Consider the following 56,671-nt stretch of genomic DNA (forward strand, 5'->3'; position numbering starts at 1 on the left):
ACCGTAAAGCTGCGTCCGAACGTATTACCCGACATCAGCCCAACTCCTCCGCGGTGAGCAGGAACACGCCGCTGCCGCCGCGCTCGAATTCCAGCCAGGTGAACGGCAGGTCCGGCCAGGCCTCCATCACCGCGGCCGCGGAATTGCCGACCTCGACCACCAGCACGCCCTCCTCGGTGAGGTGCTCGCTCGCGCCCGCGAGGATGCGGCGCACGATCGCCAGGCCGTCTTCCGCGGCGCGCAGGGCCATGTCCGGCTCGTGGCGGTATTCCGGCGGCAAGGCAGCCATCTCGGCGTCGCCCACGTAGGGCGGATTGCTGACGATCAGCTCGTAGCGCCGCCCCGCGACCGGCGCCCACAAGTCGCCCTCGAGCACCCGGACGCGCTCCTCCAGGCCGTGGCGCGCCACGTTGCGCCGCGCCAGCACGGCAGCCGCGGGGGACAGCTCGACGGCGTCCACCTCGGCCTCCGGGAAAGCCAGCGCGCAGGCCGCGGCGATGCAGCCGCTGCCGGTGCAGAGATCCAGCACGCGGCTCACGCCGTCTTCGCGCACCCAGGGCTGGAACGCCTGCTGCGCCAGCTCGGCGAAAGGCGAGCGCGGGATCAGCACCGAGGCGTCGACATGAAACGGCAGGCCGGCGAACCAGGCCTCGCCGGTCAGGTACGGCGCGGGCAGGCGCTCGTCGATGCGTCGCTGCAGCAGGGCCGCGACTGCGGCCCGCTCGGCCTTGGCCAGGCGCGCACCGTAGAGCTCGCGCGGCAGGTCGTGACCGAGGTGGAGCACGTGACGCACCAGCACCAGCGCCTCGTCCACCGGGTTGTCGGTGCCGTGGCCGTAGTGCAGTCCCGCCGCGGCGAAGCGGCTGGCGCCCCAGCGGACGAAATCCACGATGGTCTTCAGGCCCTGGTACGGCTTGTTGCTGGAACTCACGGGCGCTCCCTGTGTCAGACCGGCGACGGCGGCGCTCGCCATCATAACCGAGCGTCGCCGCGACGCGGTCTCCGGACCGGGCTGCGAGATCGGGCTGTGAGATAATGCCGCGCATGTCCAGGAACACTTTTATCGCCGCCGCCATCGTGCTGGCCGTCGCGGCCGGCGTCGCCGGCGCCTGGTTCGCCGCGCGCCTGGGCGCGCCCGAACTGCCCGAGCAGGCGCGCGTGCTGACCACCCCGCGCCCGGTGCCCGCGGTGCCCGCCACCGACCAGGCCGGGCGCCCCTTCGGCCCGGAACAATGGCGTGACCGCTGGACCATCGTGTTCTTCGGCTTTACGCATTGCCCCGACATCTGCCCGGCCACGCTGCAGGTCCTCGCCGGGACGCGCGGATTGCTCGAGGACCTCCCGCCGGAACAGCGCCCCGCAGTGGTGATGATCTCGGTCGACCCGGGCCGCGACACCCCCGAACGGCTGGGCGAGTACGTGCCCTTCTTCCACCCGGAATTCCAGGGGATTCAAGTCGAGGCGCAGTACCTGCCCGAGATCACGCGCGTGTTCGGCGCCGCCTACGCCTACTCGCCGGCCGGCGAGGACAGTTACACCGTCGACCACACCGCTTCGCTGTTCCTGGTCGATCCGCAGGCGCGGGTTGCCGCGGTATTCCCGACCCCGCACACGGCCGCGGGCATCGCTGCCGACCTGCGCCGCATCATCAAGCTGGAGGAATGAACATGAGACTGATGACGCTCGCGCTGGTCGCCCTGCTCGCGGCTTGCGCCCCGGATGACGCGACGCCCCCGGCCAGCCCGGCGCCGGTGGCCGGCGTGCCCGCGGGCACGCTGGAAGTCTCCGCGGCCTGGGTACGCCAGGTGCCTCCCGCGGCGCGCATGACCGCGGGCTACCTCAAGCTGCGCAACACGGGCACGGAGCCGGCGGTCGTCGTCGGCGCCGAGAGTCCCTTGTTCGACGCCGTCGAAATCCACGGCACGGTCACCGTCGACGGCATGGCGCGCATGCGTCACCAGGAGAGCGTGACCATCCCGCCGGGCGAAACCGTGAGCTTCGAGCCGGGCGGACTGCACCTGATGCTCATGCAGGCGGTCGAAGGCATTCCCGCCGAGGGCGAGATCCCGCTGCGCCTGATCCTGGCCGATGGCGACCGCATCGAAGTCACCGCGCCGATCGGCCAGCCGGCCGACTGATGGGCGCGCGGCTCTTCGCGTGGCTGCAGTACCTGCTGCCCCAGCATGCGATCTCGCGCCTGGTGGGATGGCTGGGGCGGCTGGAGGTCCCGTGGGCCCGCACCGCGCTGGTGCGCGGCTTCATGGCGATGTTCCGCATCGACATGAGCGAGGCGGCCGAGCCCGACCCGCTGGCCTATGCCAGCTTCAACGCCTTTTTCACCCGCGCGCTGCAGCCTGAAGCGCGCCCCATGCCGACGGCAGCGGAGGCCCTGGCCTGTCCGGTGGACGGCCGCGTCAGCCAGTGCACGGACGTCGAGGACGGCCAGCTGTTCCAGGCCAAGGGCTTTCGCTACGACCTCGAGCGCCTGCTGGGGGGGCCGGCGCCGGAAGCGCTGTGGGACGGCAGCTTTGCCACCCTTTACCTGGCGCCCTACGACTATCACCGCATCCACGCGCCGGCGGACGGCCGGCTGGTGGAGATGCGCTACCTGCCGGGCGCCCTGTTCAGCGTCAACGGCGCCACGGTGAGCGCCGTGCCGCGCCTGTTCGCGCGCAACGAGCGCGTGGCGTGCCTGTTCGAGACGGATTTCGGCCCCATGGCAGTGGTCCTGGTGGGCGCATTGAACGTGGGCTCGATCGAGACCACCTGGGCCGGCGAGGTCGCGCCCGGCCCCGACCGCCAGGCCGCCTTCTGGCGCTATCCGCAGGAAGGACCGGGCTCGGTGCGGCTGGCGCGCGGCGAGGAACTCGGCCGCTTCAATTTCGGCTCCACGGTCATCGTGATCCTGCCGCAGGGCGGGCCGCGCTTCGCCCCCGCCATCAGCGCGGGGCGCAGGGTCCGGCTCGGCGAGACGCTCGCCTCCTGAGCAGCGCCGCGCCTACCAGCGCACGGCCGCAGCCAGGGCCTCGACGCCGGCGAGATCCGCGGCGTCGAAGCGCGCCGGCTCCGGGCTGTCGATGTCCAGCACCCCGATGATGGCGCCGGACGCGTCGCGCAGCGGCACCACGACCTCCGAGCGCGAGTCCACGTCGCAGGCGATGTGGCCCGGGAATGCATGCACGTCTTCGACGCGCTGGCTGCGCGCCTCGGCCACGGCGGTCCCGCACACGCCCTTGCCGACCGGGATGCGCACGCACGCGGGCTTGCCCTGGAACGGTCCGAGCACCAGCACCTCGCCCTGCAGGAAATAGAACCCGGCCCAGTTGATGCGCGGCAGCGCCTGGAACACCAGCGCGGCCACATTGGCGGCGTTCGCCACGCGGTCGGGCTCGTCCGCGGTCAGGGCGCGGGCCTGGGCGGCCAGCTCACCGTAAAAGGCCGCCTTGTCGGCGTAGTCAGGGGCGCGAGATTCATGCATGGGTCAGTTCCTCGGGATGTCTCCGGCGTGCTGCCGGCTCAGGCCCGCCCCCAGCCGAAGGCAAGCACGTCGCGGATATCTTCGGCGCCGGCCAGCAGCATCACCAGCCGGTCGAACCCCAGCGCGACACCGGAGCATGCGGGCAGGCCGTGCGCCAGCGCCGCGAGCAAGCGCTCGTCCAGCGGCAGGGTCGCCAGGCCACGGCGTCGGCGGGCGTCGAGATCGGCCGCGAAGCGCGCGCGCTGCTCCGTGGCATCGGTGAGTTCGCAAAAGCCGTTGGCCAGCTCCATGCCGCCGAGGAACAGCTCGAAGCGCTCTGCCACCGGCGGGTCACCCGGGCGGATGCGCGCCAGCGCCGCGTGGCTGGCAGGGAAATCGTGGATGAAGGTCGGTTGCGCCGGATCGAGCGCCGGCTCCACCAGCAGGGCGAGCGCCAAGTCCAGCAGGGCGTCCCTGTCCTGCGCTACCCCCTGCGGGATCTGGACGGCACGCGCCTCCAGGGCGGCTGCCAGCTCGCCCGCGGCGGCGCCGAACGGATCGAGACCGGCATGGCGCCGAAACGCCTCGCGGTAACTCAGCCGCAACGCATCCTGCAACGGCAGGCGTCCCGCCGCGAGCGCCCGCACGAATGCTTCCACCTCGTCCATGAGTCGCGTCGCATCCCAGCCCACCCGGTACCATTCCAGCAGGCTGAATTCCGGGTTGTGGCGCCGGCCGTGCTCGCCGCCGCGGAACACGCGCGCCAGCTGCCAGCAGTCGCCGCTGCCGGCCGCCAGCAGGCGCTTCATCGGGAATTCCGGCGAGGTGTGCAGCCAGCCGTCGAGCCCGCCGCCCGGCGCGCGCGCCTGCAGGCTCTCGAGGTGCAGGTCCGTGGCCGCCGCGGTCGACAACTGGGGCGTCTCCACCTCCAGCAGGCCGCGTGCGTCGAAGAAGGCGCGCGTCTCCGCCAGCAGCCGGGCGCGCAGCCGCAGCGCCTCGAGCGACGCCGTCGGCTGCCAGCTCGGGGAATTACTTGACGCGGGAGACGTAGGCACCGGTACGGGTGTCGACGCGAATCACCTCGCCTTCCTCGATGAACAGCGGCACGCGCACCACTGCCCCGGTCTCCAGCTTGGCCGGCTTCTGGCCGCCCGTCGCGGTGTCGCCGCGCACGCCCGGATCGGTCTCGACGATCTTCAGCTCGACGAAGTTCGGCGGCGAGACCAGCAGGGGCTGGCCGTTCCACAGCGTGACCTGGCAGAAGTCCTGCTCCTTGAGCCAGTCCTTCGCCTCGGCCACCACCTTGGCGTCGGCGGCGTGCTGCTCGAAAGTGTCCGGCACCATGAAGTGCCAGAACTCGCCGTCGTAGTAGAGGTACTGCATGTCGGTGTCGACGACGTCGGCGCCCTCGACGCTGTCGCCGGACTTGAAGGTCTTCTCGTTGACCCGGCCGGTCTTGAGGTTGCGGAGCTTCACCCGGTTGAACGCCTGGCCCTTGCCGGGCTTGACGAACTCGTTCTCCAGGATCACACAGGGGTCGCCGTCGAGCAGCAGCTTCAGGCCGGAACGGAACTCGTTGGTACTATAGGTCGCCATGAAATTACCCGCGGCTGGGCCATAAGTGGAAGGTGGGTTGCATAAGCAGGCAATGATAACGCCCGGGACGGCAGCGCGTCACTTGGAACCCTGGCGGCGCGAGCTGGCCGAGGCCGTCACGGATCCCGCCGAGCTGCTCCGGCTGCTCGACCTCGACCCTGCCCTGCTGCCGGCGGCGCGGCAGGCCGCGGCGCTGTTCGGGCTCAAGGTCCCGCGCGGTTTCGTCGCGCGCATGCGCCGCGGCGACCCGCGCGACCCGCTGCTGCTGCAGGTCCTGCCGCTGGGCGCGGAAACCGTGGCCCAACCCGGCTATCGCAGCGACCCGGTGGGCGACCTGGCGGCGCTGCGTGCGCCCGGCGTGCTGGCGAAATACCGCGGCCGCGCGCTGCTGATGACCACCGGCGGCTGCGCCGTCAACTGCCGCTACTGTTTCCGGCGCGAGTTTCCCTATGCAGCGGGCGCCCTGACGCCGGCCCGTCTCGATGCCGCGATGGCGGAACTGGCCGCGATGCCCGGGCTGGAGGAAGTCATTCTGTCCGGTGGCGACCCGCTGGCGCTGCCCACGGCGCGACTCGCGCGCATCACCGCGGCGCTGGCCCGCCTGGAAGAGCTGCGGCGCCTGCGCATCCACACGCGCACGCCCGTGGTGCTGCCGAGCCGCGTGGACGAACTGCTGCTGAAGTGGCTGGAGGGGCTGCGCTGGCCCGTCGTGGTGGTGGTACACGTCAACCACCCACGCGAACTCGACGACGATGTCCGCGCCGCGCTGAGGCGCCTTGCGGACGCGGGCGCCACGCTGCTCAACCAGGCGGTGCTGCTGCGCGGCATCAACGACGACGTCGACACGCTGGCAGCGCTCTCGGGCGAGCTGTTCGCGGCCGGCGTGCTGCCCTACTACCTGCACCTGCTGGACCGCGCGCGCGGCACGGCACATTTCGACACCGGCGCAAGTCATGCACTGGCGCTGCACGACGCACTGGCGGCGCGACTGCCAGGCTATCTCGTGCCGCGGCTGGTGCAGGAAGTGGAAGGCGCACCGTCAAAGACGCCGGTGGGGGCCGGCGGACGCGGGTCGCCTCCCGGAACAGCGGTGCTAGAATGACGGGCCTGCACGCGAGGAATCCTGCTTGAGCGAAACCACCGCCGTTCCAGTCATTGTGCTCAGCCGGCACGAAGACAACGCCGAGGCCGTCAACCGGGTGCTGCGCAACAACGGGCGCGCGGCTCACGTGCAGCGCATCGACGACGCCGGCGATCTCGCCGACCACCTCGGCAGCGGGGAGTGCGAACTGGTCGTGGTGTTCTCCGCGGAGAACGAGAACCTGCTGGCGACGGCCGCAGCCGTGCTCGATGCAACCGGTATCGAAGTCCCGCTCATCAGCTGCCGCGAGGAACTGGACGAGGACGTCATCGCCGACGACATCGGCGCCGGCGCGCATGATGCCGTGTCCCTGCGCCGCACCGACCGCCTCGGCGCCGTGCTGGAGCGCGCTCTCAAGGCCGGCCGCCTCAACCGCGCCTTGAAGGGCGCCGTGCGCAGTGCCTCGAGCTACCGTGAACAACTGCAGCAGGTGGTCGCCGGCACGGGCGACGCCATCGCCCACGTCGGCGAGGGGATCGTGCTGGACGCCAACCATGCCTGGGCCAGCCTGTTCGGCTTCGACGACGAGCAGGCCCTGCCCGGCCTGACCTTCATGGACCTGTTCTCCAGCGAGCACCAGCCCGCAATCAAGGGCGCGCTGGTCGCATGCATGCAGGGCCGCTGGCCGCCACAGGGACTCAAGGCCACGGGGATCAACCGCCAGGACCAGCCCGTATCCCTGGTACTCGAACTCGAGCCGGCGCGCTTCGACGACGAGGACTGCGTGCGCGTCCGCATCCCGGCGCGCGGGCAGGAGGACGAGGAATCGCTGGCGGAGCGGCTGCAGGCTGCGTTGCGGCTGGACCAGGCCACCGGCCTGTTCGGGCGCCGCTACCTGCTGGAAAAAATGACGGAGCGGCTGGAAGAGGACCCGCCGGCCGGCGTGCAGGCGCTGGTGCTGTTCCGGGTGGACGACTTCTACGGCCTGCACCGCCAGGTCGGCGCCCACGGACTCGAGCTCGTCCTTGCCGGCGTGGCGGACGTGCTGCGCGACGCCGTCCAGTCACGCGACCTATACGGCCGCCTGGCGACCAACGAGTTCGGCGCACTGGCGGCGCGCGGCACGCGGCGCGACCTCAAGGCCTGGGCTGCGAGCGTCGTCTCACGCGTGGCGCGCACATTGTTCGAGGCCGGCGGCAAGTCGGTCTCGCTTTCCATCAGCGCCGGCATCGCGATCGCCGACCGCCGCGGCATCAACGCCGACGACCTGTATGCGGAAGCGAGCGAGGCCCTGGCGCGGGCGACGGAACTGGCGGGCGGCCAGGTGGGCATGAGCCAGCAGGCCGAGGATTCGAGCCGCATCGAGGAACAGGACCAGCTCTGGCTCAGCCGCATCAAGCGCGCGCTCATCGAGAACCGCTTCCGCCTCGCGGACCAGCCCATCGCCAGCCTCAGCGGCGAAGACCGCGACCTGCACGATCTCTTCGTGCGCATGATCGACGAGCAGGGCGAGGAAGTGATGCCCGCGCAGTTCATGCGTGCGGCCGAACGCAACAAGGTGATCAAGAACATCGACCGCTGGGTGATCGGCGCCGCCTTCTCTTTCTGCATGGCCCACCCTGGAGCGACTGCGCTGGTACGGCTGTCGAAGGACACCATGCTGGACGCCATGCTGCCGGCCTGGCTGGAAACCTGCCGCAAGAACACGAAACTGCCCGAAGGCGTGGTGGTGTTCCAGGTGACGGAAGAAGTCGCTGCGAGCCACCTGAAGCAGACGCTCGACATGGTGAACCGCCTGAAGAAAATCGGCTTCGGCTTTTCGCTCGAGGCGTTCACGGCCGGGCCGAGCTCGGTGCAACTGCTCAGCCACCTGCCGATGGACTACCTGAAGATCGACGGTTCGCTGATGCAGGGCCTGGCCGGGGACGAGCCCCTGCAGGAACGGGTCAAGGCCATCGTGGACCAGGCACGCACGCGCGACATCCGCACCATCGCCGAGCGCGTCGAGGACGCCAACACCATGGCGGTACTGTGGCAACTGGGCGTGCACTACATCCAGGGCTACCAGATCCGCGAGCCTGAGGTCGTGCTCTCCGGCGGCTAGCTCCCCGTTGGCGGTTGCGTCGCGCCGGCAGTATCCGGGCGGGCCGCCGCGCCGTCACAGGCTCCCCTCGCTCGGGAAATCTTTATCTCGCTCGGTGAGCCTGTGACGTCACGGCTCTGCCGCTGTCATCGCGGCCTCCGCCCTGCAGACCAGCCATCCCGCCTGCAAGCCGCCATCGAGGCACGATCGTGGGACCACGGCTTACCGGCCTCACGCGGCGAGGGCGGACCAGCGCGGTTTGGCACAGGCACGAGTCGGCACGGCCACTGGCGCAGTGGCCGGGACATGACAGGGTCCACTGGGCGAGCTAAAGATTTCGCCGAGCCCAGGGGACCCTGTCATGGCGCGGCCACGGTCGGTACACCGTGGCCAACGCGGAGGTCAGCCCTCGACCGCGAGCTCGTCGACCTTGCGCCAGCCCCGCGGCAGCAGCGCCCCGCGGCGCGCCCGCTCGCCCAGGTAGGGTTCGAGGTCCTTCGGCTTCAGCGTCATGACGCGCTGGCCGCATACCACCTTGAGCGCAGTCTCCGGCGGCAGCACGACGGCGGACACCATGGCCTCCTCGCCCGCGGCGAACTTCTTCGCGTCGATCCCGAGCATCTTGTTGCCGCGACCGCGCGCCAGCTCGGACAGCTCCGCCGCCGGGAAGACCAGCAACTTGCCGCTGCTGCTGACGGCAGCAACCAGTGCGCCCTCCGCACTCGAGGCCGGGGACGGGCGCAGGACCTGCGCCTTGCCGCTGGCCTTGAGCACGTGCTTGCCGCTGCGGTTGCGCGAAGCCAGCTCGGCCAGCTGTGCCACGAAGCCGTAGCCGTCAGAGGCGCACAACAGCCACTTGTCCTCGGGCGCGCCGATCAGCACGCCGGCGAAGCTGGCGCCGTCGGGCGGATTGAGGCGACCGGAGAGCGGCTCGCCCTGACCGCGTGCAGACGGCAGGCCGTGCGCCGGCAGGCTGTACACCCGGCCGGTGCTGTCCAGGAACATCGCCGCCTGGTTGCTGCGCCCGCGCGCCGCAGCCAGGAAGGCGTCGCCGGAGCGATAACTGAGGCTGGTCGGATCGATGTCGTGCCCCTTGGCCGCCCGCACCCAGCCGCGCTCGGAAAGCACGATGGTCACCGGCTCCGCCGGCACCAGCGCGGTCTCGTCCAGCGCCTGCGCCGCGGCGCGCTGCACGATCCGTGTGCGCCGCTCGTCGCCATGCTTCTCGGCGTCAGCCGCGAGCTCATCGCGCACCAGCTTCTTCAAGCGCGTCTTGCTGTCCAGCGTCTTCTGCAAGGTGTCACGCTCGGCGGCCAGCGCATCCTGCTCGCCGCGGATCTTCATCTCCTCCAGCTTCGCCAGGTGGCGCAGCTTCAGCTCGAGGATCGCCTCGGCCTGGGCATCGGAGAGGCCGAAGGTCGACATCAGCACGGGCTTAGGCGCGTCCTCCGTGCGGATGATGCGAATCACCTCGTCGATGTTGAGATAGGCAACCAGCAGCCCGTCGAGCACGTGCAGTCGCGCCTCGACTTTCTCGAGGCGGTATTGCAGGCGGCGCGTCACGGTCTGGATGCGGTACTCGAGCCATTCGCCGAGCAGCCCGACCAGGTTCATCACTCGCGGCCGTCCGTCCAGGCCGATGATGTTCATGTTGACGCGCACGGTGCGCTCGAGGTCGGTGGTGGCGAACAGGTGCGCCATCAGCGCCTCGCAGTCGACCCGGTTGGAACGCGGCACGATCACCAGCCGGGTCGGGTTCTCGTGGTCCGACTCGTCACGCAGGTCCTCCACCATGGGCAGTTTCTTGGCGCGCATCTGCGCCGCCACCTGCTCCAGCACCTTGTTGCCCGACACCTGCCAGGGCAGCTGGTTGATGACGATGTCGCCGTCTTCCCGTTCCCAGCGGGCGCGCAAGCGTAGCGTGCCGTTGCCGGTCTCGTAGATGGCACGGATGTCCGCCGCCGGGGAGACCAGCTCCGCGCCGGTGGGGAAGTCCGGCCCGCGCACGTATTCCAGCAGCGCGTCGAGATCCGCCTTCGGGTTCTCCAGCAGGTGAATGCAGGCGTCGATCACCTCGCGCAGGTTGTGCGGCGGGATGTCGGTGGACATGCCGACGGCGATGCCCGAAGCGCCGTTCAGCAACACGTTCGGCACGCGCGCCGGCAGCCGCACCGGCTCGCTGAGCGTGCCGTCGAAGTTGGGCTGCCAGTCCGTCGTGCCCTGGCCGAGCTCGGACAGCAGCGCGGCCGCGTAGGGCGTCAGGCGCGCCTCGGTGTAGCGCATGGCAGCGAAGGCCTTGGGATCGTCGGGCGAGCCCCAGTTGCCCTGGCCGTCGATGATCGGGTAGCGGTAGCTGAAGGACTGCGCCATCAGCACCATGGCCTCGTAGCAGGCCGAATCGCCGTGCGGATGGAACTTGCCGATCACGTCGCCCACGGTGCGGGCCGATTTCTTCGGCTTCTGCCCGGCGGAAAGGCCGAGCTCGCTCATGGAATACACGATGCGCCGCTGCACCGGCTTGAGGCCGTCGGAGATGTGCGGCAGGGCGCGGTCGAGGATCACGTACATCGAGTAGTCGAGGTACGCCTTCTCGGTGAATTCCTTCAGCGGCAGGCGCTCGACGCCCTCGAAGTTGAGCTCCATCTCCTTCACGGCGTCACCTCCGCGAGGTTGCCCTTGGCCTGCAGCCACTCACGGCGGTCCGCCGAGCGCTTCTTCGCCAGCAGCATGTCCATCAGCTCATGCGTCCGGTCGCCGGCATCCAGCGTCAGCTGCACCAGCCGGCGCGTCTCGGGCGCCATGGTGGTCTCGCGCAGCTGGATGGCGCTCATCTCGCCCAGGCCCTTGAAGCGGGTGACCGTGACCTTGCCCTTGATGCTCTCGGCCTCGATCCGGTGCAGCACGCCGCGCCGCTCGGCGTCGTCCAGCGCGTAATACACCTGCTTGCCGACGTCGATGCGGAACAGCGGCGGCATGGCCACGTAGACGTGGCCGGCGTCCACCAGTGCCGGGAAATGCCTGAGGAACAGCGCGCACAGCAGGGTGGCAATGTGCAGCCCGTCGGAGTCCGCATCGGCGAGGATGCAGACGCGGTTGTAGCGCAGGCCGCGCAGGTCGCCGGAGCCCGGATCCACCCCCAGCGCGACGCTGATGTCGTGCACCTCCTGCGAGGCCAGGACCTCGGACGGGTCGACCTCCCAGGTGTTGAGGATCTTGCCGCGCAGCGGCATCACGGCCTGGAACTCGCGATCGCGCGCCTGCTTGGCCGAACCGCCGGCCGAGTCGCCCTCGACGAGGAACAGCTCGGTGCGCCCCGGGTCCTGCGAGGTGCAGTCGGCGAGCTTCCCCGGCAGGGCCGGGCCGCTGACCACGCGCTTGCGCACCACCTTGCGGCCGGCCTTGAGGCGCGTGGTCGCGTTGGCGATCGCCAGCTGGGCGATGCTCTCCCCCGCCTCGGGATGCTGGTTCAGCCAGATGGCCAGCGCGTCTTTCACCGTCCCCGAGACGAAAGCGGCGCATTCGCGCGAGGACAGCCGTTCCTTGGTCTGGCCGGAAAACTGCGGATCCTCCAGCTTCACCGACAGCACATAGGCCACCTGCGCCCAGACGTCGTCGGGGGTGAGGCGCACGCCGCGCGGCAGCAGGTTGCGGAACTCGCAGAACTCCCGCAACGCCTCGGTCAGGCCGGCGCGAAAGCCGTTGACATGCGTCCCGCCGAGTACCGTCGGAATGAGGTTCACGTAACTCTCGGCCAGGGGCTCGCCGCCCTCGGGCAGCCAGGCCAGCGCCCAGTCGGCGGCCTCGGTGCCGCCCTGGACACTGCCGACGAAGGGCTCGGCCGGGATCGCAGCCTGCCCTTCCAGCGCCTCGGCAAGGTAATCGCCCAGCCCGCCCTCGTAGCGCCAGGTCTCGGTCTCGCCCTCGGCCTCGAGATGCAGCACCACCTCCAGCCCCGGGCACAGCACGGCCTTGGCGCGCAGCAGGTGCTTCAACCTCGGCACGGAGATCTTCGGCGAGTCGAAGTACTTCTCGTCCGGCCAGAAGCGGATGGTGGTGCCGGTGTTGCTCTTGCCGACCGTGCCGACCTCCTCCAGCGCCCCGGCCGGGTCACCGCCGCGGAAGCTCATGTTGTACTCGCGCCCGCCGCGCTTGATCCACACCTCGAGGTTGCGCGACAAGGCATTCACCACCGAGACGCCCACGCCGTGCAGGCCGCCGGAGTACTGGTAGTTCTTGTTGGAGAACTTGCCGCCTGCGTGCAGGCGGGTGAGGATCAGTTCGACGCCGGGGATGCCTTCCTGGGGATGGATGTCCACCGGCATGCCGCGACCATCATCTTCGACCTGCAGCGAGCCGTCGCGAAACAGCGTCACCGTGATCTTCTTGCAGTGGCCGGCGATAGCCTCGTCCACGCTGTTGTCGATCACCTCCTGCGCGAGGTGGTTCGGGCGCGTGGTGTCGGTGTACATGCCCGGCCTGCGCCGGACCGGATCGAGCCCGCTGAGGACCTCGATCGAGGAGGCGTTGTAATCGTTGCTCATGGGTTCCCCGTGCATCCGGGCATGATCGCGCGGACGGGGGAGGATTCTAACGCATGGCGCGGGGGCTTAGAACGGACAAGAAAACGCGGCGGCCCCGGAACGGGTGCCGCCGCGCAGTTCGCGCCGGGCGCGTTTGTGTCCCGGCGCAGGCGCCGGCTGTCAGCTCAGGTCGTTGACCAGGCTGGCACGCACGCCGTCGGGCACCGTGACGGTGACCGACAGGTTGTCGTGGTCGACGCCCATCGCCAGGCCCACGCCGCCCTTGAGGGCCTGCACCATGTCGTCGTCGAGCTCGAAGCGCATGAAGTGCACCGAGGAGGTCTTCTCGTCGGTATCGCGCTCCAGGTCTTCGTCGGCGATGGCGTAGACCTTGTCGTGCCCGTCGACCTGCACCCAGACCTTGTCCTCGACGCCGATGAGCTTGCCCAGCTCGCGCTTGCGCACCTCGATGTCCGGGTACTCCAGCATGAAGGTGGCCTTCCAGTTGCTGCCGTCCGGGATCAGCGGGTTGTAAGCGGACAGCTCGTCCTCGATGCCCTCGGCCTCGAAGATGCGCTCGATGCGCAGCATCTCCTGCACCTGGTAGCGGATGGTGAGCTCGTCCTCGAAGTACAGGGTCGCGTTCGGGCCCAGGGCGACCTGGCGGGTTTTCTTGTGTTCCAGCACCTTGGCCCGGAAGTCGGCACGCTCGCGGGCGTACTGCTCGAGGCTCATCAGGTCGGATGCGGTCAGCTGTGTCATTCGTGTCTCTCCGTGATTCTGTTGGCTGCGGTTCCCCCGGGGCGACCCCCCGTGATCACCAGGCTCAGAGGCCGTAGGCCATCTTGAGCAGCGTCATCGGGTGTTTCGCGGTGGTGCCGTCCTTCATGCCGTGCGCGATCTGGTCGCCCGCCATGGGGCAATCGCTCACGAAATGGTCCGGCGCGGCGCCCTTGACCTTGTTCACCACGGGACGTGCGATCTTCACCGAGGTGTCGTGGAACTCCTTCTTCACCGCGTAAGTGCCGTCGTGGCCCGAGCAGCGCTCGATGGCCTCGACCTTGGTGTCGGGCACCAGCGAGAGGATGTCGCGGGTCTTGAGGCCGATGTTCTGCACCCGCAGGTGGCAAGGCACCTGGTAGCTGACCTTGCCCAGCGGCTGGGCGAAGTCGGTCTTGAGCTTGCCGCCCTTGTGGCGCAGTGCCAGGTACTCGAAGGGATCGAACATCGCCGCGGCCACCTTCTTCACGTCCTCGCGCTCCGGGAACAGCAGCGGCAGTTCCTGCTTGAACATGAGGGCGCAGGACGGCACCGGCGCCACGATGTCCCAGCCGTCATCCACGGCCCTGGCGAGGACGGGGATGTTGGCTTCCATGGAGCGCTGCACGGCCTCGAGGTCGCCCAGCTCCATCTTCGGCATGCCGCAGCACTGCTCCTTCTCCACCAGCTTCACCGGGATGCCGTTGTGCTCGAACACCTTCACCAGGTCTTCGCCCACCTCCGGCACGTTACGGTTGCCGTAGCAGGTGGCGAACAGGGCCACGCGGCCCTTCGTGCCCTCGACCGGCGTGGCTTGCGGGTTCTCGGCGCGGCCCTTGAGGCGGCTGCGCATGCTGCGCGAGTGGTACTTCGGCAGCGGCGCATCGCGGTGCACGCCGAGCACGCTCTCCAGCAGCTTGCGGCCGCCGGAGGTCGCGTTCACGGCGTTGACGACTTCGGCCACGACCGGGATACCGGCCAGCTTGCCGACGGCATCGGTCGAGGTGAGGATCCGGTCGCGGCGGCTGGCGCCTTCCTTCTTGAAGCGCACCGCCTTGGCCCGCAGCATGAGGTGCGGAAAATCGATATTCCACTCGTGCGGCGGCACGTAGGGACATTTCGACATGTAGCACATGTCGCACAGGTAGCAGTGATCGACCACCTGCCAGTAGACCTCGTGCCCGATCCCGTCGACCTCGCCCGTGTCGGACTCGTCGATGGCATCGAACAGCAGCGGGAAAGAGTTGCACAGGCTGAAGCAGCGCCGACACCCGTGACAGATGTCGAACACGCGCTCCATCTCGCCGAAAAGCTTTTCCTCGTCCCAGAATTCCGGGGACTTCCATGCAACCGGGTGCCGCGTGGGCGCCTCCAGGCTACCTTCGCGGCGGGGGGTATCGAGCGACATGTGGCGAACTCCTAGGTCTGCCCCAGTGACTACTGGCAGGGTTCAGGACCCGTAAGAGCGGGTCCGGCAGGTACGGCGGGACGCCGCCGGCGAGGCCGGCGGCGTCCCTGGCACCAGGGTGCTTAGCCTTCGAGGTTGTCGAGGGCCTTCTGGAAACGGTTGGCGTGGCTGCGCTCAGCCTTGGCCAGCGTCTCGAACCAGTCGGCGATCTCGTCGAAACCCTCGTCGCGGGCGGTCTTGGCCATGCCCGGGTACATGTCGGTGTACTCGTGGGTCTCGCCGGCAATCGCCGCCTTCAGGTTGTCGGAGGTGCCGCCGATCGGCAGGCCCGTGGCGGGATCACCCACCGCCTCGAGATACTCGAGGTGGCCGTGCGCATGACCGGTCTCGCCTTCGGCCGTCGAACGGAACACCGAGGCGACGTCGTTGTAGCCTTCGACATCGGCCTTCGATGCGAAGTACAGGTAACGACGGTTGGCCTGGGACTCGCCCGAGAAAGCCTCCTTGAGATTATGCTCGGTCTTGCTGCCCTTCAGATTTGACATGGATCGTATCCTCCTGAGGTGATTCCCAACCCGGCCGACGGCCGGGAAAACTCTCGCTGCAAATAGCGGTGGCGCAGGTGCTGTTGCACTGCACCGCCAATGCGACTTGGACTCAATTTAGACTTAGTCTAAATCACCGCTGGAAGGTTAGTCCCGGCACCGCCGAGTGTCAACTCGACATACAGCCCGGGGTGGTGCCTGCGGATTGATTACAGGCCGACGAGGCCGGTATCGTAAGCGCTCACCCCAGTCAAGGGTACCCACCCGATGCCCAAGCAGAAAACCCCGCCGCCGGCCCCGGCCGAGGCGGACACCCTCGACTTTGAACAGGCGCTGGCCGCACTCGAGCAACTCGTGGGGGAGCTGGAGTCCGGCGACCAGCCGCTGGAACAGGCGCTGGCGTCGTTCGAGCGCGGGGTCGCGTTGACGCGCCGTTGCCAGGCCGCGTTGCGCGCAGCAGAACAGAAAGTGGAGATCCTGACGCGGGATTCGGCGGACGGCGGCCTGGAGCCCTTCGAGCCCGAGCAATGACCGACGAGCAGAAGCTCGCGGCCTGTGCCGCCCGAGTCGAGCAGGTGCTGGAGCGCTGGCTGCCGCAGGCCGCCGCGGCGCCCGGGCGCCTGCACGAGGCCATGCGCTACGCGGTGCTCGGCGGCGGCAAGCGGGTGCGACCCGGGCTGGTGTACTTCACGGGTGAAGCCCTGGGCGTCCCCATGGAGCGCCTCGACGGCCCGGCCGCGGCGGTGGAACTGATTCACGCCTACTCCCTGGTGCATGACGACCTGCCCGCCATGGACGACGACGACCTGCGTCGCGGCCGCCCGACCTGCCACCGCGCCTATGACGAGGCCACGGCGATCCTCGTCGGCGACGCGCTGCAGGTGCTGGCTTTTGAAATCCTCGCGGCAGACCCGGCGATGATCGCGGAGCCCCCCCTGCGGCTGGAGACCATCCGGCTGCTGGCACGGGCCTCGGGCACGGCGGGCATGGCCGGCGGCCAGGCCGTCGACCTCGAGGCGGCGGGGCACGAGCTCTCCGTGGCCCAGCTGGAGCAGATGCACCGCCTCAAGACCGGTGCATTGATCCACGCCAGCGTCATGATGGCCGCGGCCGGTGCGGAGACGCTCGCGCCGGCGACGCGGGATGCCCTCGACCGCTACGGGCACGCCATCGGGCTGGCCTTCCAGGTGCAGGACGACATACTCGACGTCGAGGGCGAAACCGAGGTGCTGGGCAAGCGTGCCCAGGCGGATGCCGCTTTGCAGAAGCCCAACTATCCGGCCGTGGCCGGCCTGGAGGGCGCCAAGGCGCGGCTGCGGGAGCTCCACGACGAGGCCATCGCCGCGCTGGCCCCGCTGGGCCCCTCGGCCGACCCGCTGCGCTGGCTGTCGGGCTGGCTGACCGAACGGCGGCACTGAGCAGGCCGCCGCCCCGGTTTGGACAGCGCCGGCTGTCTGGCGGATAATCCGGGCTTCCTTTCCACCTCGAACGGCACGCTGACACCGATATGGGTCTCGAGGACAAATTTCCCCTGCTCTTCAGCATCCAGGATCCAGCCGACCTCAGGGCCTTGCCGGAGGAAGCGCTGGAGGCGGTCACGCACGAGCTGCGCAGCTACCTGGTCGAGACCATGGCGCACACGGGCGGGCATTTCGCCGCCAACCTCGGCACCGTCGAGCTGGCCACCGTGCTGCATTACGTCTTCGACACCCCGCACGACAGACTCGTGTGGGACGTGGGCCACCAGGCCTACCCGCACAAGATCCTGACCGGCCGACGCGACCGCCTCTCCACCATCCGCCAGCTCGGCGGCCTGGCGCCCTTCCCGACCCGTTTCGAGAGCGAGTACGACACCTTCGGCGTCGGCCACTCCAGCACCTCGGTGAGCGCCGCCCTCGGCATGGCGATCGCCGCCAAGCAGAAAGGCGAACGGCGTCGGGTGGTGGCCGTGATCGGCGACGGCGCGCTGACCGCCGGGCTCGCGTACGAGGCGCTGTGCCATGCCGGCAGCCTCGACGTCGACCTGCTGGTCATCCTCAACGACAACGACATGTCGATCTCCGAGAACGTCGGCGCCATGTCGCACTACCTGGCGCGCGTGCTCTCCGGCAAGCTCTATTCGCAGATCCGCGAGGGCAGCAAGAAGCTGATCCGCCGCATGCCGACAGTGTGGGAACTGGCGCGCCGCTCGGAGGAGCACGTCAAGGGCATGGTGTTGCCCGGCACCCTGTTCGAGGAGCTCGGCCTGAATTACATCGGACCGGTCGACGGCCACGACACCGACGTGCTCCTGAAGACGCTGCGCAACGTGCGCGACCTGCCGGGTCCCCAGTTCCTGCACGTGGTCACGCGCAAGGGCAAGGGCTACGCGCCCGCGGAAGCCGATCCCATCCTGTGGCACGGCCCTGGCCCGTTCGACCCGGAGAAAGGCGAGATCCACAAGGCGCCGTCGAAGGGCAAGACCTATTCGGCGATCTTCGGCGACTGGCTGTGCGACATGGCGGCCGCCGACGAGCGTGTCGTGGGCATCACGCCGGCGATGCGCGAGGGCTCCGGCATGGTGGAGTACTCGCGCCGCTTCCCGGAACGCTATTTCGACGTCGGCATCTGCGAGCAGCACGCCGTCACGCTCGGCGCCGGCCTGGCCTGCGAGGGCCTGCGCCCCGTGGTCGCCATCTATTCCAGCTTCCTGCAGCGGGGCTACGACCAGCTGATCCACGACGTCGCGCTGCAGAACCTGCCGGTGGTGTTCGCGCTCGATCGCGGCGGCCTGGTGGGGAACGACGGCCCCACGCACCACGGCGCCTACGACCTGTCCTTCCTGCGCTGCATTCCCAACATGACGGTGATGGCGCCGGCGGACGAGAACGAGTGCCGCCAGATGCTGTACACCGGCATCACGCTGGACGGCCCGAGCGCCGTGCGCTACCCGCGCGGCACCGGACCCGGCGCCCCGATCGAGATCGAGATGAAGGCGCTGCCGCTGGGGAAAGCCGAGGTACGTCGTCGCGGCAAGGGCGTCGCCCTGCTCGCTTTCGGCGCCATGGTGCCGGTGGCCGAGCAGGTAGCAGAGAAACTCGACGCCACGGTGGTGAACATGCGTTTCGTCAAGCCGCTGGACGAGGATCTCGTGCTCACGATGGCGCGGAGTCACTCCGCGCTGGTGACGCTCGAGGACAATGCAGTGATGGGCGGCGCCGGCAGCGCCGTGGGCGAATGCCTGGCGGCGCACCGGGTGCTGGTGCCGCTGCTCAACGTCGGCATACCGGACCATTACATCGAGCACGGCTCGCGCGGCGAATGCCTCGCGGCTGCGGGCCTGGACGCGGACTCGGTGCTCGAGGCGCTGCGCGCCTGGCGGCGCGAGCCGGAACTCCGTACCGTGGGAGAATCCTGAGCCCGCCGCGGGGTGAATCCTGCGGCCGGGATGTGACGAAAACCCGGGCAAGCCGCCCGATCGGATCCGTTCCAGCGGCCCCAGGCCGCCCAGGGGGCGGTGCCGGAACACCAGCCCAACCGGGGACGACCAGACATGAAAGACGTGAGCGAGGCCGGAGCCATTAACATCGATCCCATAGCCGACGTCCAGGGCAGCGCAGACCTGCGCAAGATCCCGATCAACAAGGTCGGCATCAAGGACATCTACCATCCGGTGCGCATCAAGGAGCGCACCGGCGGCGAGCAGCACACCGTCGCCAACTTCAACATGTACGTGGACCTGCCCCACAACTTCAAGGGCACGCACATGTCCCGTTTCGTGGAGATCCTCAACAACCACGAGCGGGAAATCTCCGTGAAGTCCTTCCGCGACATGATGAGCGAACTGACCGAGCGGCTGGACGCGGAGTCCGGGCACATCGAGATGAGCTTCCCGTATTTCGTCAACAAGGCAGCGCCGGTCTCGGGCGTGCAGAGCCTGATGGACTACAAGGCGAGCCTCATCGGCGAGCGCAGGGGCGGCGAGAGCATCATCTGGGTCAAGGTCGTGGTCCCGGTCACCAGCCTGTGCCCCTGCTCCAAGAAGATCTCCGATTACGGCGCCCACAACCAGCGTTCCCACGTCACCATCTGCGCCAAGGTCGACGGCCTGGTGTGGCTGGAGGAGCTGATCGAGCTGGCCGAGCAGGAAGCCTCCTGCGAGCTCTACGGGATCCTCAAGCGCCCGGACGAGAAGTACGTCACCGAGCGCGCCTACGACAATCCCAAGTTCGTCGAGGACCTGGTGCGCGACATCGCCGTGCGGCTGAATGCCGACGAGCGCATCCGCGCCTACACGGTGGAGTCGGAGAACTTCGAGTCCATCCACAACCACTCGGCGTACGCGCTGATCCAGCGCGACAAGGACAAGGACGGGCCGCTGCCGGTCTAGTTACGGGGTGTCAGCCACATGTCGATATCGGCTGCTGCCACCTCGCGGCCGTGCTCGTCCTTGAGGACCACCTCGATCACCAGGTCGTAGGCCTTGGCGGCAGACACCGGCGTCATCCGCGGCCGGGCCGAAGCGCGAATGCAGCCCTTGGCCTTCGCCAGGTAGCGCACCGTCATGCCCTTGGGAATCCAGCGCATGTCGGCAGGGATGCTGACGTCGGTGACCAGGCCGGCGCACAGCTCGGCAAGGTTGCACAGCGCGATCGCGTGCACCGTGCCGATGTGGTTCTGCACGCTGCGCCGCTGCTTCATCTCGGCCTCGCACAAGCCGGGCTCGAGCACCTCGACGCGTGGCGCGATGGAGCCGAAATACGGCGCCTTCATGCACACCACGCGTGAGAACAGGCGTCGGCCGGTCGCGTTGGCGCCCAACCGCCGCCACAGCCTCATCGCCAGCACTTCCTTCGTCATGGTCGTCTTCCCTCAGCGCGCCGGGTGCCCGTGCAGCCGCTGGATGAGGTTCTTGAGGAAGGTGCGGTTGAAACGCAGCTGGCACGACGCCGACAGGGTCTCGAGCATCGTGGAACTGACCTGGAGGAGCGTCACCGGGCCGATGGCGCGTATGGTCGCCAGGCGGCGCGCGTTCGGCACCGCGCTGCTCTCGCCGAAACAGTCGCCGGCCGCGAGCCGGCCCACCTGCTTGCCGTCGCTCTCCACGGCCACTTCCCCGCTCACGATCACGTAAAAGCGGTCGTCCATGTCGCCCTGGCGCACGATGTCCTGGCGGGCGGCGTACTCGCGCCATGCCGCGGCCTTCATGAGCTCGCGGATCTCGGTGTGGGAGAAGTCGTGAAAAAAGTGCAGGCCGCGCAGCAGGCCGACGCGCTCGCGCTCGTCCATGACGTCGCGTGCGTTGCGCATCGACTGGTGCGCCTGGGTCAACGCCGCGGCGAACTCCAGCCCGCTGGAAAAACGGTCCGTGGGCTTCTTGCGCATGGCGCGCCACACGATCTCCTCGAGGTCCTCGGGCACGTCGGTGCGTATGCGATGGATCGGCAGCGGGGTGGCGAACACGATCTGGTGCAGCAGCTTGGCCAGGTTGGAGGCCTTGAACGGGCGGCGCCCGGTGAGCAGCTCATACATCACGGCGCCGAGGGCGTAGAGATCGGAGCGCGGTGTGACCTCGTCCGCCTTGACCTGCTCGGGCGACATGTAGCTCGGCGACCCGGCAACCCCGCGGATGGCGGAGATCTCGGCGTCCTGCCACATGGCGATGCCGAAGTCGATCACGCGCACTTCGTTGTCGATGGTCAGCATGATGTTGCTGGGCTTGATGTCGCGATGGACCAGTCCCCGCGTGTGCGCGTAATGCATGGCGCGCACCGCGCTGAACATGATGCGCACGACCTCGTCGATGGGCAGCAGGTTGTCGGCCCGGCAATAGGCGGACAGGGTGCGCGCGCCGTGCACGTGCTCCATCACCACGTAGTAGCGGCCGTCTTCCTCACCGGCGTCGTAAATCGGCAGGATGTTCGGATGCTGCAGGCGCCCGACCATCTGCGCCTCGTTGAAGAACATCTTGCGCGCCGCTTCCTGCTCGCGCGGATCGTCGCCGCTCACCTCCTGGTAGAGCTTGATGGCGACGTCGCGGCCGTAGAAGGGGTCGTGCGAAAGATAGACGGTCCCCGAGCTGCCGCGGCCGACTTCGCGAATGATGTTGTACTTGCCGATCTTCTGCGGAATCTCGGGCTTCTTTTCGCGCGTCAAGGCCATGCCGGTGGATATCTCCTGTCAGTACATCCCAGCGAGGTACAGGACCGCCGCGAGCACGAGCGCGCCCCAAGCGGCCGCTGCAATGTCGTCGAGCATAATGCCCAGCCCGCCGCCGACGGCGTGATCCAGTTGGCGAATCGGCCAGGGCTTCCAGATATCGAACAGGCGGAACACCCCAAAGCCGACCAGCGCCCAAATCCAGCCTGCCGGCAGCAGCAGCATCAGCGCCAGGTAGCCGACGATCTCGTCCCACACGATGGCAGGGTGATCATGCACGCCCAGGCGGCGGGCGCTGGCGCCGCAGATCCAGATGCCGGCGAGGGCCATCACCACCACCACGAGCACGCGCAGCTCCAGGCCCAGCGGTCGCAGCAAGGGGTCGATCAGGACACCCACCACCGTGCCCGCAGTGCCCGGCGCCACCGGGACGAGGCCGGCGCCGAAGCCCAGCGCCAGGAAGTGCACCGGGTCGCGCAGCAGGCCGGGCGCCAGGCGCGTCACCGGGCCGGCTCCCGGAAGTGATCCCAGCCGCCGCCGGGCAGGGATACCGCCTGCCCGTTGCGGCGCAGTTCCACCCCGCGCCCGGCGCGGATGCGGCCGATGCACACGCCGAGCTCCGGCCAGCCGGCCATGCGCGCCGTCAGGTCGGCACGCCGCTCCGGTGGCACGGTGAAGCAGAGCTGGTAGTCGTCGCCACCGTGCAGCGCCATGTCGAGCCCGTCGTCGCCTTCGCGACCGGGTGGCAGGGGCAGCCGTTCCAGCTCCAGCACCGCGCCGGCCCCGCTGCGCGCAAGGATGTGGCCGAGGTCCTGCAGCAGGCCGTCGGAAACGTCGATCGCCGCTGTCGCCAGGCCGCGCAGGTCTCGGCCCTGCACCAGGCAGGGCCGGGGCCGCAGGAACGCGGCCGCGCCCGCCGGCTCGCCACGCTGCCAGGCCGCCAGCCCGGCTGCGCCGATACCCAGCGGGCCGGTCACCCAGATCTCGTCGCCCTCGTGCGCCCCGTCGCGGCGCAAGACCTCCGCCTCCGGGACGAAGCCGGTCAAGGCGAAACTGACGGCCAGCGGGCCGCGCACCATGTCGCCGCCGACCAGGTCCATGCCGCTCTCGGCCGCCAGTGCGCCGACCCCGTGCGCGAAGCCGTCCAGCCAGTCCTCGTCGGCGGCCGGCAGGGACAGGGACAGGAGCCCCCACGCCGGCTCCGCACCCATCGCCGCCAGGTCGGACAGGTTGACCGCGAGGCTGCGCCAGCCGATATCTTCAGCACTCATGCCGGCAGGGAAATGCACGCCCTCGAGGCAGGTGTCGATGGTCTGGACCAGTGCCATGCCCGGCGGTGGCCGCAACACGGCAGCGTCGTCGCCCGGCCCGAGCACCACGTCGGCGCGACGGCACGGCAGGGCCCGGGTGAGCCGCGCGATGAGATCGAATTCGCCCCCGCTCACTGTGCGCCGCGATACCAGCGCGGCGCAATCTCGCGCACGATGGGTCCGTCGGTGGCCAGCGCGTGGCAGCCGTCCAGGTGCGGCGGCTTCTTCTGCATGCCCTCGGTCACCGCCTCGTCACGGCTCTTCAGCGGCATGATGGTCTGCAGCGCCACCACGGCCAGCTCCTGCACCAGGCGGGTGAGGTGCGTGCAGCCGGCCACGCCGCCGAGCCGCTGCATCACCAGCTTGGTCCAGCCCGGCCGCAGGCGCGTCCCGACCAGGGTCTCGTAGGCCGGCTCGATGCCGCCGCAATTGGGGAAGGGATGGGCGTCGGAGGCGGCCTCGATGGCCTTGATCTCCAGCTGGTCGTCCAGGGTGATGCGCATCCACATGTCGTGCACCGGCATGCCGGGCTCGACCCGCCCGCGATAACGGCTGTCGAAGCCGTAGTCCTTGGTGTCCCTCATGCGCCCTTCGATGTCCCACAGGCCGTCGGCACGGCGGAAGCCGCGACACTCGATCTCGCGCCGGTGGATGGCTTCACGCTCGGCCGGTGCGGACAACGGCATTACGGTCCTCCTAGGCCTCGGCGGCGCCGGTCTCCGGCGCACGGTGGCGGCGCGCTGCCCGGTCCAGCACGGCGTTGACGAAACGATGCCCGTCGGTGCCGCCGTAGCGCCGGCACAGGTCCACGGCCTCGTTGATCACCACGCGCCAGGGAATCTCGGGCTTGTGCGCCAGCTCGTACATCCCGATGAGCAATATCGCGTGCTCCACCGGGTCGAGCTGGGACACGGGCCGGTCGGAAAAGTCCCCCAGCGAGGCGTCGAGCTCGGCGGCGTGCTCCGTCGCCTGCAGCACCAGGTCCTTGAAATACGCCTCGTCGGCACCCTGCGGCATGCGCTCGGCAAGAAACTCCAGCAGCACGTCCTTGCCCAGCTGGCCGCCGATCTGCCACTGGTAGAGCGCCTGCAAGGCCAGCTCGCGCGAGGCGCTGCGGCCCCGGCGGCGGCGACTGTTGCCGGTTTCGGCCACCTCAGCCCTCCAGGCGCGCCACCAGGCGCGCCATCTCGACTGCAGACATGGCGGCGTCGGCGCCCTTGTTGCCGGCCTTGGTGCCGGCACGTTCCAGCGCCTGCTCGATGGTGTCGGTGGTGAGCACGCCGAAGGCCACCGGGGTATCGGTGGCGAGCCCCGCCTGCGCAATCCCCTTGGCGCATTCGCCGGCGACGTAATCGAAGTGCGGCGTGGCGCCGCGGATTACGGCGCCGAGCGCGATGATGGCGTCGTAACGCCGCGCAGCCGCCATCTTCTTCACCGCCCAGGGCATCTCCCACGCCCCGGGCACGCGCACCAGCGTAATGTCTTTCTCGCTTGCGCCGAGGCGCAGCAGCGCATCAACCGCGCCGCGCACCAGGCTGTCGACGATGAACTCGTTGAAGCGCGCCGCCACGATCCCGATACGCAGGTCGCGCGCCGACAGCTCGCCCTCGATTTTTCTCAGCTTGTCCATGTCCCGTCCCTCGAGCGGTCGCTGCTCAATGGTTCACGTAATCGACGACCTCGAGGCCGAAGCCCGAGAGGCCGTACATCTGTTTCGGCGCGGAAAGCACCCGCATGCGACGCACGCCGAGCGCGCGCAGGATCTGGGCGCCGATGCCGTAGGTGCGCAACACGCGCGATTCCTGGCCGTCGCGGTGATCGCCCGGCGCCACCGGACGCCCGGACAGCAGCGAGACGGAATCGACCAGCTCCCGCGGCAGTTCATGGCGGCGCAGCAGCACGACGATCCCCTGCTCTTCCTGCGCAATGCGCTGCATGGCGTCGCGCAGCGGCCAGCCGAGCTGTGTCGAGCGCACGCCGACGAGGTCGCGCAGCGTGTCGGTCAGCTGCACGCGCACCAGCGGAACGGTGCCCGGCCTGATGTCGCCACGCACCAGCGCCAGGTGCACGTCCTGGTGCACGTGGTCCTCGAAGCACACCATGCGGAAAGGACCGAACTCGGTTTCGATCCGGTCCTCGGATATCTGCTCGACGGACTCTTCCTTCTCCAGCCGGTAGCGGATGAGCTGGGCGATGGTGCACATCTTCAGACCGTGGTTGCGGGCGAAGGCCACGAGATCGGGCCGCCGCGCCATGGTGCCGTCCTCGTTGAGGATCTCCACGATCACCGCTGCCGGCTCCAGCCCCGCGAGGCGCGCCAGGTCGCAGCCAGCCTCGGTGTGTCCGGCCCGCGTCAGCACGCCCCCGGGCTGTCCCATGAGCGGGAAGATGTGCCCGGGCTGGCGCAGGTCCTCGGGACGCGCGCCCGGAGCCACCGCGGTCTGGATGGTATGGGCGCGATCGTGAGCCGAGATCCCGGTGGTGACGCCCTCGGCGGCCTCAATCGAGAGGGTGAAGTTGGTGCTGCGCGCACGGTCGGTACCGCTGACCATCAGCGGCAGGCGCAATTGCTCGCAGCGCGCCGGGGTCAGCGTCAGGCAGATCAGGCCGCGGCCGAAACGCGCCATGAAGTTAATGTCCTCGGCCCGCACCATGGACGCCGCCATCAGCAGGTCGCCCTCGTTCTCGCGGTCCTCGTCGTCCATCACGATGACCATGCGCCCCGCGCGCAGGTCGGCCAGCACGTCGTCGATGGGATCGAGGCGCAGGCCCTCGTCCTTCAGCTCAGTGACCTTTGACAAAACCGTATTCCTCCAGCCGCGCCCTGCTGAGGCCGCCGGGCTCGCCGACCAGCCGCTCCAGGTAGCGCGCCACGATATCCACTTCCAGGTTCACGCGGCTGCCCGCGCGATAGCTGCCGAAGACCGTGGCCTCCAGCGTGTGCGGCACGATGTTGACGCCGAACACGGCGCCGTCGACCTCGTTCACGGTCAGGCTCACGCCGTCGACACAAATGGAGCCCTTGCGCGCCAGGTAGCGGGAGAGCTCCGCGGGCACCCGGATGCGAAAGCGCACCGAGCGCCCGTCGTCGGCGCGGCTCTCCACCTCGCCGACACCATCCACGTGGCCGGTGACGAGGTGGCCGCCCAGCGGCTTGGCGAGCGTCAGCGCGCGCTCGAGGTTGACGCGGCTGCCCCGCTCCAGTCTGCCGAGCGTGGTGAGCGCCAGGCTTTCGCGCGACACGTCGGCGGCAAAGCCGTCCGCCGCGAGTTCCACCGCAGTCAGGCAACAGCCGTTCACCGCGATGCTGTCGCCTATGGCCGCGGCCGCAAGATCCAGCCCGCCCGCCTGCACGCGCAGGCGCACGTCGCCCCCGCGCGGCTCGAGGGCGCTGATGCTGCCGACGGCTTCGATGATGCCGGTGAACATGCCGGGCGAAGTCTCCTGCTGCAGGACGGGCGTCAGGCCGGCTCGGCGGTGATGCGGAGATCCGTCCCCACCGGCGTGACGTCGGTAAAGCGCCATTGTAACCGCTCCGACAGGTGCTTCAGTCCGGGGAGGTCGAACATGCCCCGCGCATCGCTGCCGAGCAGCGCCGGCGCCAGGTAAACCACCAGCCGGTCGACCAGGCCGGCGGCGAGAAAGGCGCCCGCCAGCCGGGCGCCGGTTTCCACCAGCACCTCGTTGCATTCCCGCTCCGCGAGCAGCTGCAGCAGGGCGTCCAGGTCGAGGCCCTTGGCCCCGCGCGGCAGTGCAACGATCTCGGCCCCGGCCGCCGCCAGGCCCTGCGCGCCCGGCGCCGCGACATCCGGCACGCACACCACGGCGTGGCCGGGCGGCGCGAGGATACGCGCCGAGAGCGGCGTCTGCATGCGTCCGTCGAGCACGACCCGCAGCGGCTGCCGCCCCCGCGTGAGCTCCGGCTCCAGCCGCACGTCCAGGCGCGGATCGTCCATGCGCACCGTGCCGCTCCCCGTCACCACTGCGCAGCTCTCGCCGCGCAGGCGCTGCACGTCAGCGCGCGCCTCGGGCCCGGTGATCCACTGGCTCTCGCCCGAGGCCATGGCGGTGCGCCCGTCCAGGCTGGCGCCCACCTTGAGCGTGACGCGCGGCCGGCCCCGCGCCATGCGACTGGCGAAGCCGGCGTTCAGTGCCCCGGCCTCTTGCGCCATGAGCCCGCTCTGCACCTCGATCCCGGCGGCGCGCAGCGCGGCGAAACCCTGCCCCGCCACGCGCGGGTTCGGGTCTTCCATGGCCGCCACCACGCGCGCCACGCGAGCGGCGATGAGTGCATCCGCACAGGGTGGCGTTCGGCCGTGGTGGCTGCAGGGCTCGAGGTTGAGATAGGCGGTTGCGCCGCGTGCGGCCGCGCCGGCGGCGGCAAGGGCCTCGATCTCGGCATGCGGGCCGCCGGTGCGGGCATGGAAGCCCTCGCCGAGCAGCGTATCGCCGCGCGCAATCACGCAGCCGACGCGCGGATTGGGCGCCGCGCTGTACAGGCCTGCGCGCGCCAGTTCCAGCGCGCGCGCCATCCAGCGGCGGTCCGTCGCGGTGAACTCCGCCAGCGTCGCGCCCGGGTCGCTCACTTGCCCTCGCGCGGCAGCAGCGACATCTGTTCCTTGCCGATCGGGGCGGCGTCACGCAGGCGCTCGATCTCCTGGCGGAACTCCTCCACGTCCTGGAAGCTGCGATACACGGAGGCGAAGCGAACGTAGGCCACCTCGTCGAGGCCGCGCAGCTCGTCCATCACCAGCTGGCCGACAAAATTCGACGGCAGCTCGCGCTCCCCGGTGGTCATGAGCCGCTGCAGGATGCGGGAAATCGCCTCCTCCACGTCCTCGGCGGACACCGGGCGCTTTTCCAGCGCGCGCATCACGCCGGCGCGCAGCTTGCCCTCGTCGAAGGGCTCGCGCCGGTCGTCGCGCTTGACCAGGCGCGGCAGCACGAGCTCGGCGGTCTCGAAGGTGGTGAAGCGCTCCTCGCAGGCCAGGCACTGGCGCCGGCGCCGCACCTGCAGCCCGTTACCCGCCAGCCGCGAGTCGATGACCTTGGTCTCCTCGTGGCGACAGAAGGGGCAGTACATGGCGGCTCCAGGCGGCGCTCAGCCGGGCCGGCGGCTCAGCCGTAGACCGGGAAGCGTCCGCACAGCTCGAGAACCTGGCCACGCACGCGCCGGATGGTGTCCTCGTCCTCGATGTTGTCGAGCACGTCGGCGATCCAGCCCGCCAGCGTGCGGCACTCCGCCGCGCCGAAGCCGCGCGTGGTGATGGCCGGGGTGCCCATGCGGATGCCGCTGGTGACGAAGGGCGAGCGCGGGTCGTTCGGCACGGAGTTCTTGTTCACCGTGATGTTGGCCCGGCCCAGCGCGGCATCCGCATCCTTGCCGGTGATGTTCTTGTCGATCAAGTCGAGCAGGAACAGGTGGTTGTCGGTGCCGCCCGAGACGATGCGATAACCGCGCTCCATCAGGGTCGCCGCCATGGCGCGCGCGTTGTCGACCACCTGCTGCTGGTAAGCCTTGAACTCCGGCTGCAGGGCCTCCTTGAAGGCCACCGCCTTGGCCGCGATGACGTGCATCAGCGGACCGCCCTGGGTGCCCGGGAACACCAGCGAGTTGAGCTTCTTTTCCAGCGCCTCGTTGCTCTTCGCCAGGATGATGCCGCCGCGCGGGCCGCGCAGGGTCTTGTGGGTGGTGGAAGTCACCACGTCGGCATGGGGCACCGGGCTCGGGTACACGCCCGCGGCCACCAGGCCGGCGATGTGCGCCATGTCCGCCATGAGGAATGCGCCGACCGAGTCGGCGATCTCGCGGAAGCGCGCCCAGTCCACCACGCGGGAGTACGCCGAGAAGCCGGCGATGATCAGCTTCGGCTGGTGCTGCTTTGCGAGCGATGCCACCTGCTCGTAGTCGATTTCGCTGCCGTCGGCCGTCAGCCCGTACTGGATGGCGTGATAGACGCGGCCGGAGAAGTTGACCTTGGCGCCGTGGGTGAGATGGCCGCCATGGGCCAGGCTCATGCCGAGAATGGTGTCGCCCGGCTCGATCATGGCCATGAAGGCCGCGACGTTGGCCTGCGAGCCCGAGTGCGGCTGCACATTGGCGTAGTCGGCGCCGAACAGCTGCTTGGCGCGCTCGATGGCGAGCTCCTCGGCCTGGTCCACGTACTCGCAGCCGCCGTAGTAGCGCTTGCCAGGGTAGCCCTCGGCGTACTTGTTGGTGAGCACCGACCCCTGCGCCTCGAGCACGCGCGGGCTGGCGTAGTTCTCGGAAGCGATCAGCTCGACATGTTCTTCCTGGCGGCGCCGCTCGGCATCGAGCGCGGCCTGGAGTTCGTCGTCGAAACCAGCGATTTTCATGTCGGGGCTGAACATGGGGGTCTCCGGGGCGGGGTCAAAGCGTCATTTTACCTCAGACGCTGTCGGCGAACTCCTTCACCACCCGGCTCCACGCGGCGGCGACGTTGCGCCGGTTGTAACCCCCGCCGCCCAGGCCGAGCACGCGGCCCTGGGCGTAGCGGTCGGCCAGCCGGCACACGGCCCTGGCCGCGGCGCCGTGCGCGTCCTCGCTGAACTGCAGGTGCGTCAGCGGATCCCCGGCAATGCTGTCGGCCCCGGCGACGAGGATGAAAAACTCCGGCCTGGCATCCTCGAGGAATGCCTCCATCTCGCCCCAGGCCTCGACGAACTCCTCGTCGTCGGCGCCCGGATGGAGGGGGATGTTGAGCTTGGCGCCCTCTCCGGGCCCGATACCGGTCTCGTTGCGCGCGCCGGTGCCGGGAAACAGGAAGCGCCCGTCCTCGTGCATGTCCGCGAAGATCACGTCGGGATCCGAGGCGAAGCCGTAGTACACGCCGTCGCCGTGATGCGCGTCGATATCGACGTAGGCAATGCGCCGGATGCCGTGCCGCTTGCGCAGGTTTTCGATCAGCACGCCGATGTCGTTGAAGACGCAGAAGCCCGAGGTCTTGTCGCGCGCCGCGTGGTGCAGGCCCGCGATGGGCACGAAGACGCGCTTCGCTTCGCCGGTCGCGAGCAACTCACCCGCCTGCAGCGTCGCGCCGACCACGTTCGCGGCCGTGTGGTAGACGCCGGGGAAGGCCGGCGTGTCGCCGTCGTCGAGGAAGCCGATGCCCTCCACCGACATGCGTTCGATGAAACTGACATGGCGGGCGGTGTGGAACAGCTCGAGCTCGGCGCGGCTGGCCGGGCGTTCCGGATCCTCGATCCACACCCGCGACTCGAGGTCGTGTTCGCGCAGGCCGCGCAGGAACACCTCATGGCGATCCTGACCGAACGGGTGCCCATTGCCGAAACCGTAGTCGGCAATCGACTCCCCGGCGAGGACCCGCACCTCGCCTTTCTTCCTGCGCTTGAGAAACACCCGGCACTCCATCCAGGGACCGTTTCGACCGAGCATAAACCACCGCCCGGCAAAGTGACACGCCCACGGCGGGTGGCGCATAATGCCGGCCCTTTCCCAGCAACACCCCCAAGTTCAAGCCATGGCGCAGTACATCTACACGATGAACCGCGTCGCGAAGGTGGTGCCGCCCAAGCGGTACATCCTGCGCGACATTTCCCTGTCCTTTTTCCCGGGCGCCAAGATCGGCGTGCTCGGCCTGAACGGCTCGGGCAAGTCCACGCTGCTCAGGATCATGGCCGGGATCGACACCGAGATCGAGGGCGAGGCGCGGCCGCAGCCGGGGACCCGCATCGGTTACCTGGAGCAGGAACCGCAGCTCGACCCGAACAAGGACGTGCGCGGCAACATCGAAGACGCGCTGGGCGACGTGAAGGGGGCGCAGGCACGGCTCGACGAGATCTACGCCGCCTATGCCGAACCCGACGCCGACTTCGACACGCTGGCAAAGGAACAGGCCGAGCTCGAGAACCTGCTGCAGGCCTCCGGCGGCCATGAAACCGAGCGCACCATGGAGATCGCTGCAGACGCCCTGCGCCTGCCGCCCTGGGATGCAGACGTGACGAAGCTTTCCGGCGGCGAGCGCAGGCGCGTGGCACTTTGCCGGCTGCTGCTGTCGCGGCCCGACATGCTGCTGCTCGACGAGCCCACCAACCACCTCGACGCCGAGTCCGTGGCGTGGCTGGAGCACTTCCTGCAGGACTATTCCGGCACCGTGGTAGCCGTCACGCACGACCGCTACTTCCTCGACAACGTGGCCGGCTGGATCCTCGAACTTGACCGCGGCTTCGGCATCCCGTGGAAGGGCAACTACTCCTCCTGGCTGGAGCAGAAAGAGCAGCGCCTGGAGCAGGAACAGAAGACCGAGGCCGCGCGCATCAAGGCCATGAAACAGGAACTGGAGTGGGTGCGCACCAACCCCAAGGGGCGCCAGGCGAAGAGCAAGGCCCGCATGGCGCGCTTCGAGGAACTGTCCTCGCGTGACTACCAGCAGCGCAACGAGACCAACGAGATCTACATCCCGCCGGGCCCGCGCCTGGGCGACCTCGTGATCGAGGCGAAGAATGTCAAGAAGGGCTTCGGCGACCGCCTGCTGTTCGACAATCTCTCCTTCGAGATTCCCAAGGGCGCCATCGTCGGCGTCATCGGCCCGAACGGTGCCGGCAAGAGCACGCTGTTCCGCATGCTGGTCGGCACCGAGCAGCCCGACGGCGGCGAGATCCGCCGCGGCGAGACCGTAGAATTGGCCTACGTCGACCAGAGCCGCGACGCCCTGGACCCGAAGAAGACCGTGTGGGAAGAAATCTCGGACGGCCTCGACGTGCTGCGTGTCGGCAACTACGAGACACCCTCGCGCGCCTACGTCGGGCGCTTCAACTTCAAGGGCCCGGATCAGCAGAAGCACGTCGGCAACCTGTCCGGCGGCGAGCGCAACCGCGTGCACCTCGCCAAGGTGCTGCGCGCCGGCGGCAACCTGCTGCTGCTCGACGAACCCACCAACGACCTCGACGTGGAAACCCTGCGGGCGCTAGAAGAGGCGCTGCTCGAGTTCCCCGGCTGCGCGGTGGTGATCTCACATGACCGCTGGTTCCTCGACCGCATCGCCACCCACATCCTCGCCTTCGAGGGCAACAGCGAGGTGGCGTTCTTCGAAGGGAACTACGCCGATTACGAGGCCGATCTCAAGCGCCGCAAGGGCGAGGAAGCAGCCCAGCCACACCGTCTCAGGTACAAGAAAATTATATAATTTTGCGCTGTTTCCGGATTCTGTCCAATGCGTCCGGCAAGACCCGGACGGCATAGTTGTAAACGCCCCCGACTGTAGGTACTTTCCGTGACGTAGTTCGCAGTTTGACGGCTCTGGGGAGCGTCGGCGGCGGGCAGAAATCACCCAAAAGTACGACCGGACGGCTTGGCCCGGACAACGGGCAGGGTTCGTCGGTCAAAACAACAATTCCCTGAGGAGGGGCCGATGAAACTTGCACCGCTTGCCGTAATCGTATCGGCGGCCGTGGCCACGGCGCTGTCGGGCGCACCGTTGTCACACGCCGCCACGACTGCGTCCGTAAATGCCACCCAGATTTCCATTGCGCAGGACGAGACGCCCAAGCGGTGGTTCGTCGAGTTGAGCGGCCCGGCGACCACCCAGGGCGTGACGCCCGGGGCGGTGAAGAATGAACAGGCCGCGTTCCGCCGCGCAGCCAAGGCTGCCGGCATCAATTTCAAGGAGCGCTTCGAATACCAGACTTTGTGGAACGGCTTCTCCATCGAGGCCTCGTTCGCGGACGCCGGCAAGCTGCGCGCCGTTCCGGGCGTCAAGAACGTGTATCCCGTGGTCGACGTCCAGGCGCCGCCCCGACCCGATCCCGGCAGCAAGGGTGACGTCGAAGCGGCAATTTCGCTGACCGGGGTCGATATCGCGCGCTCTGAGCTCGGCCTCACTGGTGAGGGCGTCAAGGTCGCTATCATCGACACCGGCATCGATTACGACCATCCCGACCTGGGTGGTGATTTTGGCCCCGGCTTCAAAGTTGCGTACGGCTTCGATTTCGTAGGCGATGACTACGACGCCCGCTTCCCGGAGACCAGCACCCCGGCGCCCGATGACGATCCAGACGACTGCAACGGCCACGGTACCCACGTCGCCGGTATCGTCGGCGCTAAGGCCGCAGAGCCTGACGGCGTCACCGGCGTCGCGCCCGAGGTCACCCTCGGCGCCTACCGGGTGTTTGGCTGTGAGGGATCCTCCAGCGCGGACGTGATCATTGCGGCCCTGGAGCGCGCCTACCTGGACGGCATGGACGTCGTCAACCAGAGCCTCGGCGCAGCGTACCAGTGGCCCCAGTATCCGACTGCCGTCGTCGGTGACCGGCTGGTCGAGCTCGGCGTATCGGTGATTGCCTCGGCAGGAAACAGTGGCGCATTCGGCACGTTCTCCGGCGGTGCGCCGGGAATCGGCCGTGACGTCATCGGCGTAGCGTCATACGACAACGCTGCGACACTATCGCCCTTCTTCGAGGCCGGCGGACAGAATGTCGCCTATGGCGTAATGTCATTCTCCGCCCCAGCCCCGATGTCCGGTACCGAGGAATATGTTTTCATAGGACGCGCTTGCGACGCCGACGGCGACCTCCTGGCCGATCCCGCAGGCAAGACCGCGCTCGCCGTACGGGGCGGGTGCAACTTTGCCGAGAAGGCCCAGAATGCCGTGGATGCGAGCGCGACCGCCGTGGTCATTTACAACAGCTCAGCGCCACTTTTCTCCGGCACCCTGGGCGGTGACCCCGGTCATGATGTCCCGGTCGTCAGCATATCCGGCACCGACGGACTGTTCCTGCGGGGCCTCGACTCAGCTGAGATCACCTGGCAGGAAGGCAGCGCAAGGTTCCCGAACCCGACAGGCGGTCTGATCTCCGGCTTCTCGTCCTGGGGCCTCTCGCCGGACCTGGAGCTCAAGCCGGACCTCGGCGCGCCAGGCGGCGCGATCTTCGCAACCTACCCGCTTGAGTTTGGTGGCTACGCGACACTCAGCGGGACTTCGATGTCCGCACCACATGTCGCCGGCGCGGTGGCCATGCTGCTGGAGGCCAAGCCGGACACGCCCGCCAGCCATATCCGGGATATCCTGCAGAACACCGCAGAGCCTAAAGTCTGGTCCGGCAACCCGCTCTCGGGCTTCCTCGGGCCGGTCGCGCGTCAGGGCGCGGGCATGATCGATATAGTGGCGGCGGTCGAAGGTACCGTGCGCGTGAGCCCCGGCAAGCTGTCGCTCGGCGAGAGCGAGGCCGGCACGCACCCGGTCTCGCTGACTGTCTACAACAGCGGCGCGGACGACGTGACGCTGGACCTCGAAGCGGAAACCGCAGTGATCGGCGTCACCCGCTCGATCCCGTCGGGTCCGCCGGACAATCCCGGAGCGACAGGCATCGGGTATTTCCTCGGCGGCTCGGGCGTGGCGTTCGAGGCGGAATCGGTCACCGTGCCAGCGGGCGGCAGCGCCACGGTCAACGCAACCGTCTTCACCGCGCCCGGCCAGGACGAGCTGTACGGCGGCTATATTACGTTGAGCGGCGGTGACACGATGCTGCGTGTACCGTACGCGGGTTATCTCGGGGACTACCAACTGATTAACCCGCTTAGCGAGGATGTCTTCGATCAGATCGTACCCGGCCGAGACCTGGTTCCTGGCTTGGCCAGACCCACCGCCACGGGTTGGACCATCTACTTCGAAGGTGCGACCTTCACGATGGAGAACGAGGACTTCCCGTACCTGCTCTTCAACGTCGGCCATCACGTCGAGCGACTGGAGTTCCAGGTCCTGGATGCAGGCACTGAAGCCCCGGTGCACCCTGTATTCTCGACCTACTTTGCCATCGACTATCTCGGGCGGAGCAGCACACGTCAGACCTTCTTCGCAGTGCCCTGGGACGGCACCCGCGAGCACAGCGTCGGCAACGGCGACCTGTTCAAGATCGTGCCGAACGGTGACTACAAGATGGCGATTCGCGCGCTCAAGGCAAACGGCGATCCGTCCAACCCGGATCACTGGGAAATCTGGACCTCGCCGACCATCACCATCGCGCGGCCAGAAGAGCCCAAGAAGAAGACCATCAACCTGCGCGGCAAGGGGCGTTAAGCGCCACGCGCATCGATAGCTGACTGAATGGTTGGCCCAAGGGCCTCCCCGGATGGGGAGGCCCTTTTTCTTATCTGGCCGGCCGCGCCGAAAGGTACTTCTCGCGCCTGAGCTGCTTGAGCGTGAAGCCCATCGCCTTCAGCACCTCGACGGACTCGTCGATCATGCCGGGGTTGCCGCAGAGATAGACGATGTCCTTCTCGGGATCGAGACCGAGATGAGCGAAGCGGGTCTGCACGTAACCGCTATGTTCCCACGGCCCCGGATCGGCGGGGAATTCGCGGCTGTAGCAGGCGCTGAACTCGGCGCCCTCTTGCCCATCGGCGAAGGCGCGGAAATCCGCCCCGAAAAGCAGCTCTTCGCGCCGCCACACGCCGATCAGGATGTGCACCTTGAACCCTTCGCCCAGACGCTGCTGCAGCGTGGGCAGCATGGCGCGGTAGGGCGTGATGCCGGTGCCGGTGCCGACCAGCACGTAGCGGCAGGCGGGCTCCTCGCGCAGCACGAAGCGGCCGAAGGGACCGCTGGCCTGGATCACGTCGCCGGGCTCGAGCGCCGCAAGCGCATCGCTCGCCAGCCCGCCGGGCACCGGCGACATGGCGATCTCCATCAGGCCGTCAGCGCCAGGCGGATTGGCGATGCTGTAGCTGCGGTGGGTGTTGCCGTGCTCGGTCTCGAAATGCAGGTTCAGGAACTGGCCGGGCACGAAGCCCAGCGCGCTGCCGTCGGCAGGACGGAACGCCAGGTGCAGCACGTGGGGCGTAGCGTGACGGCGCCAGGCGAGTTCGACGGGGAAAGTTTCGATGGCCATGGGGCGCGAATCTTCCGGGTTAGTGCCGGCGAAGACAAGTCCTGCACGCCGCCGGCCGCGCCGGCCTTGGTATAGTTCGCTCCTCGACTTGCCCAGCCATCCCGGAGATGCATCGATGAAAGCAGGCTTTATTTGTTCCCTCGCCCTGGCCGCCGCCGTGGTGGCGACCCCGGCCGCAGCGCACGATCACGACGCCCTCGCCAAGGCCGTGGCCGGCGACCATCGCACCGAGGCCTTCACGGCGCGTGACGGCGCGCGCCACCCGGTGGAGACGCTGCGTTTCCTCGGCTTCGACCAGAACCACGTGATCGTGGAAGTCTCGCCCGGCGGCGGCTGGTACACGGAGATCCTGGCGCCCGCGGTGCGCGACCACGGCAAGCTCATCGCCGCCCACTTCCCGGAAGACGCGGAATCCGCCTACATGCAGCGCGTGCGCGGCGAGTTTCTCGCCAAGCTGGCCGCGGCACCGGAGGTCTACGACCAGGTCGAAGTGATCGGTTACAAGGCGGGTACCGACAACGCGCTGGGCGCCCCGGGCAGCGCCGACCTGGTGCTGACCTTCCGCAACATGCACAGCCTGATGCGCCAGGGCACGCTCGAGGCGTTCCTGGCCGACGCCTATGCGGTGCTGCGCAGCGGCGGCAAGTTGGGCATCGTGCAGCACCGCGCCCCCGCGGGCGCCGATCCCGAGGCGGGCAAGGACAGCGGATACCTGCCGCAGGACTGGCTGGTGGAGCAGGTGGAGGCCGCCGGCTTCAAGCTCGAGGCGAGCTCCGAGATCAATGCCAACGCCAAGGACACGGCCGATCATCCGGGCGGGGTCTGGGCCCTGCCGCCGAGCTTGCGGCACGGCGAGGAGAACCGGGACAAGTATCTGGCCATCGGCGAAAGCGATCGCATGACGCTGCGCTTCGTCAAGCCCTGAGGGCGGCCGATCGCGCCTGGCGGGACCCGGGGCCGGGCGTGGAGGCTGTCTTAGCTTCCACGCCCAAAGCCTTGATTTTACATAACGAGCAGGTTGGCGTAGGCGCGGAAATTTCGGCTACACTCGCCTTGGTTGCAGGCTTTCGGCACGGCACCAGGGGGAGCGGGCGCATGCCCATATTCGTCGACAGGGATGGTGAATTTCACCACGATCATGGTCAGCATTTCGCGCTGACCTGCGCCTGTTGCGGCGTGTTCTCCCACATGACGCCCATCGCCGTGCCGAACTACGGCGAGCTGATGCGCCACAAGCCGCCGGAGACCGGGCTGGTATTCCGCTGCGACAACTGCAATGCCCCGGTGTTCCTGCGCTTCCCGGTCAAGGCTTACACCGAGGAACAGGTCGAGCTCTCCTCCAATTTCTCTGAAGTCGAGCGACCGAAAGAAAGCTTCGATTTCACCTACCTGCCCGAGGAGCTGGAGCTGCTGTTCCGCGAAGCGCTGGAGTGCTACAGCATGAATGCGCTGAACGCTTTCGCCTCCATGTGCCGGCGCGCCATCCAGTTCGTCTTCAAGGACCTCGGCGAGACCGGCAAGATCCGCATCTTCGAGCAGTGCAACGAGATCCGCACGCTGGCGGAAGTCGAGGGCACGACCTTCAACACGGTGCGACGCGTGCTGTTCGACACCGATGCCGCGCGCGAGGGAATGCCGCTGGTCTCGGCCATCGATGCGGGCGTGTTGATGGAGTTCATGCGCGACATCCTCTACGAGAGCTACGTGCGCAAGGGTCGCCTGCAGCAGGCCATGATGATGCGCCGCTACGTGGCGGAGCAGTCCGACGAAGCCGGCGACGACCGCTCCGAGACCCCGCGACGTAACGGCTCTTCCGGCTAAAAGGCCTCGCGGCTGAGGTTCTCCGGGCCGTCCGGCCCCATCCACACGTTGTCCTCGATGCGCACGCCGCCATAGGGCTTCAGGCGTTCCACGGCATCCCAGTCCACGCTGGCGCCCAACGGTGACTCGCGCAGGTGCTCCAGCACCGAGTCGATGAAGTAGATCCCCGGCTCGATGGTGAACACGTTCCCTTCCTCCACCGGGCGCAGGTTGCGCAGGAAGGGCCAGGCCTCCGGCTGCGGAATGCACTTGCCGTCGGGGCGGGCGAGCTTGCCGCCGGTGTCGTGCACCTGCAGCCCGAGGTGATGGCCCACGCCGTGCGGCAGGAAGGCGTTGCTGACCCCGGTCGCCACCATGTCGTCCGGCGCCATGGACACGATGCCGAAGTCCTCGAGAATGACCGCGACCGCGAGCTGGGCGTCCTCGTGCACGTCGATGTAGGAATGCCCGGCGCGTAGCGCGGCGATGAGGTCCTGCTGCGCATGGTCGAGTGCGGTCACCAGCGCAGCGAACTCGCCGCCCGGCTCGGCAGGCCAGGTGCGCGTGATGTCGGCGGCGTAGCCGCGGCAGCGCGCGCCGGCGTCGATGAGAAAACTCAGGCGCTGCGCCGGCGGTTCGCGGTCGAGCCGGCCGTAGTGCAGCGTGGCGCCGTGCTCGTTGAGCGCGATGATGTTGGCGTAGGGCAACTCGGCCTCGGCGTGACCCGTGGCCTCCAGGTAGGCGAGATGGATGCCGAACTCGCTCTCCCCGCCCTGGAAGGCGGCAAGTGCGGCCATGTGGCCGCGCACCGCGATCCGGTTGGCGGCCCGGATGCAGGCCACCTCGTAGTCCGTCTTGTACAGCCGCGAGAACTCGAGCGCCGACAGGACGGCGGGCGGATTGATCTCGCCCCAGCCCCAGTCCGCCACCGTGGCGTCAGCCTCGCCCACCAGCGCCAGGTCGCCCAGCCCGTCCGGCAGCGCCGCGCGGAGGCCGGCGGCGTCGTCGACCACCACCAGCTCGAAATGCCGCACCCAGTCACCCGTCGGCGCCGCCGGCACGGAGTGCCAGTAATCGCGCGGCATCTGCAGCACCAGCAGCGGCCGCTGCCCGGGGCGGAACAGCAGCACGGCCCCGGCATGGTCCTCGCAGGGCACCCACTGCTGGTAGAACGCGCCGGCGCGGAAGGGCCAGCTCTGGTCGTCGCGAAAGCGGTACACGGGCATGCCGGAATAGACCGCCACACCGCCGAAGGGCAGGTCCTCGAGCAGGCGGGTGTAGCGCGCCGCCAGGGCCTCGTGATGGGCGGGATAAAGCGCGTCGAGCGATGCGGTCGCTGGCGCTCGGTGGGTTGCTGGCATTGCTGGGCTCCGTGGTTCAGGCCGGCCGCCTGCATCGCGGGCGGGCATCTTGGCGAGGCTGCATTATAATCCTGCGAATCCGCACGGCGTCCCGCATGCGAACACGCGGACCATGGCAACCAATGATGATCATCGCATGAGCCAAGCCGACACATTCACCGCCGACCTGCTGGAAATCAGTGCTTCAGGCTATGCCGCGCTCGCGGCAGAGCGGCTGCTGGCGGCGCATCCACAAGTCGCGGCGCGCTTCGGCGCCGACGCCGTCGGTGCCTGGAAGTCGGCCCTCGCGCAGCGCATCGTCGAACTGGCGACGGCGCTGAGGCTGGGCGAGCCGGAGCTGTTCCGGGCCCGGGTGAACTGGGCCCGGCGCGCTTTCGGTGCGCGCGAGGTCCCGGAAAGCGACCTGCGCGCCAGCCTGGAAGCCCTCGCGGCAGTGCTGGCTGAAGAACTGCCCGCACCGGCGCGGCCCGGCGCAGCCGCGCTGCTGGCGGATGCGCTGGCGGTGCTGGACACGCCGGCCGAATCCGGTGACCAGCTCATCGACCCTGCGACGCCCCAGGGACGCCTTGCCCTGGCGTATCTCGCCGCGGTGCTCGAAGGCGACAGCCGCAAGGGCACCGAGCTGGTGCTGGATGCGGTGAATGCGGGCATGCCGGTGCGCCAGGCCTACCTCGAGGTGCTGGTGCCGGCACAACGCGAAATCGGCCGGCTGTGGCACGCGGGCGAGCTCGGCATCGTCGAGGAGCACGTGGTGACCTACACCACCGAACGGCTCATGACGCTGCTGGCCCACCGCGCCGAGCGCGCGGCTCCGAACGGCAAGACCGTGGTGTGCGCCGCCGTGGCCGGTAACGCGCACGACATCGCCGTGCGGGTGCTGGCGGATTTCTTCGACATCGCCGGCTGGCGCGCCGTGCACCTCGGCGCCAGCGTGCCGGCCGCCGAGATGGCTGCCGCGGTGCAGTATTTCGATGCCGACCTGGTGGTGGTCTCGGCCGCGCTGAGCGTCCAGCTGCCGAAAGTCGCCGACACCATCGCGGCGTTGCGGCGCATCGAGGACCGGCCCGTGCGCATCATGGTCGGCGGGCTGGCTTTCAGCGACGCACCCGGGTTGTGGCAGAAGCTCGGCGCCGACGGCTACGCCACGGACGCGGAGGCGGCGGTGGCGCGCGGCAACGAGCTCGTCTCGGGCTGACGCGCCCGACGGCCCCCGACGTTCCCTCAGTCCGCGTCGCCGGCCTGCCGCACGGCCCAGTCCCGCAAGGGCGTCAGCTCCAGGTCGAAGCGCTCTGCGATGTCCTCCATCGGCACGGCATTGCCGCGTGCGTACGCCAGCATCAATGCCGTGAGACTGCGCTCCTGGGGCGCACGCGCAGCCTTCTGCGCCGCCAGCAGCTCGGCCTCGCTGACCAGTTCGACTTCCAGCCGCCGTCCCGCCAGTTCCTCGAACAGCTTGACGACGTCGAGCGGGGCGATGGCCTCGGGGCCGCCGATCTCGAGGGTGGCGTTGCGCGCTTCCTCGCTGTCCACCGCCGCGGCGGCGAACGCCGCCACGTCGTCCCGCGCCACCCAGCTGATGGGCGCGCGGCCCTCGCCGAAGATGCGCACGCGGCCGCCGGCGACGTCGAAGCCGAGCGCCGGCGACAACCAGGTTTCCATGAAGTAGGACGGCCGCAGCACGGTCCAGCTCATACCGCTGTGCTTCAGCGTCCGTTCCACCGCGCGCTTGGCCAGCGTCAGCGGGTCGTCCTTGCCGATGGCGCCCGAGTAGGACATGTACACGAAGCGCTCCACGCCCTCCTCGGCCGCGGCGTCCACCAGTGCCAGCTGGCCGTCCCGGTCCACCTTGTCGATGCTGTCGCCGGGCCGCCCCATGGCCGTCATGCCCGAGACCACGGCATCGCAGCCGCTGCAGGCCTCGCGCAGGGAGTCCGCATCGTCCAGGTCCGCCTGCACCGGTCGCACACCGAGCGCCTCCAGCTCTGCGACCGCCTCCGGCGCGGAACTCGACCGCACCATCCCATAGACCGTGCCGCCCTTTTCCGTGAGCTGCCGGCAGATGGCCCGCCCCAGCTCGCCCGTCGCCCCCGCGACCAGGATCATGTTCGTTCGCCTCCGCTCCAGTGCTGCGCCGGCCCGCGCCGGCTTCCATGGCGCTGACTCTCACGAATCCGGGGACGTCGCGTCAAGTCCGGCGACGCAGTAAAGGCAGGAACGGGCTTCAGCCCACCCAGGCGCGCGCGTTGCGGAACAGCCGCAGCCAGGGGCTGTCCTCGCCCCAGCCGTCCGGGTGCCAGGAATGCTGCACGGTGCGGAACACGCGCTCCGGATGCGGCATGGCGATGGTGACGCGCCCGTCCGCAGAGCTGAGCCCGGCGATGCCCTCGGGCGAGCCGTTGGGGTTGGCGGGATAGCTGGATGCGACGCGGCCGTAATGGTCGACGTAGCGCAGCCACACCAGCCCGGCCTCGATGCAGGCCTGCTGGTGAGCCTCGTCGCGGAATTCCGCACGGCCTTCACCGTGCGAGACGACAATCGGCGTCACCGAGCCGGCCATGCCGGCCGTCATCAGCGAGCCGCTCTCCTCGACGCGCACCAGGCTCAGGCGTGCCTCGAACTGCTCGGAGCGGTTGCGCACAAAACGCGGCCACAGCCCGGCGCCGGGAATGATTTCCTTCAGCGCCGACATCATCTGGCAGCCGTTGCAGATACCCAGGGCGAAGGTCTCGCCGCGCGCGAAAAAAGATTCGAACTGTGCGCGGGCGCGGGGGTTGAACAGGATGCTCTTCGCCCAGCCCTCGCCCGCGCCGAGCACGTCGCCGTAGGAGAAGCCGCCACAGGCCACCAGGCCGCGGAATTCGTCCAGGGCGCGCCGCCCGGCAATGAGGTCGCTCATGTGCACGTCGACGGCATCGAACCCGGCGCGATGGAACGCCGCAGCCATTTCCACCTGGCTGTTCACGCCCTGCTCGCGCAGGATCGCGACACGGGGTCGCGCGCCGCGCGCGATGAAGGGCGCCGCAATGTCGTCCCCGGGCGCGAAGCTGAGCGTGGCATGCAGGCCCGGATCGTCGTCGTCGAGACGCGCGGCATGCTCCTCGCGCGCGCACTCGGGGTGGTCGCGCAGGGCCTGCATGCGCAGGGTCACCTGCGACCAGGCGTCGCGCAACTCGCGGCACGAGGCCTCCAGCAGCAACTCCGCGCCGCAGTGGACGCGCAGCACCGGCTCAGTGACGGGCCGGCCGATGAGATGCACGCAATCCGCCAGCCCGGCCGTGGCAAAGGCGTCCTGGACGCGTTCCAGCCCGCCGCTGCGCACCTGCAGCACGGCGCCCAGCTCCTCGGCGAACAGCAGCGCCAGCGACTCGCCGGCAAGGCAGGCGATGTCGATTTCCAGCCCGCAACGGCTGGCGAAAGCCATCTCGGCCAGCGTCGCGAGCAGGCCGCCGTCGGAGCGGTCGTGATACGCCAGCAGCTCGCCGCGGGCGTTGAGGTCCTGCACCACCGCGAAGAACGTCGCCAGGCGGGCCGGCTCGTCGAGATCGGGCGGCGCCTGCCCGATGCAGCCGTACACCTGGGCCAGCGCGGAACCGCCGAGGCGGTTGCGCCCGCCGCCCAGGTCCACCAGCAACAGCTCCGTCTCGCCCAGCTCCATGCGCAACTGCGGCGTCAGGGTGCGGCGCACGTCCTCCACCGGTGCGAAGGCCGAGACGATGAGCGACAACGGCGCCACCACGGCACGCTCGCCCTCCGGCGTCTCCCAGCGCGTGCGCATGGACAGCGAGTCCTTGCCCACCGGGATGGCGATGCCCAGCGCAGGACACAGCGCCTCGCCCACCGCGCGCACGGTGTCGAACAGGGCGGCGTCCTCGCCGCTTTCGCCGCAGGCCGCCATCCAGTTCGCCGACAGCCGCACGTGGCCCAGCGAAGGCACCGCCGCGGCAGCGATATTGGTGATGGCCTCGCCCACCGCCATGCGGCCGGACGCGGGCGGGTCCAGCAGCGCCAGCGGCGTGCGCTCGCCCATGGCCATGGCCTCGCCGGTGTAGCCGCGGTAACCGGTGTTGGTCACGGCCACGTCCGCCACCGGCACCTGCCACGGCCCCACCATCTGGTCGCGCGCGCTCAGCCCGCCGACGCTGCGGTCGCCGATGGTGACGAGGAAAGTCTTGTCGGCCACCGCAGGGAACTGCAGCACGCGCAGGGCCGCCTCGCGCAGGTCGATGTCGCCGGGTAGGGCGTCGCCATTCCGCGCCATGCGCCCGGCCTCGCGCGTCATGCGCGGCGGCTTGCCCAGCAGCACCTCCACCGGCATGTCCACCGGCGCGTTGCCGAACAGCGCGTCGCTCACCAGCAGGCGGCGCTCCACCGTGGTCTCGCCGACGTCGGCCCAGGGACAGCGCTCGCGCGCGCAGATCGCGGCGAAGGCCTCGAGCCGTTCAGGCGCCACCGCCAGCACATAGCGTTCCTGGGCCTCGTTGCACCAGATGGCCATGGGGGACATGCCCGGCTCGTCGTTGGGGACCTGGCGCAGCTCGATGCGGCCGCCGAGCTTGCTGTGGTCGATGACCTCGGGCAGCGCGTTCGACAGGCCGCCGGCGCCGACGTCATGGATGAGCATGATCGGGTTGTCTTCGCCCAGGGCCCAGCAGCGGTCGATCACTTCCTGGGCGCGGCGCTGGATCTCGGGGTTGCCGCGCTGCACCGAGGCGAAGTCGAGGTCCTCGCTGCTCTCGCCGCTGGACATGGATGACGCCGCGCCGCCGCCGAGGCCGATGAGCATGGCGGGGCCGCCCAGCACCACCAGGCGCGCGCCCGGCGCGACCTCGCCCTTCTCCACGTGCCCGGCGCGCACGTTGCCCAGGCCGCCGGCGATCATGATGGGCTTGTGGTAGCCCCGCACCACCCCGTCGACGGGCAGCTCGCAGGTGCGGAAGTAGCCCGCCAGGTTGGGCCGGCCGAACTCGTTGTTGAAGGCGGCGGCGCCGATCGGCCCGTCGCGCATGATCTCCAGCGGCGTGGCGATGCGCCCCGGGAAGCCCGGGCCGTCCTGCTCCCACGGCTGCTCGTAGCCGGGGATGCGCAGGTGCGAGACCGAGAACCCGCACAGCCCGGCCTTGGGCTTGGCGCCGAGGCCGGTGGCGCCCTCGTCGCGGATCTCGCCGCCGGCGCCGGTCGCAGCGCCCGGGAAGGGCGAGATCGCGGTCGGGTGGTTGTGGGTCTCCACCTTCATGAGGATGTGCACCGGCTCGGCGACGTAGCCGTAGCTGCCGTCCGCCGGCGCCGGGAAGAAGCGCTCGGCCTCCCAGCCCTCCATCACCGCGGCGTTGTCGCGATAGGCCGAAAGCACGCCGCCCGGCGACTTCTCATGCGTGTTGCGGATCATGGCGAACAGCGACTTCGGCTGCGCCTCGCCGTCGACGATCCAGTCGGCGTTGAAGATCTTGTGGCGGCAATGCTCGCTGTTCGCCTGGGCGAACATCATCAGCTCGGCGTCGGTCGGGTTCCGCCCGGTGTCGAGGTAATGCGCCGCCAGGTAATCGATCTCGTCTTCGGACAACGCGAGGCCGAGCTCGCCATTGGCGCGCACCAGCGCCTCGCGCCCGCCACCGAGCAGGTCCACCGTGCCGAGCGGCGCCGGCTGGTGGCGCTCGAACAGCCGCGCCACCTCGTCGACGCGTCGCACCACCGACTCGGTCATGCGGTCGTGCAACAGCACGGCGACGCTATCGAGTTCCGCCGCTTCCAGCGGCCGCCGGGTCACCAGGTGCCAGGCGATCCCGCGTTCGAGCCTGCGCACCATGCCGAGACCGCAGTTGTGGGCAATATCGGTGGCCTTGCTGGACCAGGGGGAAATGGTGCCGAAGCGCGGCACCACGAGCAGGAACTCGCCCTCGGGGAAGGCCACGGCGCGCGACGGCCCGTAGGTCAGGAGCCGCTTGAGCAGGCGCAGCTCCGCCTCGTCCAGGTCGCGTTCCAGGTCGGCAAAATGCATGTGGCGCGCGGCAACGCCCGTGACCGCGGGACAGGCGGCGCGCAAGTCCTCCAGGCGCTTGTCGAGTCGGAACTGGGAGAAGGCCGGCGCACCGGGCAGAGTCAGCATGATTTCCTGGGGCCGCGGGCTGGGGGGCGTCGGGATTTTACGACAGACGCCGCCCCCTGCCCACCCGGGCCCGCCGCGCGCCGTGGGCGCCTACAGGGAGCGCCAGTCCAGCCCGGCCTGCTGGCGCGCCACCGCAACGTCCTGCGGCGGGCAATCCAGCACCGCCGCCAGGGCCTGTTGCGCCAGCTCGGGCCGGTTGTTGTGGTCCGAGAGGTGCAGTGCGACCAGGTGCTGCAGGCGCGCGATGTCGACGCTCGCCAGCAGCTCGGCGGCCTGCCCGTTGGAGAGGTGGCCGAGGCCGCCCCCGACCCGCCGCTTCAGGGATTCCGGGTAAGGCCCCCCGGCCAGCATGGCCTCGTCATGGTTGCACTCCACTGCCAGCGCATCGCAGCCCTGCAGGCTGGCGACGACGTGCGGAGTCACCCGGCCCAGGTCGGTGATGATGGCCAGCCGCACGGCCCCGTCGGCGAACAGGAACTGGCAAGGCTCGCGCGCGTCGTGCGGTACCGGTACCGGTGTGATCTCGAAGGGACCGAGCGCGAAGGGTTCGTGTGCGCTGATCAGCTCCAGGCGCGGCGGCGGGGTCATGCGAAAGCCCTTCGCGGTCCCGGCGGTGGCCAGCACGCGCAGCCGGTGACGCGTGGCGAAGCGCGCCACGCCGCCGATGTGGTCGCTGTGCTCGTGGGTCACCAGGATGGCCTCGATGTCGGCCGGGTCGCGCCCGAGCGCTGCGAGCCGCGCCTCGGCCGCCTTCAGGCCGAGGCCGCAATCCAGCATGACGCAGCGGCCGTCGGCTTCCACCAGCGCGGCGTTGCCGCGACTGCCGCTGGCCAGCCAGGAAAATCGCACCGGGGACCCTACTTGCCGCGGGAGGAATCAGTGCCCGGCGCGTACACCGGCAGCGGGAACTGGGCCACGTTGCCGCCCTCGATGGCGCTGATCTTGCTGACGCCCTGCGTCTCCACCTCGTCGACGCGCAGCACGGAATGCAGCGGGATATAACTGCGCTGGACGCCCGCAAACTCCGAGCGGATGCGCTCCTCGGACGGATCCACCACCACCGAGCTGCGCTCGCCGAATACCAGCTCCTCCACCGCAAGGAACCCGAACAGGTCGCCCTGGGACACGGACCGGGCATAAATCTCGTAGACCTTGCCCTGGTTGACGAATAGGACCTTGTAGATGCGCCTGTTTGCCATGGGACTCACTGTAACGGAGGGGGGAAGCGACCACCTGCGGCGGGAAAGCGTGACGCAGTTCACATAATGTGTCGTTGTGGCCGGGCCGCGTTTAACCTATTTTTGCTGCATACGCCCTCAAGTCAATGTTTTGCCGGAATCCAAATGCCCCTGACCCTGAAGATCGTCAGCAAGCAGAAGCACATTCTCGGCGCCGACAGCGTACGGGTCTTCAGCGTGCATGGGGGTTCCATCGGCCGGGCCTCGGACAACGACTGGGTGCTGCCGGACCCCGACCGCTACATCTCGGGTCACCATGCCAGCGTCGATTACCGTGACGGCGCCTACTACCTGCGCGACACCAGCACCAACGGGGTCTACGTCAATCGCTCCGACCAGCCGGTCGGCCGCGGCACGCCGATCCGGCTCTACGACGGCGACGAGCTGCGCATGGGCGACTACCTGTTCCGCGTCAGCATCATCCAGGTGAGCCAGAACGAGGAGGAGTCGCGCGGCCCCCGCCTGAAGCGCAAGGAGGAGGATCCCGCCGCCCTTTCGCTGAAGCTGCTCAGCGAGCACGCCGAGGCCGGCGAAGACGCGCAGGAACGGCTCGACCGCCAGCTCTCCGGTCGTCATTCTGCGGGCGACGACATGCTCGCCACCGTCCGCGTCACGGATGCGGAAATCGACACCCAGGCGGACGTCGACCGCAAGAAGGTCGCGGCGCTCAAGCAGCAGGAGTCTGCGCACTCCAGCGCCGGCGACTCGCTGCGCTTAGACAGCGTGCCCGACCTGCCTGGCCTGCCCAAGGCCGCCCCGCGGGGCGGCGAGCGCCGCGATTTCACGGAGGCTGTGCGCATGCTGCTGGAGCATGCCGGCCTCGATCCGGCCAACGTCGCGCGCGAGGACGAGGACGAGATCATCGCCGTCGCCGGGCAGTTCATCCGCAGCGCCACCGACGGACTGCGCGTGCTGCTGGAACAGCGCGGCAAGACCAAGAGCCAGTTCCGTATCAGCCAGACCGGTTTCCAGGCCGCCGGCAACAACCCGATCAAGCTCATGTCGACCACGGAAGAAGCGCTGGAGAACATGTTCCACCGCCAGGAAGACGTCGACCCGGAGGCTTACCTCGGCCCGCTGCAGGCGGTCGAAGACGCCGTGCGCGACCTGCGCATCCACCAGGTCGCCGTGATGAAGGCCATGCAGGTGGCGGTGCGCGAACTGCTCGACAAGCTCGACCCCGGCGAACTGGAGGAGCGTTTCCGCCAGGGCGCCAAGGGCGGCGGGCTGTTGTCCAGCTCGCAGAAAAGCCGTTACTGGGAGCTGTACCAGGAAGCCTATCGCTCGATCGCGGGCTTCCCGGACGAGAGCTTCACCGCCGTCGTCGGCGCGCGCTTCGCGGACGCCTATGACCGCGAGGTGCAGACCTCGGTGTCGCGCGAGGCGCGCAAGAAACGCAGCTAGCCCTTCTCCGCCGCCGCCAGGCGCGGCGTGTCCGCGCCGGATTCCGCGCGCCGTGCGATCGCCTCGGTCATGCGGCTGAAGATCAGGCCGTGGAATGGCGCCAGCGGGTACCAGTAGAGGAGTCCCCACGCGCCCTTCGGATGCCAGTAGGCGGTGGCGGTGATGCGCGTGCCCTCGCCCTCCGGCTCGAGCTCGAACTCCAGGATGCCGGCGCCCGGCGCTTTCATGCCGAACAGGAGCGTGAGCCGGCGCTCGAGCTCGAGCCCGATGACGCGCCACGAATCGACGGTATCGCCCACGCGCAGCTCGCGCTCGTGGCGTCGGCCGCGGTTGAAGCCGGGGCCGCCGATGAACCAGTCCGCCAGCTCGCGCAGGGTCCAGAGGAAATCGAGGGCGTAATAGCGGTTCTTGCCGCCGATGGCGGCGATCACCTGCCAGGCCTCCCCGGGCGCAGCAGTGGTCGAGGCGCTGCCGGAACTGCGCTTGGCGTAAAAGGCGTAGTCCTGGCGGTAGTTGCGGTACATCAGCGCGCCTTCCGTCCAGCGCGCCGCCACCGCCTGGCGCCGCTCCGCCTCCAGCGCGGCGCTCACGGCGGCCCGGTAATCCAGCAGGCGCTGCGGCACCAGTGCGCGCAGCGGCTCGGGATCCGCGGGGATGTCGTGCGCCAGGCCGCCGATGAGCGCGCGCGCCACGGGCGTGGGCACCGTGGTCACCAGGCCCAGCCAGTACGACGACAGCATGGGCGAAAGCACCGGGACCGGCACGATGCGCGTCTTGCGCCCCACCACCTCGCCGTAGATGCGCATCAACTCTTCGTAGGACAGCATCTCGGGACCGGCAGCGTCATAGATGCGGCCCGCGCTCTCCTCGTGCTCCGGGATGCGCGCCAGGTATTCGAGCAGGTTGTCCAGCGCGATGGGCGGCATGCGTGCGCGCACCCAGCGCGGCGTGACCATGGCCGGCAGCGCACCGACCAGGTCGCGAATCACCTCGAAGGCGGCGGAGCCCGGCCCGACGATGATGCCGGCGCGGATCTCCGTCACCGGGACCGCCCCATGGCGCAGGCGATCCCCGGTCTCCTTGCGCGAGACCAGGTGCTCGGAACGCGCGCCCTCGGGGATCAGGCCGCCGAGGTACACGATGCGGCGCACGCCGGCACGCGCCGCGGCAGCCGCAAAATTATCAGCGCACTCCAGGTCGAGCTGCCCGAAATCGGCCCCGGCGGCCATGGAATGGACCAGGTAGTACGCCGTGTCGACGCCCTTGAGCACGGCGTCCAGCGTGTCCGGCTCCAGGGCGTCGGCGGACATGCGCTCGACGGTTTCCCAGCCGGGCCGCTCGAGGGAGGCCGCATCGCGCGCCACGGCGCGCACACGCTTCCCCGCCGCCAGCAGGTAAGGCACGAGGTGGCCGCCGATGTAGCCGCTGGCGCCGAAGACCAGGTTGAGCGGGCGTCGCCTGGCCATCAGGCGCTCGGGTTCACGTAGGCCAGCGCAGCGGGCTCGAAGCGCCGCGGCTGGATACCGAACATCGACCAGGCCTCGCTGCCGTCGCAGGCGTTACCCTCGAGCAGCATGTCGAGCTGGGCGCGGGTCACCGGGAACCAGGCGAAGCGGTCCAAGAGGGCCGCCGCGGCGCGCGGCACCGCGACCGGCGCCGGCACCATCAGCTTGCGCTTCCCCGCGGCCGCGGCAATCACGCGCAGGATCTCGCGCCACTCCGGGGCCTCGGGACCGCCCAGCGGGAACACCCGGCGCACGCTGGCCGGCGTCTCGAGGGCGCGCACGAAGGCCTCGGCCACGTCCTCCACCGCCACCGGCGACATGCGGAAGCGCCCGGCGCCGGCAGGCCACAGCCCGGCGTGGAACAAGGGCGCCGGGATCGGCGGCTTGAGCATCTGCTCGTAGAGCATGCTGCAGAACTCCATGCGCCCGCGCGGGTCGCCGAACACCACGGAAGGACGAAACACCGTCCAGTCGAGCCCGCTCGCCGCCAGGTATTGCTCGGCGCGGAACTTGGTGGACTGGTAGCCGGTGCCGTCCGGCTTGACGCCGTTCGCACTCATGAGCACGAAACGCTGCACACCGGCGGCGACGGCCGCGTCCACGACCCGCGCCGCGCCCTGGTAATGCATCTTCTCCCAGGTGACGCCCTGGTCCGGGAACTCCCGCAGCAGGCCGATGTTGTAGATCACGGCCTCGGCGCCTGCCAGGCAACGGGCGATGGCGCCGCGATCGTCGATGTCGCCGGGAACGATTTCGCAGCGCTCCGGTTGCACCACCTTGGACTCGCTGCCGGGCCGCACCAGCAGGCGCGGCGCATGGCCGTGCGCAAGCAGGGCATCGACGAGGTAGCTCCCGACGAAACCCGTGCCACCGAACAGGGCGACTTTCATGACATGCTCCTCGCGCCGGGCACCGGGCAGGTCCCGCTGCTGCAGCGCTTCTCAAACCTGCCCCGACTGTGCCAGCGATAGGCCCGGTCGAACAAGCGCTCCATGCCGGCCGCGCGCACCCCGCGTGACAGCCAGCGCCAGCCGGGCAGCTGGTCCCACAGCAGGAGGAAGGCGTCGCCGCCGGCCACCAGCCGGCCGTGACGGTCGCGCACGTGCAGGGTTTCCATCGCCGCGGCAAAACTGACGCCCTCGGCGGTCAGCGCCTCCGGCTGGACCATGAGATCCACCCACTCGGTGCGTCGCGCCCAGTCGCGTCCCTGCCAGTGGGCGGCGCCGGCGGCGCAGACGGGGCAACCGCTGTCAAAGTAAACGATCGTTTTCATGCCGCTGCATTCGTTGCGTGTGTCGCCGCCGGATTCGGTCCTTGCCGCCCGCCGGGCCCTGTCTTAAGGTACGCCGGCCAACAGCCACCGGTCCAAGCCGTGTCAGACCTTTCCCATACTTTCGGCAGCCAGGAAGTCGATCCGCGCGAGCGGGAACAGCTGGTGCGCGACGTGTTCCGGCGCGTGGCGCGCCGCTACGACCTCATGAACGACCTGATGAGCTTCGGCATCCACCGGCTGTGGAAGCGCTCCATGGCCTGGGCGGTGAACCCCGGCCCGGGCCAGTGCATCGTGGACCTCGCCGGCGGCACCGGTGACATCGCGCACCGCCTGGCCGGCGTAGACCGCCAGGTGATCGTGGTCGACCCCAGTTACGAGATGATGGCCGCCGGGCGCGACAGCCGGCACCACGCCCTGCGCTGGGTCGCCGGCACGGCCGAACAGATGCCCTTGCCGGACGCCAGCGTCGACGCCGTCACCATCGCTTTCGGCATCCGCAACGTCACCCGCATCGAGGACGCGCTGGCCGAGATCCTGCGCGTGCTCAAGCCCGGCGGCCGGCTGCTGTGCCTCGAGTTCTCGCGCGTGCAGGGCCCCCTGCGCGTGCCTTACGAGTTCTACAACCGCTGGGCCATCCCCGCCATCGGCGCGATGGTGGCCGGCGACACTTCCGCCTATCGCTACCTGGTGGAGTCCATCCGCCGCTTTCCGGACCAGCAGGCCTTCTGCGGCATCCTGCGCCAGGCCGGGTTCACCGACGTCTGGTACCGCAACTACAGCATGGGGATCGCCGCCCTGCACGTCGGCTCCCGGCCGGCATGACCGCCGCGCCGCCGGTGGCCCCGCTCGCCGCGCTGGCGCGGCGGCCCGCGGCGGACCCGGTGCTTTACTGGCCCGGCGGCGTGATGAGCGCCGGCGAACTCCGGCGCCGGATCGCCAGTCTCGCGGCAGCGGCCGCCGCGCACTCCCCCGGGCCTGGCCCGCTGCGTGTCACCAGCACCGACCGCCTGGAAATGCTCACAGGCGTGCTGGCGGGGCTGTCGCTGGGACGGCCGGTGCTGCCGCTGGCCGCTGCATCCGGAGATGATCCGGCATGGGGACTGCCCCCCGGCACAAAACCGGCTGCAGAACTCTGGGTGCCGACCAGCGGCAGCAGTGGCCCGGCGCGCATCGCGCGGCTGCCGGCAGCCGCACTGGATGCGCACGTGGCTGCCAGCACGGCCGTGCTCCCGCGCCTCGGGCCGGGCGATCGCTGGCTGGTGTGCCTGCCGATGCACACCATCGGCGCCCTGGCCGCCGCCTGGCGCGCGCTCAGCGCCGGCGCCTCGCTGGCCCTGCTGAAGGGCTTCGATGCGGCGGCCGCACGGGCGCTCATGGCCGCGGGCGCGACGCATGTCTCCGTGGTCCCGGCCATGCTCGCGCCGCTGGCCGCGGCGAAGGCCCCGCCGCCGCGAGGGCTGCGCTGCCTGTTGTCCGGTGGCGGACCCCTGTCGCAGGAGGCGGCGGATATCGCGCTCGCGCAAGGCTGGCCGCTGTGGCAGGGCTGGGGCATGACCGAGACCTGCGCGCACGTCGCGGCCGGGCCGGTCGACGCCGCCTGGCAGCCCGGGGTGGTGGGACGCCCGCTCCCCGGCGCGGAGCTCTCCGTCGAGCCCGGGAGCGGGCGCATCCGCATTGCCGGGCCGATGGTCATGGCCGGCTACCTCGACCCGGGCGGCTCGCGCGACGCGGGACTCGCCGCGGACGGCAGTTTCCTCAGCAGCGACGCCGGCGAGTGGCTGGACGACGGCCGGCTGCGCTTGCTCGGGCGCGCGGATGAAGTCATTGTCAGCGGCGGCGTGAACATCCATCCCGAGACGGTCGAAGCGGCGCTCGAGGCCTGTCCCGGCGTCGACGAAGCGGGCGTCACGAGCCGGCCCGACCCGCGCTGGGGTGCGCTGGTGGTCGCGGTTTACGCCGGGGACATCACGCCGCCGGCGCTGGATGAGTGGGCGCGGCAGCACCTGCCGGCCACCGTCCGGCCGCGTCGCTTCCTGCGCGTGGCGCGCCTGCCGCGCAACGCCATGGGCAAGCTGCTACGCCGTCAGCTCGGCGAGCTCGGGCTCGAAGCCGAGGCCGGGCCGCTCGGCTAACTGCAGCACGCCGCCCGGCGCCGGCGCGGGACCGAGCAGCCTGCTCAGCCAGCTGGCGGTGTCGAGACCGTGCGCCAGGCCGTTGCCCAGCACCGCGGCGAGATGCGCCGACAGCCACAGGCCGACCGCGGTATCGACGCTCGCCGTGACGATGCTCTCGGTGCGCGGGCGCAGCGCCAGCGCCAGGACGCGCGAAGGACCGCCCACCACCATGGGCTTCAGCACCTGGCGGCGCACCGGCAGCGCCGTCTCCTCCGGCCACGACGACAGGGACTCGTCCAGGGCGATGGAGAAATCCACCATGCCCTGCAGCCGGGCCAGGTCCTGTGCGTCGGCGTCGGCCGCGGGTTCCTCGAGACCCTCGATCGGCAGGCCCGCAAAGCGCGGCAGGACCTGCTCCGCCTCGGCCGTGGTCCAGCCGCGATTCACGTCGAGCCGCAGCTGCAGGCCGTCGGGCAGCGACTCCATGGCGCGGAAGAACAAGGGCAACTCGTCTGCCAGCGGCGCGGTCGCCAGCTTCAGCTTGGCCACCTCGAAGCCCCGGCGGCGCGCCTCGACCAGGCGCGCGCCCAGGTCCTCGTCGACGGCGCCGACAAAGGCGTTGACGCGCACCTCGCCGCTCGCGTCCGGCCGCAGCTGGCGGAACAACGGCACGCCGGCCCGCCGCGCCTCCAGGTCCAGCAGGGCGCACTCCAGCCCGCAACGCGCCGCCGGCCGCTCGCGCCCGGGCAGCCGCGCCCGCGCCTCGGCCGCGGACAATCCCGCCAATTCTGCGCTCGCCCGGCGCAGCGCGGCCTCGGCGAGGTCCGCCGTCTCGGTACCGGCGCCCGGCAGCCCGGCGGTCTCGCCCCAGCCGTGCGCGCCCTCGCTGTCCTCGACCCGGACCAGCCAGCCGCGGCGCAGCACCGTGTCGCCACGCGCGCACTTCCATGGGCGCGACAGCGGGATCGCGTAGGGGTGCAACTCGATCCGGGCGATGCTGCGCCCGGCGCCCGCCTCAGACACGCAGGCCACCGAAATACACGCCGACACAAAGCAGCAGCCCGTAGACGAACTGCAGCCGTGCAGTGTCGCCGAGCAGCGCGTTGAATCCGGGCCCGACCGGCTCCATGAGGAAACGCCGCACCAGCAGCATGGCCCAGGGCAGCACCAGCAGCGGCCACAACCAGCCGCGTCCCCCGCCGAGCGCCAGCAGCGGCAGCACGGTGAACGGCAGCAACATCAGCAGGCCGTACTCCATGCGACTCACGCCGGGACCGAACACCACGGCGAACGTCCGTCGCCCGGCACGGCGGTCGTTGTCGCGATCGCGGTAATTGTTCACCACCAGCACCGCTGCCGCCGGCATGCCGAGCAGGCCGCCGGCGAGCAGGGCCACGGCGTCGAAGCGCCCGGCCTGGAGGTAATAGCTGCCGGCCACCGCCGCCAGGCCGAAGAACAGCCAGACGAACACCTCGCCCAGGGCCGAATAGGCGATCGGCCGCGCGCCGCCGCTGTAGCCCCAGGCACAGATGATCGAGGCGATGCCGATGGCCAGGATCGGCCAGCCGCCGACCCAGGCCAGCCACAGGCCGAGCAGGCCCGCCGCGGCGAAGGCGAGCACCGCGGCGCGCTTCACGGCGGCCGGGCTCAGCCAGCCCTCGGCGGTGGCGCGTCGCGGCCCCAGCCGGGTGCCCGGATCGTCGGCGCCGCGCTCGAAGTCGGCGACGTCGTTGTGCAGGTTGGTGCCGACCTGGATGAGCAGCGCGGCCAGGATGGTGACGGCGAACACCGCCCAGGACACCCGGCCGCTGTCCTGCGCCGCCAGCGCAGTGCCGACCAGCACCGGCACCACCGCCACCCACAACGTGCGTGGACGGCTGGCATCCAGCCAGTGGCGCACAAGCCGTTGCGGCATCGCCTGCGTCACGCCTTCAGGGACGCCGCGGGAACTTGTCGAAATCGGGCTTGCGTTTCTCCAGGAAGGCGTCGCGGCCCTCCTGGCCCTCCGCCGTCATGTAGAACATGGCGGTGGCATTGCCGGCCAGCTCCTGGATGCCCGCCAGGCCGTCGGTGTCGGCATTGAAGGCGCACTTGAGCATGCGTAGGGCCGTCGGCGACAGCTCCAGCATGCGCCGGCACCACGCCACCGTCTCCTCTTCCAGCCGCTCGAGCGGTACCACCGTGTTCACGAGGCCCATGTCCAGCGCCTGCTGCGCATCGTACTGCCGGCACAGGAACCAGATCTCCTTGGCCTTCTTCATGCCCACGGTGCGCGCCAGCAGCCCGGCGCCCAGCCCGGCGTCGAAGCTGCCGACGATCGGCCCGGTCTGGCCGAAGCGTGCGTTCTCCGCCGCGATGCTCAGGTCGCAGACCAGGTGCAGCACGTGGCCGCCGCCGATGGCCCAGCCGGCCACCATGGCCACCACGGGCTTTGGCAGGCGCCGGATCTGCATCTGCAGGTCGAGCACGTTGAGGTGCTGCGTGCCGGTAGCGTCCTTGTAGCCGCCCTGCTCGCCACGCACGCGCTGGTCGCCGCCGGAACAAAAAGCCTTGCCGCCCTCGCCGGTGAGGATGATCACGCCGATCGAGGGGTCGTGGTGCGCGTGCGTGAAGGCGCGCTGCAGCTCCATCACGGTTTCCGGCCGGAAAGCGTTGTGCACTTCCGGGCGGTTGATGGAGATGCGGGCGATGCCCTCGGCGTGCTGGTACAGCACGTCCTGGAAATCGAGCTCGGAAACAGTTGTCCAATCCATTTGCACACCGGCTGCTGGGCGAAAAACGCACATTGTACTTGGGGCCGGCAGCCCGTCCACCGGGTTCTGCCGCAAGGCGGGACGCTGCCGGGCGGCGCGGCCGTGCGTGCTACACTTTCGCGGTTCTGACAGACCGTTTTACACCGTGGATTCAACTCCGCTCGAGTCACACCCGCAACTGGCCTTCGTCGACGAGCTGCAGCGGCGGCTCGCCCGCGCCCTTGCGGGTGCGCCCGGCGCAGGGTTCCTCAGCCTCACCCTGCCGGTGCGCGACTTCCCCGGCAGCCCCGGCCTGCCGTCCGGCGAGCCCGCGGTATGGTGGGGCCGTCCCGGCGAGCAGCGCTTTCGCGCCGGCGCCGGGATCGCCTGGGAACGGCAGGCCGGGGGGCGGCAGCGCTTCGCGACACTGGCTGCCGCTTACCGGGCGCTGTGCGCGCAATGGCGCGCCATCGGCGTCGAGGGCGCCCGCGGGGCTCGCAGCGCCTTCCTCGGGTTCGCCTTCAGCCCGGATGCCGCCGGCGAGCCGCTGCCGAATGCCCTGCTCTCGGTGCCGCGGGTGGTTGTCGAGCGCCGCGGCACCGGCACCGTGATGCATTTCAACGGCGCCGCCAGCGAGGATCACGCGGCCCTGCTCATGGACTGGACGCGCACGGCGCGCCGGCTGGTGGCCGCCGCCTGGGCTGGCACGCCAGCCACGGACGCAGCGCCGCCCGGCCCGGTCGATGCACGGCTCCCGGCGGGGGATCCCACCTGGCCCGAGCGGGTGCGCGAAGCGCTCGACGCCATCGACCGGCTGCCGCTGGAGAAGCTGGTGCTGAGCCGCAATGTCCACCTCTCGCTGGGCGCGGCCCCGGAACTCAACCGCGTGCTCGAGCGGCTCGCCGCGCGCTACCCGGAAGCGGCCGTGTTCGCCGTGCAGCGCGGTGACGCCAGCCTAGTCGGCGCCTCGCCCGAGCGGCTGCTCGGACTGGAGCACGGCCTCGTAGTGGCGGACGCACTGGCCGGCTCGGCGCCGCGCGCCACCTGCGACGACGCCGACCAGCTGCTCGGCGGGCGCCTGCTCGGCGACCCCAAGGAACTGGCCGAGCACGAGGTGGTGGTGCGCGAAATCCTCGCGGCGCTGGAGCCCCTGTGCACCGCCGTGATGGCCTCTCATGCGCCCGCGCTGCTGCGGCTGCAGAACGTCCAGCATCTCGCCAGCCACGTGCACGGCCGGGTCAGGCCCGAGGTGGGCGTGTTCGAGCTGTTGCAGCGAATGCACCCCACGCCGGCGGTCGGCGGCGCGCCGCGCGGCGCGGCGCTGGACTGGCTGCGACAGCACGGCGAGGCGAATCGCGGCTGGTACACGGGCGGCGT

At 69.6% G+C, this 56,671-nt stretch carries 53 protein-coding genes (2 of these 53 running past the window's edge); 18 read left to right on the plus strand and 35 right to left on the minus strand.

Going from position 1 to position 56,671, the window contains the following annotated elements; translation table 11 throughout:
• Both aroC and prmB read right to left on the minus strand, forming a co-directional pair.
• Positions 1–35 carry the 5' end (the start) of a chorismate synthase gene (aroC, locus tag G8346_RS11200; RefSeq protein WP_166051228.1) on the minus strand. The gene continues 1,066 nt to the left of window position 1, outside the view, so only the first 35 of its 1,101 coding nucleotides appear in the window; it begins with the start codon at positions 33–35; its stop codon lies beyond the left edge, outside the window.
• Positions 35–931 carry a 50S ribosomal protein L3 N(5)-glutamine methyltransferase gene (gene prmB / locus G8346_RS11205; protein WP_370520609.1) on the minus strand — a complete coding sequence of 299 codons (897 nt, stop codon included), beginning with the start codon at positions 929–931 and terminating at the stop codon, positions 35–37. Before prmB ends, aroC begins: the two co-directional genes overlap by 1 nt.
• 113 nt (positions 932–1,044) lie before the next feature.
• On the opposite strand from prmB, the gene G8346_RS11210 reads away from it, so the two are divergent.
• Genes G8346_RS11210 through asd form a run of 3 tightly spaced genes read left to right on the plus strand, consistent with a single transcriptional unit; the run spans position 1,045 to position 2,986 of the window.
• Complete coding sequence (locus G8346_RS11210; protein WP_166051230.1) at positions 1,045–1,665, plus strand: SCO family protein; 621 nt, start codon at positions 1,045–1,047, stop codon at positions 1,663–1,665.
• A gap of 2 nt (positions 1,666–1,667) precedes the next feature.
• Positions 1,668–2,138: a copper chaperone PCu(A)C gene (locus G8346_RS11215; protein ID WP_166051232.1), complete on the plus strand. Its 471-nt coding sequence runs from the start codon at positions 1,668–1,670 to the stop codon at positions 2,136–2,138.
• Entirely contained in the window at positions 2,138–2,986 is an 849-nt protein-coding gene (gene asd, locus G8346_RS11220; RefSeq protein WP_166051234.1) for an archaetidylserine decarboxylase, read from the plus strand. The genes G8346_RS11215 and asd overlap by 1 nt, the downstream gene beginning before the upstream one ends.
• Positions 2,987–2,998: 12 nt before the next feature.
• Here the strand turns inward: asd and G8346_RS11225 are convergent, their stop codons facing one another.
• Genes G8346_RS11225 through efp form a run of 3 tightly spaced genes read right to left on the minus strand, consistent with a single transcriptional unit; the run spans position 2,999 to position 5,053 of the window.
• Positions 2,999–3,478, minus strand: a complete 480-nt coding sequence (locus tag G8346_RS11225; protein ID WP_166051237.1) for a GAF domain-containing protein — start codon at positions 3,476–3,478, stop codon at positions 2,999–3,001.
• Between the two features lie 38 nt (positions 3,479–3,516).
• Entirely contained in the window at positions 3,517–4,512 is a 996-nt protein-coding gene (gene epmA, locus G8346_RS11230) for an EF-P lysine aminoacylase EpmA (RefSeq protein WP_166051239.1), read from the minus strand.
• Complete coding sequence (efp, locus tag G8346_RS11235) at positions 4,487–5,053, minus strand: elongation factor P (protein ID WP_166051241.1); 567 nt, start codon at positions 5,051–5,053, stop codon at positions 4,487–4,489. The genes epmA and efp overlap by 26 nt, the downstream gene beginning before the upstream one ends.
• A gap of 82 nt (positions 5,054–5,135) precedes the next feature.
• On the opposite strand from efp, the gene epmB reads away from it, so the two are divergent.
• Complete coding sequence (epmB, locus tag G8346_RS11240) at positions 5,136–6,155, plus strand: EF-P beta-lysylation protein EpmB (RefSeq protein WP_370520612.1); 1,020 nt, start codon at positions 5,136–5,138, stop codon at positions 6,153–6,155.
• A 25-nt stretch (positions 6,156–6,180) separates the two neighbouring features.
• A complete protein-coding gene (locus G8346_RS11245; RefSeq protein ID WP_166051245.1) occupies positions 6,181–8,238 on the plus strand; it encodes an EAL domain-containing protein in 2,058 nt (685 codons plus the stop codon).
• A 381-nt stretch (positions 8,239–8,619) separates the two neighbouring features.
• Here G8346_RS11245 and parC read toward each other — a convergent pair whose 3' ends face one another.
• From parC to G8346_RS11270, 5 genes are all read right to left on the minus strand, one after another.
• Positions 8,620–10,860: a DNA topoisomerase IV subunit A gene (gene parC / locus G8346_RS11250; protein WP_166051912.1), complete on the minus strand. Its 2,241-nt coding sequence runs from the start codon at positions 10,858–10,860 to the stop codon at positions 8,620–8,622.
• Positions 10,861–10,865: 5 nt separating this feature from the next.
• Complete coding sequence (gene parE, locus G8346_RS11255; RefSeq protein WP_166051247.1) at positions 10,866–12,758, minus strand: DNA topoisomerase IV subunit B; 1,893 nt, start codon at positions 12,756–12,758, stop codon at positions 10,866–10,868.
• A gap of 159 nt (positions 12,759–12,917) precedes the next feature.
• Positions 12,918–13,499, minus strand: coding sequence for a DUF3501 family protein (locus tag G8346_RS11260; RefSeq protein ID WP_166051249.1), 582 nt, complete (start codon positions 13,497–13,499; stop codon positions 12,918–12,920).
• A gap of 64 nt (positions 13,500–13,563) precedes the next feature.
• Positions 13,564–14,904 carry a heterodisulfide reductase-related iron-sulfur binding cluster gene (locus G8346_RS11265; protein ID WP_166051251.1) on the minus strand — a complete coding sequence of 447 codons (1,341 nt, stop codon included), beginning with the start codon at positions 14,902–14,904 and terminating at the stop codon, positions 13,564–13,566.
• Between the two features lie 122 nt (positions 14,905–15,026).
• Positions 15,027–15,449, minus strand: coding sequence for a rubrerythrin family protein (locus tag G8346_RS11270; protein WP_166051253.1), 423 nt, complete (start codon positions 15,447–15,449; stop codon positions 15,027–15,029).
• A 267-nt stretch (positions 15,450–15,716) separates the two neighbouring features.
• Between G8346_RS11270 and G8346_RS11275 the strand changes: the two genes are divergently transcribed.
• From G8346_RS11275 to folE2, 4 genes are all read left to right on the plus strand, one after another.
• Positions 15,717–15,980 (plus strand): exodeoxyribonuclease VII small subunit, encoded by a 264-nt coding sequence (locus tag G8346_RS11275; protein WP_166051255.1) that lies wholly within the window; start codon positions 15,717–15,719, stop codon positions 15,978–15,980.
• A complete protein-coding gene (locus G8346_RS11280) occupies positions 15,977–16,867 on the plus strand; it encodes a farnesyl diphosphate synthase (protein WP_166051257.1) in 891 nt (296 codons plus the stop codon). Before G8346_RS11275 ends, G8346_RS11280 begins: the two co-directional genes overlap by 4 nt.
• Before the next feature lie 89 nt (positions 16,868–16,956).
• Positions 16,957–18,846 (plus strand): 1-deoxy-D-xylulose-5-phosphate synthase, encoded by a 1,890-nt coding sequence (gene dxs, locus G8346_RS11285; RefSeq protein WP_166051259.1) that lies wholly within the window; start codon positions 16,957–16,959, stop codon positions 18,844–18,846.
• Between the two features lie 135 nt (positions 18,847–18,981).
• Positions 18,982–19,818 carry a GTP cyclohydrolase FolE2 gene (gene folE2 / locus G8346_RS11290; protein WP_166051261.1) on the plus strand — a complete coding sequence of 279 codons (837 nt, stop codon included), beginning with the start codon at positions 18,982–18,984 and terminating at the stop codon, positions 19,816–19,818.
• On the opposite strand, the gene G8346_RS11295 is transcribed toward folE2, so the two are convergent.
• From G8346_RS11295 to G8346_RS11355, 13 genes are all read right to left on the minus strand, one after another.
• Positions 19,815–20,288, minus strand: a complete 474-nt coding sequence (locus G8346_RS11295) for a hotdog fold domain-containing protein (protein WP_166051262.1) — start codon at positions 20,286–20,288, stop codon at positions 19,815–19,817. The genes folE2 and G8346_RS11295 overlap by 4 nt on opposite strands.
• A 12-nt stretch (positions 20,289–20,300) precedes the next feature.
• Positions 20,301–21,590 carry a serine/threonine-protein kinase gene (locus tag G8346_RS11300; RefSeq protein WP_166051264.1) on the minus strand — a complete coding sequence of 430 codons (1,290 nt, stop codon included), beginning with the start codon at positions 21,588–21,590 and terminating at the stop codon, positions 20,301–20,303.
• A gap of 18 nt (positions 21,591–21,608) precedes the next feature.
• Positions 21,609–22,091: a phosphatidylglycerophosphatase A gene (locus tag G8346_RS11305; RefSeq protein ID WP_166051266.1), complete on the minus strand. Its 483-nt coding sequence runs from the start codon at positions 22,089–22,091 to the stop codon at positions 21,609–21,611.
• Positions 22,088–23,032: a thiamine-phosphate kinase gene (gene thiL / locus G8346_RS11310; RefSeq protein ID WP_370520614.1), complete on the minus strand. Its 945-nt coding sequence runs from the start codon at positions 23,030–23,032 to the stop codon at positions 22,088–22,090. Before thiL ends, G8346_RS11305 begins: the two co-directional genes overlap by 4 nt.
• Entirely contained in the window at positions 23,029–23,583 is a 555-nt protein-coding gene (locus G8346_RS11315) for a DUF2889 domain-containing protein (protein ID WP_166051268.1), read from the minus strand. The genes thiL and G8346_RS11315 overlap by 4 nt, the downstream gene beginning before the upstream one ends.
• Positions 23,584–23,593: 10 nt before the next feature.
• Positions 23,594–24,049: a transcription antitermination factor NusB gene (gene nusB / locus G8346_RS11320; protein WP_166051270.1), complete on the minus strand. Its 456-nt coding sequence runs from the start codon at positions 24,047–24,049 to the stop codon at positions 23,594–23,596.
• Position 24,050: 1 nt separating this feature from the next.
• Complete coding sequence (ribE, locus tag G8346_RS11325) at positions 24,051–24,527, minus strand: 6,7-dimethyl-8-ribityllumazine synthase (protein ID WP_166051272.1); 477 nt, start codon at positions 24,525–24,527, stop codon at positions 24,051–24,053.
• Positions 24,528–24,552: 25 nt separating this feature from the next.
• Positions 24,553–25,614: a 3,4-dihydroxy-2-butanone-4-phosphate synthase gene (gene ribB, locus G8346_RS11330; RefSeq protein ID WP_240901480.1), complete on the minus strand. Its 1,062-nt coding sequence runs from the start codon at positions 25,612–25,614 to the stop codon at positions 24,553–24,555.
• A 67-nt stretch (positions 25,615–25,681) separates the two neighbouring features.
• Complete coding sequence (locus G8346_RS11335) at positions 25,682–26,326, minus strand: riboflavin synthase (RefSeq protein ID WP_166051274.1); 645 nt, start codon at positions 26,324–26,326, stop codon at positions 25,682–25,684.
• Between the two features lie 32 nt (positions 26,327–26,358).
• Entirely contained in the window at positions 26,359–27,483 is a 1,125-nt protein-coding gene (gene ribD, locus G8346_RS11340; protein ID WP_370520615.1) for a bifunctional diaminohydroxyphosphoribosylaminopyrimidine deaminase/5-amino-6-(5-phosphoribosylamino)uracil reductase RibD, read from the minus strand.
• On the minus strand, positions 27,480–27,980 hold the full coding sequence (gene nrdR, locus G8346_RS11345; protein WP_166051276.1) for a transcriptional regulator NrdR: 501 nt from the start codon (positions 27,978–27,980) through the stop codon (positions 27,480–27,482). Before nrdR ends, ribD begins: the two co-directional genes overlap by 4 nt.
• A 35-nt stretch (positions 27,981–28,015) precedes the next feature.
• Positions 28,016–29,269 (minus strand): serine hydroxymethyltransferase, encoded by a 1,254-nt coding sequence (glyA, locus tag G8346_RS11350; RefSeq protein ID WP_166051278.1) that lies wholly within the window; start codon positions 29,267–29,269, stop codon positions 28,016–28,018.
• A 37-nt stretch (positions 29,270–29,306) separates the two neighbouring features.
• Positions 29,307–30,278 (minus strand): acetoin utilization protein AcuC, encoded by a 972-nt coding sequence (locus G8346_RS11355; protein WP_370520617.1) that lies wholly within the window; start codon positions 30,276–30,278, stop codon positions 29,307–29,309.
• Positions 30,279–30,399: 121 nt separating this feature from the next.
• On the opposite strand from G8346_RS11355, the gene ettA reads away from it, so the two are divergent.
• Positions 30,400–32,064 (plus strand): energy-dependent translational throttle protein EttA, encoded by a 1,665-nt coding sequence (gene ettA / locus G8346_RS11360; protein ID WP_166051281.1) that lies wholly within the window; start codon positions 30,400–30,402, stop codon positions 32,062–32,064.
• A gap of 225 nt (positions 32,065–32,289) precedes the next feature.
• Positions 32,290–34,953 (plus strand): S8 family serine peptidase, encoded by a 2,664-nt coding sequence (locus G8346_RS15025; RefSeq protein ID WP_166051282.1) that lies wholly within the window; start codon positions 32,290–32,292, stop codon positions 34,951–34,953.
• A gap of 70 nt (positions 34,954–35,023) precedes the next feature.
• Here the strand turns inward: G8346_RS15025 and G8346_RS11370 are convergent, their stop codons facing one another.
• Complete coding sequence (locus G8346_RS11370) at positions 35,024–35,764, minus strand: FAD-binding oxidoreductase (protein ID WP_166051284.1); 741 nt, start codon at positions 35,762–35,764, stop codon at positions 35,024–35,026.
• 115 nt (positions 35,765–35,879) lie between these two features.
• Between G8346_RS11370 and G8346_RS11375 the strand changes: the two genes are divergently transcribed.
• Together G8346_RS11375 and G8346_RS11380 are read left to right on the plus strand one after the other, a co-directional pair.
• The gene (locus G8346_RS11375) at positions 35,880–36,689 is read left to right on the plus strand and encodes a class I SAM-dependent methyltransferase (protein WP_166051286.1); all 810 of its coding nucleotides are present in this window, start codon (positions 35,880–35,882) and stop codon (positions 36,687–36,689) included.
• A 170-nt stretch (positions 36,690–36,859) separates the two neighbouring features.
• Positions 36,860–37,585: a hypothetical protein gene (locus tag G8346_RS11380; protein ID WP_166051288.1), complete on the plus strand. Its 726-nt coding sequence runs from the start codon at positions 36,860–36,862 to the stop codon at positions 37,583–37,585.
• Here G8346_RS11380 and pepQ read toward each other — a convergent pair.
• On the minus strand, positions 37,582–38,925 hold the full coding sequence (gene pepQ / locus G8346_RS11385; protein ID WP_166051290.1) for a Xaa-Pro dipeptidase: 1,344 nt from the start codon (positions 38,923–38,925) through the stop codon (positions 37,582–37,584). The genes G8346_RS11380 and pepQ overlap by 4 nt on opposite strands.
• Positions 38,926–39,061: 136 nt before the next feature.
• Between pepQ and G8346_RS11390 the strand changes: the two genes are divergently transcribed.
• Positions 39,062–40,120, plus strand: coding sequence for a B12-binding domain-containing protein (locus G8346_RS11390; RefSeq protein ID WP_166051292.1), 1,059 nt, complete (start codon positions 39,062–39,064; stop codon positions 40,118–40,120).
• Positions 40,121–40,146: 26 nt separating this feature from the next.
• Here G8346_RS11390 and G8346_RS11395 read toward each other — a convergent pair whose 3' ends face one another.
• The 4 genes from G8346_RS11395 to G8346_RS11410 all read right to left on the minus strand — a co-directional run bounded on the left by G8346_RS11395 (position 40,147) and on the right by G8346_RS11410 (position 46,227).
• Complete coding sequence (locus tag G8346_RS11395; RefSeq protein WP_166051302.1) at positions 40,147–41,028, minus strand: SDR family oxidoreductase; 882 nt, start codon at positions 41,026–41,028, stop codon at positions 40,147–40,149.
• 118 nt (positions 41,029–41,146) lie between these two features.
• Positions 41,147–45,028, minus strand: coding sequence for a phosphoribosylformylglycinamidine synthase (gene purL, locus G8346_RS11400; protein ID WP_166051303.1), 3,882 nt, complete (start codon positions 45,026–45,028; stop codon positions 41,147–41,149).
• A gap of 90 nt (positions 45,029–45,118) precedes the next feature.
• The gene (locus G8346_RS11405) at positions 45,119–45,877 is read right to left on the minus strand and encodes an MBL fold metallo-hydrolase (RefSeq protein WP_166051305.1); all 759 of its coding nucleotides are present in this window, start codon (positions 45,875–45,877) and stop codon (positions 45,119–45,121) included.
• Positions 45,878–45,885: 8 nt separating this feature from the next.
• Positions 45,886–46,227, minus strand: coding sequence for a DUF1820 family protein (locus G8346_RS11410; RefSeq protein ID WP_166051307.1), 342 nt, complete (start codon positions 46,225–46,227; stop codon positions 45,886–45,888).
• Positions 46,228–46,371: 144 nt separating this feature from the next.
• Here G8346_RS11410 and tagH point away from each other — a divergent pair, with 144 nt between their 5' ends.
• Positions 46,372–47,670 carry a type VI secretion system-associated FHA domain protein TagH gene (gene tagH / locus G8346_RS11415; RefSeq protein ID WP_166051309.1) on the plus strand — a complete coding sequence of 433 codons (1,299 nt, stop codon included), beginning with the start codon at positions 46,372–46,374 and terminating at the stop codon, positions 47,668–47,670.
• On the opposite strand, the gene G8346_RS11420 is transcribed toward tagH, so the two are convergent.
• The 3 genes from G8346_RS11420 to G8346_RS11430 are packed head-to-tail and all read right to left on the minus strand — an operon-like array spanning position 47,667 to position 50,448.
• Complete coding sequence (locus G8346_RS11420) at positions 47,667–49,136, minus strand: SDR family oxidoreductase (RefSeq protein WP_166051311.1); 1,470 nt, start codon at positions 49,134–49,136, stop codon at positions 47,667–47,669. The two genes, tagH and G8346_RS11420, sit on opposite strands and share 4 nt — an antisense overlap.
• Entirely contained in the window at positions 49,136–50,065 is a 930-nt protein-coding gene (locus G8346_RS11425) for an SDR family oxidoreductase (protein ID WP_166051313.1), read from the minus strand. The genes G8346_RS11420 and G8346_RS11425 overlap by 1 nt, the downstream gene beginning before the upstream one ends.
• Positions 50,062–50,448 (minus strand): thiol-disulfide oxidoreductase DCC family protein, encoded by a 387-nt coding sequence (locus G8346_RS11430; protein WP_166051315.1) that lies wholly within the window; start codon positions 50,446–50,448, stop codon positions 50,062–50,064. The genes G8346_RS11425 and G8346_RS11430 overlap by 4 nt, the downstream gene beginning before the upstream one ends.
• A 99-nt stretch (positions 50,449–50,547) precedes the next feature.
• Between G8346_RS11430 and G8346_RS11435 the strand changes: the two genes are divergently transcribed.
• Positions 50,548–51,270: a class I SAM-dependent methyltransferase gene (locus G8346_RS11435; protein ID WP_166051317.1), complete on the plus strand. Its 723-nt coding sequence runs from the start codon at positions 50,548–50,550 to the stop codon at positions 51,268–51,270.
• On the plus strand, positions 51,267–52,580 hold the full coding sequence (locus tag G8346_RS11440) for a class I adenylate-forming enzyme family protein (protein WP_166051319.1): 1,314 nt from the start codon (positions 51,267–51,269) through the stop codon (positions 52,578–52,580). Before G8346_RS11435 ends, G8346_RS11440 begins: the two co-directional genes overlap by 4 nt.
• On the opposite strand, the gene G8346_RS11445 is transcribed toward G8346_RS11440, so the two are convergent.
• Genes G8346_RS11445 through menB form a run of 3 tightly spaced genes read right to left on the minus strand, consistent with a single transcriptional unit; the run spans position 52,524 to position 55,315 of the window.
• Positions 52,524–53,585: an enolase C-terminal domain-like protein gene (locus tag G8346_RS11445; protein WP_166051321.1), complete on the minus strand. Its 1,062-nt coding sequence runs from the start codon at positions 53,583–53,585 to the stop codon at positions 52,524–52,526. The genes G8346_RS11440 and G8346_RS11445 overlap by 57 nt on opposite strands.
• A complete protein-coding gene (locus tag G8346_RS11450; protein ID WP_206202705.1) occupies positions 53,578–54,477 on the minus strand; it encodes a 1,4-dihydroxy-2-naphthoate polyprenyltransferase in 900 nt (299 codons plus the stop codon). Before G8346_RS11450 ends, G8346_RS11445 begins: the two co-directional genes overlap by 8 nt.
• A gap of 16 nt (positions 54,478–54,493) precedes the next feature.
• Positions 54,494–55,315, minus strand: coding sequence for a 1,4-dihydroxy-2-naphthoyl-CoA synthase (gene menB / locus G8346_RS11455; protein WP_166051323.1), 822 nt, complete (start codon positions 55,313–55,315; stop codon positions 54,494–54,496).
• 145 nt (positions 55,316–55,460) lie between these two features.
• On the opposite strand from menB, the gene G8346_RS11460 reads away from it, so the two are divergent.
• Positions 55,461–56,671: the 5' portion of an isochorismate synthase gene (locus G8346_RS11460; RefSeq protein WP_166051325.1), read on the plus strand. Its footprint extends 181 nt past the window's final position; the window shows 1,211 of its 1,392 coding nt (coding positions 1–1,211); the start codon lies at positions 55,461–55,463; the stop codon falls past the right edge of the window.

This window comes from Thioalkalivibrio sp. XN279 (assembly GCF_011089885.1).
Lineage (GTDB): Bacteria > Pseudomonadota > Gammaproteobacteria > Steroidobacterales > XN24 > XN24.

Coding starts and splice junctions, on each gene's coding strand:
- G8346_RS11210 (WP_166051230.1), top strand. CDS start 1,045: ATGTCCAGGAACACTTTTATCGCCGCCGCCATCGTGCTGGCCGTCGCG.
- G8346_RS11215 (WP_166051232.1), top strand. CDS start 1,668: ATGAGACTGATGACGCTCGCGCTGGTCGCCCTGCTCGCGGCTTGCGCC.
- asd (WP_166051234.1), top strand. CDS start 2,138: ATGGGCGCGCGGCTCTTCGCGTGGCTGCAGTACCTGCTGCCCCAGCAT.
- G8346_RS11225 (WP_166051237.1), bottom strand. CDS start 3,478: ATGCATGAATCTCGCGCCCCTGACTACGCCGACAAGGCGGCCTTTTAC.
- efp (WP_166051241.1), bottom strand. CDS start 5,053: ATGGCGACCTATAGTACCAACGAGTTCCGTTCCGGCCTGAAGCTGCTG.
- parC (WP_166051912.1), bottom strand. CDS start 10,860: ATGGAGCTCAACTTCGAGGGCGTCGAGCGCCTGCCGCTGAAGGAATTC.
- parE (WP_166051247.1), bottom strand. CDS start 12,758: ATGAGCAACGATTACAACGCCTCCTCGATCGAGGTCCTCAGCGGGCTC.
- G8346_RS11260 (WP_166051249.1), bottom strand. CDS start 13,499: ATGACACAGCTGACCGCATCCGACCTGATGAGCCTCGAGCAGTACGCC.
- G8346_RS11265 (WP_166051251.1), bottom strand. CDS start 14,904: ATGTCGCTCGATACCCCCCGCCGCGAAGGTAGCCTGGAGGCGCCCACG.
- G8346_RS11270 (WP_166051253.1), bottom strand. CDS start 15,449: ATGTCAAATCTGAAGGGCAGCAAGACCGAGCATAATCTCAAGGAGGCT.
- G8346_RS11275 (WP_166051255.1), top strand. CDS start 15,717: ATGCCCAAGCAGAAAACCCCGCCGCCGGCCCCGGCCGAGGCGGACACC.
- G8346_RS11280 (WP_166051257.1), top strand. CDS start 15,977: ATGACCGACGAGCAGAAGCTCGCGGCCTGTGCCGCCCGAGTCGAGCAG.
- dxs (WP_166051259.1), top strand. CDS start 16,957: ATGGGTCTCGAGGACAAATTTCCCCTGCTCTTCAGCATCCAGGATCCA.
- folE2 (WP_166051261.1), top strand. CDS start 18,982: ATGAAAGACGTGAGCGAGGCCGGAGCCATTAACATCGATCCCATAGCC.
- G8346_RS11295 (WP_166051262.1), bottom strand. CDS start 20,288: ATGACGAAGGAAGTGCTGGCGATGAGGCTGTGGCGGCGGTTGGGCGCC.
- G8346_RS11300 (WP_166051264.1), bottom strand. CDS start 21,590: ATGGCCTTGACGCGCGAAAAGAAGCCCGAGATTCCGCAGAAGATCGGC.
- G8346_RS11315 (WP_166051268.1), bottom strand. CDS start 23,583: ATGCCGTTGTCCGCACCGGCCGAGCGTGAAGCCATCCACCGGCGCGAG.
- ribE (WP_166051272.1), bottom strand. CDS start 24,527: ATGGACAAGCTGAGAAAAATCGAGGGCGAGCTGTCGGCGCGCGACCTG.
- ribB (WP_240901480.1), bottom strand. CDS start 25,614: ATGGTCATCGTGATGGACGACGAGGACCGCGAGAACGAGGGCGACCTG.
- G8346_RS11335 (WP_166051274.1), bottom strand. CDS start 26,326: ATGTTCACCGGCATCATCGAAGCCGTCGGCAGCATCAGCGCCCTCGAG.
- nrdR (WP_166051276.1), bottom strand. CDS start 27,980: ATGTACTGCCCCTTCTGTCGCCACGAGGAGACCAAGGTCATCGACTCG.
- glyA (WP_166051278.1), bottom strand. CDS start 29,269: ATGTTCAGCCCCGACATGAAAATCGCTGGTTTCGACGACGAACTCCAG.
- ettA (WP_166051281.1), top strand. CDS start 30,400: ATGGCGCAGTACATCTACACGATGAACCGCGTCGCGAAGGTGGTGCCG.
- G8346_RS15025 (WP_166051282.1), top strand. CDS start 32,290: ATGAAACTTGCACCGCTTGCCGTAATCGTATCGGCGGCCGTGGCCACG.
- G8346_RS11370 (WP_166051284.1), bottom strand. CDS start 35,764: ATGGCCATCGAAACTTTCCCCGTCGAACTCGCCTGGCGCCGTCACGCT.
- G8346_RS11375 (WP_166051286.1), top strand. CDS start 35,880: ATGAAAGCAGGCTTTATTTGTTCCCTCGCCCTGGCCGCCGCCGTGGTG.
- G8346_RS11380 (WP_166051288.1), top strand. CDS start 36,860: ATGCCCATATTCGTCGACAGGGATGGTGAATTTCACCACGATCATGGT.
- pepQ (WP_166051290.1), bottom strand. CDS start 38,925: ATGCCAGCAACCCACCGAGCGCCAGCGACCGCATCGCTCGACGCGCTT.
- G8346_RS11390 (WP_166051292.1), top strand. CDS start 39,062: ATGAGCCAAGCCGACACATTCACCGCCGACCTGCTGGAAATCAGTGCT.
- G8346_RS11395 (WP_166051302.1), bottom strand. CDS start 41,028: ATGATCCTGGTCGCGGGGGCGACGGGCGAGCTGGGGCGGGCCATCTGC.
- purL (WP_166051303.1), bottom strand. CDS start 45,028: ATGCTGACTCTGCCCGGTGCGCCGGCCTTCTCCCAGTTCCGACTCGAC.
- G8346_RS11410 (WP_166051307.1), bottom strand. CDS start 46,227: ATGGCAAACAGGCGCATCTACAAGGTCCTATTCGTCAACCAGGGCAAG.
- tagH (WP_166051309.1), top strand. CDS start 46,372: ATGCCCCTGACCCTGAAGATCGTCAGCAAGCAGAAGCACATTCTCGGC.
- G8346_RS11420 (WP_166051311.1), bottom strand. CDS start 49,136: ATGGCCAGGCGACGCCCGCTCAACCTGGTCTTCGGCGCCAGCGGCTAC.
- G8346_RS11425 (WP_166051313.1), bottom strand. CDS start 50,065: ATGAAAGTCGCCCTGTTCGGTGGCACGGGTTTCGTCGGGAGCTACCTC.
- G8346_RS11430 (WP_166051315.1), bottom strand. CDS start 50,448: ATGAAAACGATCGTTTACTTTGACAGCGGTTGCCCCGTCTGCGCCGCC.
- G8346_RS11440 (WP_166051319.1), top strand. CDS start 51,267: ATGACCGCCGCGCCGCCGGTGGCCCCGCTCGCCGCGCTGGCGCGGCGG.
- G8346_RS11450 (WP_206202705.1), bottom strand. CDS start 54,477: ATGCCGCAACGGCTTGTGCGCCACTGGCTGGATGCCAGCCGTCCACGC.
- menB (WP_166051323.1), bottom strand. CDS start 55,315: ATGGATTGGACAACTGTTTCCGAGCTCGATTTCCAGGACGTGCTGTAC.